Origin of the sequence: Streptomyces sp. NPDC088766 (genome assembly GCF_044750845.1) — a bacterium.
Taxonomy (GTDB): domain Bacteria; phylum Actinomycetota; class Actinomycetes; order Streptomycetales; family Streptomycetaceae; genus Streptomyces.
In genome coordinates this window covers 1-55,756 of the sequence record NZ_JBIVKQ010000028.1, presented here as the reverse complement: position 1 = coordinate 55,756, position 55,756 = coordinate 1, and the positions used below count along the sequence as shown (strand labels likewise).

At 68.9% G+C, this 55,756-nt stretch carries 60 protein-coding genes (1 of these 60 cut by a window edge); 22 read left to right on the top strand and 38 right to left on the bottom strand.

Going from position 1 to position 55,756, the window contains the following annotated elements; genetic code table 11:
• Both fxlM and ACIP5W_RS30375 read left to right on the top strand, forming a co-directional pair.
• Positions 1-197: the final stretch of a methyltransferase, FxLD system gene (gene fxlM / locus ACIP5W_RS30380; protein WP_401480349.1), read on the top strand. It extends 2,152 nt beyond the left edge of the window; 197 of the gene's 2,349 nt are visible here — the last part of the coding sequence; its start codon lies beyond the left edge, outside the window; it ends in the stop codon at positions 195-197.
• The gene (locus ACIP5W_RS30375; protein WP_401480347.1) at positions 190-1,113 is read left to right on the top strand and encodes an NUDIX domain-containing protein; all 924 of its coding nucleotides are present in this window, start codon (positions 190-192) and stop codon (positions 1,111-1,113) included. Before fxlM ends, ACIP5W_RS30375 begins: the two co-directional genes overlap by 8 nt.
• Before the next feature lie 166 nt (positions 1,114-1,279).
• On the opposite strand, the gene ACIP5W_RS30370 is transcribed toward ACIP5W_RS30375, so the two are convergent.
• The 4 genes from ACIP5W_RS30370 to ACIP5W_RS30355 form a co-directional block, all read right to left on the bottom strand.
• Entirely contained in the window at positions 1,280-1,873 is a 594-nt protein-coding gene (locus ACIP5W_RS30370) for a hypothetical protein (protein WP_361647045.1), read from the bottom strand.
• Positions 1,863-3,062, bottom strand: coding sequence for an MAB_1171c family putative transporter (locus tag ACIP5W_RS30365; RefSeq protein ID WP_363087848.1), 1,200 nt, complete (start codon positions 3,060-3,062; stop codon positions 1,863-1,865). The genes ACIP5W_RS30370 and ACIP5W_RS30365 overlap by 11 nt, the downstream gene beginning before the upstream one ends.
• Positions 3,059-3,613, bottom strand: a complete 555-nt coding sequence (locus tag ACIP5W_RS30360) for a secondary metabolite protein (RefSeq protein ID WP_401480345.1) — start codon at positions 3,611-3,613, stop codon at positions 3,059-3,061. The genes ACIP5W_RS30365 and ACIP5W_RS30360 overlap by 4 nt, the downstream gene beginning before the upstream one ends.
• Positions 3,614-3,792: 179 nt before the next feature.
• Positions 3,793-4,245 (bottom strand): helix-turn-helix domain-containing protein, encoded by a 453-nt coding sequence (locus tag ACIP5W_RS30355; protein WP_363087846.1) that lies wholly within the window; start codon positions 4,243-4,245, stop codon positions 3,793-3,795.
• 678 nt (positions 4,246-4,923) lie between these two features.
• On the opposite strand from ACIP5W_RS30355, the gene ACIP5W_RS30350 reads away from it, so the two are divergent.
• From ACIP5W_RS30350 to ACIP5W_RS30340, 3 genes are all read left to right on the top strand, one after another.
• Positions 4,924-5,832 carry a helix-turn-helix domain-containing protein gene (locus ACIP5W_RS30350; protein ID WP_401480343.1) on the top strand — a complete coding sequence of 303 codons (909 nt, stop codon included), beginning with the start codon at positions 4,924-4,926 and terminating at the stop codon, positions 5,830-5,832.
• 2 nt (positions 5,833-5,834) lie between these two features.
• Positions 5,835-6,551 carry a hypothetical protein gene (locus tag ACIP5W_RS30345; protein WP_363087844.1) on the top strand — a complete coding sequence of 239 codons (717 nt, stop codon included), beginning with the start codon at positions 5,835-5,837 and terminating at the stop codon, positions 6,549-6,551.
• 165 nt (positions 6,552-6,716) lie between these two features.
• A complete protein-coding gene (locus ACIP5W_RS30340) occupies positions 6,717-7,352 on the top strand; it encodes a WhiB family transcriptional regulator (protein ID WP_363087843.1) in 636 nt (211 codons plus the stop codon).
• Here the strand turns inward: ACIP5W_RS30340 and ACIP5W_RS30335 are convergent.
• The gene (locus ACIP5W_RS30335; RefSeq protein ID WP_401480341.1) at positions 7,286-8,119 is read right to left on the bottom strand and encodes a hypothetical protein; all 834 of its coding nucleotides are present in this window, start codon (positions 8,117-8,119) and stop codon (positions 7,286-7,288) included. The two genes, ACIP5W_RS30340 and ACIP5W_RS30335, sit on opposite strands and share 67 nt — an antisense overlap.
• 746 nt (positions 8,120-8,865) lie before the next feature.
• Here ACIP5W_RS30335 and ACIP5W_RS30330 point away from each other — a divergent pair.
• From ACIP5W_RS30330 to ACIP5W_RS30305, 6 genes are all read left to right on the top strand, one after another.
• Complete coding sequence (locus ACIP5W_RS30330; protein WP_401480339.1) at positions 8,866-9,033, top strand: hypothetical protein; 168 nt, start codon at positions 8,866-8,868, stop codon at positions 9,031-9,033.
• Complete coding sequence (locus ACIP5W_RS30325) at positions 9,030-9,221, top strand: hypothetical protein (protein ID WP_030422103.1); 192 nt, start codon at positions 9,030-9,032, stop codon at positions 9,219-9,221. Before ACIP5W_RS30330 ends, ACIP5W_RS30325 begins: the two co-directional genes overlap by 4 nt.
• Positions 9,222-9,513: 292 nt before the next feature.
• Positions 9,514-10,125, top strand: coding sequence for a plasmid mobilization protein (locus ACIP5W_RS30320; protein ID WP_401480336.1), 612 nt, complete (start codon positions 9,514-9,516; stop codon positions 10,123-10,125).
• Positions 10,122-11,855, top strand: a complete 1,734-nt coding sequence (locus ACIP5W_RS30315; protein WP_392245068.1) for a relaxase/mobilization nuclease domain-containing protein — start codon at positions 10,122-10,124, stop codon at positions 11,853-11,855. The genes ACIP5W_RS30320 and ACIP5W_RS30315 overlap by 4 nt, the downstream gene beginning before the upstream one ends.
• Positions 11,856-11,993: 138 nt before the next feature.
• On the top strand, positions 11,994-12,434 hold the full coding sequence (locus ACIP5W_RS30310; protein ID WP_401480334.1) for a hypothetical protein: 441 nt from the start codon (positions 11,994-11,996) through the stop codon (positions 12,432-12,434).
• Positions 12,435-12,513: 79 nt separating this feature from the next.
• Positions 12,514-13,209 (top strand): hypothetical protein, encoded by a 696-nt coding sequence (locus ACIP5W_RS30305; RefSeq protein ID WP_401480332.1) that lies wholly within the window; start codon positions 12,514-12,516, stop codon positions 13,207-13,209.
• Positions 13,210-13,368: 159 nt separating this feature from the next.
• Here the strand turns inward: ACIP5W_RS30305 and ACIP5W_RS30300 are convergent, their stop codons facing one another.
• The 3 genes from ACIP5W_RS30300 to ACIP5W_RS30290 form a co-directional block, all read right to left on the bottom strand.
• Positions 13,369-14,175 carry a DUF317 domain-containing protein gene (locus ACIP5W_RS30300; RefSeq protein WP_401480330.1) on the bottom strand — a complete coding sequence of 269 codons (807 nt, stop codon included), beginning with the start codon at positions 14,173-14,175 and terminating at the stop codon, positions 13,369-13,371.
• A gap of 15 nt (positions 14,176-14,190) precedes the next feature.
• Positions 14,191-14,481: a hypothetical protein gene (locus tag ACIP5W_RS30295; RefSeq protein ID WP_384511419.1), complete on the bottom strand. Its 291-nt coding sequence runs from the start codon at positions 14,479-14,481 to the stop codon at positions 14,191-14,193.
• Positions 14,482-14,572: 91 nt separating this feature from the next.
• Positions 14,573-14,926, bottom strand: a complete 354-nt coding sequence (locus tag ACIP5W_RS30290) for a DUF317 domain-containing protein (protein WP_401480328.1) — start codon at positions 14,924-14,926, stop codon at positions 14,573-14,575.
• Positions 14,927-15,423: 497 nt separating this feature from the next.
• Between ACIP5W_RS30290 and ACIP5W_RS30285 the strand changes: the two genes are divergently transcribed.
• Both ACIP5W_RS30285 and ACIP5W_RS30280 read left to right on the top strand, forming a co-directional pair.
• Positions 15,424-17,247, top strand: a complete 1,824-nt coding sequence (locus ACIP5W_RS30285) for an ATP-dependent nuclease (protein WP_401480326.1) — start codon at positions 15,424-15,426, stop codon at positions 17,245-17,247.
• On the top strand, positions 17,237-18,946 hold the full coding sequence (locus ACIP5W_RS30280) for a UvrD-helicase domain-containing protein (RefSeq protein ID WP_401480324.1): 1,710 nt from the start codon (positions 17,237-17,239) through the stop codon (positions 18,944-18,946). The genes ACIP5W_RS30285 and ACIP5W_RS30280 overlap by 11 nt, the downstream gene beginning before the upstream one ends.
• Positions 18,947-19,283: 337 nt before the next feature.
• Here ACIP5W_RS30280 and ACIP5W_RS30275 read toward each other — a convergent pair whose 3' ends face one another.
• From ACIP5W_RS30275 to ACIP5W_RS30260, 4 genes are all read right to left on the bottom strand, one after another.
• Complete coding sequence (locus tag ACIP5W_RS30275; protein WP_401480322.1) at positions 19,284-19,613, bottom strand: integrase core domain-containing protein; 330 nt, start codon at positions 19,611-19,613, stop codon at positions 19,284-19,286.
• A complete protein-coding gene (locus ACIP5W_RS30270; RefSeq protein WP_401480431.1) occupies positions 19,597-20,796 on the bottom strand; it encodes an IS30 family transposase in 1,200 nt (399 codons plus the stop codon). The genes ACIP5W_RS30275 and ACIP5W_RS30270 overlap by 17 nt, the downstream gene beginning before the upstream one ends.
• A 67-nt stretch (positions 20,797-20,863) precedes the next feature.
• A complete protein-coding gene (locus ACIP5W_RS30265; RefSeq protein WP_401480429.1) occupies positions 20,864-21,658 on the bottom strand; it encodes an IS3 family transposase in 795 nt (264 codons plus the stop codon).
• 5 nt (positions 21,659-21,663) lie between these two features.
• Complete coding sequence (locus tag ACIP5W_RS30260; protein ID WP_401480320.1) at positions 21,664-21,990, bottom strand: transposase; 327 nt, start codon at positions 21,988-21,990, stop codon at positions 21,664-21,666.
• 16 nt (positions 21,991-22,006) lie between these two features.
• On the opposite strand from ACIP5W_RS30260, the gene ACIP5W_RS30255 reads away from it, so the two are divergent.
• Positions 22,007-22,186, top strand: coding sequence for a hypothetical protein (locus ACIP5W_RS30255; protein WP_401480318.1), 180 nt, complete (start codon positions 22,007-22,009; stop codon positions 22,184-22,186).
• 231 nt (positions 22,187-22,417) lie between these two features.
• Here ACIP5W_RS30255 and ACIP5W_RS30250 read toward each other — a convergent pair whose 3' ends face one another.
• The 15 genes from ACIP5W_RS30250 to ACIP5W_RS30180 form a co-directional block, all read right to left on the bottom strand.
• The gene (locus ACIP5W_RS30250) at positions 22,418-26,014 is read right to left on the bottom strand and encodes a trypsin-like peptidase domain-containing protein (protein WP_401480316.1); all 3,597 of its coding nucleotides are present in this window, start codon (positions 26,012-26,014) and stop codon (positions 22,418-22,420) included.
• A 25-nt stretch (positions 26,015-26,039) separates the two neighbouring features.
• Positions 26,040-26,339 carry a trypco2 family protein gene (locus ACIP5W_RS30245; RefSeq protein ID WP_401480314.1) on the bottom strand — a complete coding sequence of 100 codons (300 nt, stop codon included), beginning with the start codon at positions 26,337-26,339 and terminating at the stop codon, positions 26,040-26,042.
• 381 nt (positions 26,340-26,720) lie between these two features.
• Positions 26,721-27,944, bottom strand: a complete 1,224-nt coding sequence (locus ACIP5W_RS30240; RefSeq protein WP_401480312.1) for an ATP-grasp domain-containing protein — start codon at positions 27,942-27,944, stop codon at positions 26,721-26,723.
• 46 nt (positions 27,945-27,990) lie between these two features.
• Positions 27,991-28,293: a hypothetical protein gene (locus tag ACIP5W_RS30235; protein ID WP_401480310.1), complete on the bottom strand. Its 303-nt coding sequence runs from the start codon at positions 28,291-28,293 to the stop codon at positions 27,991-27,993.
• Between the two features lie 31 nt (positions 28,294-28,324).
• The gene (locus tag ACIP5W_RS30230; RefSeq protein ID WP_401480308.1) at positions 28,325-29,560 is read right to left on the bottom strand and encodes an MFS transporter; all 1,236 of its coding nucleotides are present in this window, start codon (positions 29,558-29,560) and stop codon (positions 28,325-28,327) included.
• Positions 29,557-30,072, bottom strand: coding sequence for a regulator (locus ACIP5W_RS30225; protein ID WP_401480306.1), 516 nt, complete (start codon positions 30,070-30,072; stop codon positions 29,557-29,559). Before ACIP5W_RS30225 ends, ACIP5W_RS30230 begins: the two co-directional genes overlap by 4 nt.
• Positions 30,069-30,914, bottom strand: a complete 846-nt coding sequence (locus ACIP5W_RS30220) for a winged helix-turn-helix transcriptional regulator (protein WP_401480304.1) — start codon at positions 30,912-30,914, stop codon at positions 30,069-30,071. The genes ACIP5W_RS30225 and ACIP5W_RS30220 overlap by 4 nt, the downstream gene beginning before the upstream one ends.
• 40 nt (positions 30,915-30,954) lie before the next feature.
• A complete protein-coding gene (locus tag ACIP5W_RS30215; protein ID WP_363087823.1) occupies positions 30,955-31,368 on the bottom strand; it encodes a hypothetical protein in 414 nt (137 codons plus the stop codon).
• Positions 31,365-31,820 (bottom strand): hypothetical protein, encoded by a 456-nt coding sequence (locus ACIP5W_RS30210; RefSeq protein WP_401480302.1) that lies wholly within the window; start codon positions 31,818-31,820, stop codon positions 31,365-31,367. Before ACIP5W_RS30210 ends, ACIP5W_RS30215 begins: the two co-directional genes overlap by 4 nt.
• Entirely contained in the window at positions 31,817-32,299 is a 483-nt protein-coding gene (locus ACIP5W_RS30205) for a hypothetical protein (RefSeq protein WP_401480300.1), read from the bottom strand. The genes ACIP5W_RS30210 and ACIP5W_RS30205 overlap by 4 nt, the downstream gene beginning before the upstream one ends.
• Before the next feature lie 93 nt (positions 32,300-32,392).
• Positions 32,393-32,746, bottom strand: a complete 354-nt coding sequence (locus ACIP5W_RS30200; protein ID WP_401480298.1) for an SH3 domain-containing protein — start codon at positions 32,744-32,746, stop codon at positions 32,393-32,395.
• Positions 32,747-32,895: 149 nt separating this feature from the next.
• Positions 32,896-33,642, bottom strand: coding sequence for a hypothetical protein (locus ACIP5W_RS30195; protein WP_401480296.1), 747 nt, complete (start codon positions 33,640-33,642; stop codon positions 32,896-32,898).
• 19 nt (positions 33,643-33,661) lie between these two features.
• Positions 33,662-34,147 (bottom strand): hypothetical protein, encoded by a 486-nt coding sequence (locus ACIP5W_RS30190; protein ID WP_401480294.1) that lies wholly within the window; start codon positions 34,145-34,147, stop codon positions 33,662-33,664.
• Positions 34,144-34,695 (bottom strand): DUF4913 domain-containing protein, encoded by a 552-nt coding sequence (locus ACIP5W_RS30185; protein ID WP_401480427.1) that lies wholly within the window; start codon positions 34,693-34,695, stop codon positions 34,144-34,146. Before ACIP5W_RS30185 ends, ACIP5W_RS30190 begins: the two co-directional genes overlap by 4 nt.
• A gap of 245 nt (positions 34,696-34,940) precedes the next feature.
• Complete coding sequence (locus ACIP5W_RS30180; protein WP_363087817.1) at positions 34,941-35,696, bottom strand: site-specific DNA-methyltransferase; 756 nt, start codon at positions 35,694-35,696, stop codon at positions 34,941-34,943.
• Positions 35,697-36,166: 470 nt separating this feature from the next.
• Between ACIP5W_RS30180 and ACIP5W_RS30175 the strand changes: the two genes are divergently transcribed.
• The 7 genes from ACIP5W_RS30175 to ACIP5W_RS30145 all read left to right on the top strand — a co-directional run bounded on the left by ACIP5W_RS30175 (position 36,167) and on the right by ACIP5W_RS30145 (position 43,487).
• Entirely contained in the window at positions 36,167-37,294 is a 1,128-nt protein-coding gene (locus ACIP5W_RS30175) for a C40 family peptidase (protein WP_401480292.1), read from the top strand.
• A gap of 120 nt (positions 37,295-37,414) precedes the next feature.
• Entirely contained in the window at positions 37,415-37,729 is a 315-nt protein-coding gene (locus ACIP5W_RS30170; RefSeq protein WP_359911876.1) for a DUF6112 family protein, read from the top strand.
• Entirely contained in the window at positions 37,729-38,415 is a 687-nt protein-coding gene (locus ACIP5W_RS30165; protein ID WP_401480290.1) for a hypothetical protein, read from the top strand. The genes ACIP5W_RS30170 and ACIP5W_RS30165 overlap by 1 nt, the downstream gene beginning before the upstream one ends.
• Positions 38,416-38,450: 35 nt before the next feature.
• Positions 38,451-39,821, top strand: a complete 1,371-nt coding sequence (locus ACIP5W_RS30160) for an ATP-binding protein (RefSeq protein ID WP_401480288.1) — start codon at positions 38,451-38,453, stop codon at positions 39,819-39,821.
• A gap of 81 nt (positions 39,822-39,902) precedes the next feature.
• Complete coding sequence (locus tag ACIP5W_RS30155; RefSeq protein ID WP_401480286.1) at positions 39,903-41,375, top strand: SCO6880 family protein; 1,473 nt, start codon at positions 39,903-39,905, stop codon at positions 41,373-41,375.
• 107 nt (positions 41,376-41,482) lie between these two features.
• The gene (locus ACIP5W_RS30150) at positions 41,483-41,944 is read left to right on the top strand and encodes a DUF6238 family protein (RefSeq protein WP_363087812.1); all 462 of its coding nucleotides are present in this window, start codon (positions 41,483-41,485) and stop codon (positions 41,942-41,944) included.
• A gap of 28 nt (positions 41,945-41,972) precedes the next feature.
• Positions 41,973-43,487, top strand: a complete 1,515-nt coding sequence (locus ACIP5W_RS30145; protein ID WP_401480284.1) for a VirB4 family type IV secretion system protein — start codon at positions 41,973-41,975, stop codon at positions 43,485-43,487.
• A 248-nt stretch (positions 43,488-43,735) separates the two neighbouring features.
• Here ACIP5W_RS30145 and ACIP5W_RS30140 read toward each other — a convergent pair whose 3' ends face one another.
• The gene (locus ACIP5W_RS30140; protein WP_363087810.1) at positions 43,736-44,209 is read right to left on the bottom strand and encodes a hypothetical protein; all 474 of its coding nucleotides are present in this window, start codon (positions 44,207-44,209) and stop codon (positions 43,736-43,738) included.
• A gap of 348 nt (positions 44,210-44,557) precedes the next feature.
• Between ACIP5W_RS30140 and ACIP5W_RS30135 the strand changes: the two genes are divergently transcribed.
• Positions 44,558-45,435, top strand: a protein-coding gene (locus tag ACIP5W_RS30135; protein ID WP_401480282.1) for an IS5 family transposase whose coding sequence is annotated in 2 segments (ribosomal slippage) — positions 44,558-44,905 and positions 44,908-45,435 — 876 coding nt in all. Because the reading frame shifts where the segments join, the coding sequence is not laid out codon by codon here.
• 165 nt (positions 45,436-45,600) lie between these two features.
• Here ACIP5W_RS30135 and ACIP5W_RS30130 read toward each other — a convergent pair.
• The 10 genes from ACIP5W_RS30130 to ACIP5W_RS30085 all read right to left on the bottom strand — a co-directional run.
• On the bottom strand, positions 45,601-45,786 hold the full coding sequence (locus ACIP5W_RS30130; protein ID WP_401480280.1) for a hypothetical protein: 186 nt from the start codon (positions 45,784-45,786) through the stop codon (positions 45,601-45,603).
• A gap of 46 nt (positions 45,787-45,832) precedes the next feature.
• Entirely contained in the window at positions 45,833-47,386 is a 1,554-nt protein-coding gene (locus ACIP5W_RS30125) for an ABC transporter substrate-binding protein (RefSeq protein WP_401480278.1), read from the bottom strand.
• Complete coding sequence (locus ACIP5W_RS30120; RefSeq protein WP_401480276.1) at positions 47,383-48,672, bottom strand: acetyl-CoA carboxylase biotin carboxylase subunit family protein; 1,290 nt, start codon at positions 48,670-48,672, stop codon at positions 47,383-47,385. Before ACIP5W_RS30120 ends, ACIP5W_RS30125 begins: the two co-directional genes overlap by 4 nt.
• Before the next feature lie 14 nt (positions 48,673-48,686).
• Entirely contained in the window at positions 48,687-49,907 is a 1,221-nt protein-coding gene (locus tag ACIP5W_RS30115) for a GNAT family N-acetyltransferase (protein ID WP_401480274.1), read from the bottom strand.
• Positions 49,904-50,752, bottom strand: a complete 849-nt coding sequence (locus ACIP5W_RS30110) for a PhzF family phenazine biosynthesis protein (protein WP_401480272.1) — start codon at positions 50,750-50,752, stop codon at positions 49,904-49,906. The genes ACIP5W_RS30115 and ACIP5W_RS30110 overlap by 4 nt, the downstream gene beginning before the upstream one ends.
• Positions 50,749-52,002, bottom strand: coding sequence for an aspartate aminotransferase family protein (locus ACIP5W_RS30105; RefSeq protein ID WP_401480270.1), 1,254 nt, complete (start codon positions 52,000-52,002; stop codon positions 50,749-50,751). The genes ACIP5W_RS30110 and ACIP5W_RS30105 overlap by 4 nt, the downstream gene beginning before the upstream one ends.
• A gap of 89 nt (positions 52,003-52,091) precedes the next feature.
• The gene (locus ACIP5W_RS30100; RefSeq protein WP_401480268.1) at positions 52,092-52,856 is read right to left on the bottom strand and encodes a creatininase family protein; all 765 of its coding nucleotides are present in this window, start codon (positions 52,854-52,856) and stop codon (positions 52,092-52,094) included.
• Positions 52,853-53,590, bottom strand: a complete 738-nt coding sequence (locus ACIP5W_RS30095) for an SDR family NAD(P)-dependent oxidoreductase (protein ID WP_401480266.1) — start codon at positions 53,588-53,590, stop codon at positions 52,853-52,855. Before ACIP5W_RS30095 ends, ACIP5W_RS30100 begins: the two co-directional genes overlap by 4 nt.
• A 2-nt stretch (positions 53,591-53,592) precedes the next feature.
• The gene (locus tag ACIP5W_RS30090) at positions 53,593-54,975 is read right to left on the bottom strand and encodes a 3-phosphoshikimate 1-carboxyvinyltransferase (RefSeq protein ID WP_401480265.1); all 1,383 of its coding nucleotides are present in this window, start codon (positions 54,973-54,975) and stop codon (positions 53,593-53,595) included.
• Between the two features lie 220 nt (positions 54,976-55,195).
• Positions 55,196-55,756: ISAs1 family transposase (locus ACIP5W_RS30085; RefSeq protein ID WP_401480263.1), on the bottom strand; the 561-nt coding region annotated here is incomplete at its 5' end.

The window sequence follows — 55,756 nt, the reverse complement described above, 5'->3', positions numbered from 1 at the left end:
GGGATTGGGACCAGCACATCCGCCCCACCGGATACCCCCCGATGGCCGTCCACCCGGCCACCACCCCCGACCACGACCTCCCCGCCGACGGCGTCGTCGTGGACAAGACCGCCTCCCGCCTCGTCTTCCAGTGGCTGACCCCGCCCCTTGCCCAGCAGCCCCAGACCGCCGCGCTCGCCGGAGGCGACCGTGTCTGACAGCGCCCAGTCCGCCCCCACGCCTCTTCCTCAGCCCACCCCGCACAAGCCGCGGCGGGAGCACCACATGCACCTGCTCCCCCGCTACTACGCCCAGGTGGAGGCCGGCCACAAAACGATCGAGGTGCGCACCGCCACATCCCGCAGGCAGGCCATCGCCGAAGGAGACACCCTGGTCTTCCACGACCGCGGCAGCGACCGGCAGCTCGACGTCGTCGCCGGACCCCCCGCGCTACACGCCTCCTTCGCAGAGTTGCTCCGCGCCCAGGACCTCCGCCGCATTGACGCCAATGCCAGCGCCGACGAACTTCTGCAAACTCTGCGCACCATCTACTCGCCCGAGCAGGAAGACCTGGGCGTCCTGGCGATCCCCTTCGACCACCGCCCAGGACGCCCGGGACGCCCGCTGCCTATGTCCGGGGCCGATTACGTCAAGACGGTCCCCCATCACACCGTCTACGGCTGCCTGTACGTCCGCGACACTCACGACCGCCCCGTTCAACTGCGCTCGATCTATGGCAACCGGCTGTGGCAGTTCCCCGGCGGCAACACCGACGCCGGCGAGGATCCGTTGCAGACCGCACGTCGCGAGGCCGCCGAGGAGACAGGACTCGACCTCGGCCACGGTGAGCCTCGCCTGCTCCTGACCCACTACCTCCTGCCCGGACCGCACTGGCCGATGGGCAAGGTCGGGTTCGTCTTCGACGGCGGACGCCTTACCCCCCACCAGCTGCGCGCCATCCGCCTTGACCCGGCCGAACACGACCTGCACGCCATCCATGACCTCGTCCAGTGGCGGGAGCTGATGGGCGAAGTGCCCTACGCCCGCCTGGCGGCCGTCGAACGCGCCCGCACCGGCGACGGGCCCACGTACCTCATCACCGGCAAGCCCCTGACTCAGACTCCGCGTCCCTGAACGGGTCAGGTGCTCTGAGATCGAGGCCCACCACGCGACCGCTCCCACCCCGGCGGGGGTGCGAGCACCCGGTCTCCAGCGGGTCCAAGACGAACGGAGAGACCGTCCGTCCGGCATGGCGGCTTCCGGACTCGTTCATGCGTGAAGTCGCCAACCGGGGAGCGGGTCAGCCAGCGAGATGGAAGACGGCTGCGGCCACGATGGTGCCGAGGATCGTGCCGGCGATCACTTGGTTGCGGGTGTGGTCGCGCAGTTCGACACGGGACCAGCCGACGACGATGACCAGGAGGAAGCCGAGCGCCATCCATGGGCCGTAGGTCTGCACGAGCATCGCGCACGCGCCCGCGGATACGGCTTGGTGAACAGAGATCTTCCAGGCGAAGGTGATCGCGGCGAGGATCGCCAGGGTCACCAGCATCGAGACGATGAGCGCGACCATCGTTCGCGGCGCTCCTGCAACGAGCATCAGGACGATGCCGGTAGCTACCGAGAGCAGGATGACGGCCATCACGACGAGTCGGGCTGGCTTCGCGCCGACGTGACGATCGCCCCAGTGGCCCTTGCGGATGCCGTACTTGATGAAGGTGATCGGGATGACGGCTGCGAACAGGGCACCGACGACTCCCCAGGCCACCCCCGTCCAGTGCGCGGTGTGCCAACCCACCAGCAGGGTGACGGCGATGATCCAGTTCTTCGGTTCAAGCCAGTCAGTGATCCGTCGGGCCAGCAGTGACTCGTGGGGGCGAACGTCAGTGGTCATTGTGAGGAGATCCCTCCGAATTACCCTGCGCAGGGGTATTGGACGGTTGTTCTTTCCGGACGAATTCTGCAGCGACTGGTGAGGAGAAGTACGCATGGGAAAGGAGGCGCAGCCACGACAGCTCGCTTTCCCTGTCCCGTCCGGTAACGCCTAGAGGCGGGTATTCCACACCTCGTAGACGCTCGCCATTCCGAGAGGACTGGACGGCCACCCGTAGCCAACAGGCTTCCACGACCGCATCAGCATGCTGCGGGTGGACAGCTCGGTGAAGGACGAACTTCTGCGCCGACGTGTAAAGGTCGACCGACACGTACTCCCGAAGCGCCAGGCAGGCGTCTTCGATCTCGATGACGCAACGCTCAAGCCGGAAGGGGATGCGTCTCCTGCGTACGGAGGTCGTCAGTACCACGTGCGGGGCCGCCTCCGTGAGCTGAACCCAGAGGGGGCGCAACTTGTGCAGGGTGATCGCCGCAGCGATGTACTCCACGGCGACGGAGAGCGGAGGAAGGCACACGCCGACCGCGACCGATAGGACCGTAGCCTGCTTGAGCGTCGTGGACAGCGAATTCGCCAGGCCCGGGTACTGGGTTCCGGAGCTGAGCTGAATCGTCACGAAGACGATGCGCTGGAGGGCGTAGAGGCTTCCGAGCAGAGTTCCCAGGCCCAGGAAGCCGAGGCCGGCCTTCCCGAGGAAGGTCCGACTGTGGCGGACCCCGCCGAGAAACAGCCATGTGGCTACGACCATCGCGATGCCGATGTACAGCGTGAAGACGGTCATGTAGAGAACGGGGAAGAGGGCCCCGCGGCCTTCACCGAGCCGGACCGGTCCGTCGGGAGTCCAGTTCGCCAAGGCGTAGAAGGTGAGCATGAGGGGCAGGGTCACGCCCGCGGCCACCAGCCGCGTACGGCGTGCCAGGCCCTGTGGTCGGACAACCGCAATGACGAAGTCGAGCAGGTAGGCCGCCGAGGTGACACCGAGCAGGTGCTTCAGTAGCGGTGACAGCCTGGCCTCGGCCCCCACGGCGGCATCGACCATCTCCTTGACCTGGGGCACCTCGAAGGTCATTGCTGCCGCGAGGGCTACCAGGGTCAGCGCCAGGCTCCGCTGCTTGTGGGAGTGCCGGATCGCCGGCAGCCGCCAGAGAGCCACCAGCCAGAGGATGCCGGCGATGATGGTCGGTGTGGTCATGAGCGGCGGTTCCTCCGCGGGTGGACCAGCGCGTCGTCGAGCCGCGAGACCAAACCGGAGCGGCCGTGTTCGCGGCCGGAGTGAGCGAGGTCGCGGAAGATTTCTCCGAGGCAGGAGGCGGCCATCTCGGCGTCGTACTCGCTCTCGCTGTCGTAGCTTGTCCGGGCCAGGGCCGAGAGAACAGCCGCAGGATCCACCCCGTCGGGGAGGACGCCCAGCAGCGCTTTCACAACGCTCTCGTTGGTCCCGGCGTGTCCGAGCAGGAGATGGGCCAGCTCATGACGCACGATCTGCGCGCGATGCCGTTCACTGGTTGCCGCCACGTGGAACACGTAATCCCCGTGGTCGAATGACAGGACCATTCCGCAGGGAGCGTTCGCCCCGCCAGTTTCAGGAAGTTCGTGGAGGTAAAGCGGACGGCCCCGCTTGATGGCGAGCTGTCGGCATATTTCATCCACCGCATCAGGATCCGATATCTCGATCCCTCGCAGTTGCTCCTCACAGAGTCGCCTCAGCTGCGCCTCTTTGCGCGCGAAACGCCGATTGAACATGGACGAGATCCTTGCTGTAGCCCCCGAGTCGGCGCTGGCGCGGCCTGCACTAACCGGAACCCATCATTCCGCGTGGTTCCAGCGGAGCTTTGCACACGACAAGACGGCCCCTCAATGTGATCTTGAAGGACCTAGAAGGCATATAGGCCAAATCCGCCCAGTGGGTGAGAAGGGTCACGTCACGGAGCGGGCTTGTCGAGCCCTTCCCAGCGACGCGCCTGGTTGATCACGTCAGTGATCATCTTGAGGCTGTCCGCCGAGAGGCCGTTGGCGCGAAGCGCTAGTCCGCGGACCTCGCTGTCGGCCACCGCCTCGATCAGTTCCATGGTGGCGCGCACCTTCTCGGCTTCTTCGGCGTCATAGTCCGAGAAGAAGTACTGCGCCTTCACATGGAAGTGACCGGCGAGCCTCTCCACCGTCGTGAGGGTGGGGTTGGGCTTGGCCCCGCTCCGGAGCTGACTGATCGCGCTCTCCGACATGGAAGTCGCCCTGGCCACCTCGGCATTGGTGTAGGGCCTGCCGGTCGCAGGGTTCTTCTTGGTCTCGAAGAGGTGGTTGAGCTTGTCGGCCAAAGAGCGCCGAGCGCCGGCCGCGCCGCTTGGCGCCCCCACCGGTTCGCTGGACTCCACCATCCGACTCCTCCCATCTGCACGCTGAGCCCCGGACTGTACTGCAGTGCAGCCTCAGGGGCCAACATCCAAGGCGCTTCACTTCAGTATTGACAAGAAGGGATCACTGTGGCGTAGGTTTCCGATCGCAGCTTCACTGAAGTGTTGAGCTGCTGGTGAGGCCCAGGAAGGGTCGCGCCGACCTCACGCCAGACGCACCCGCCAGGGAATCCGCCCATGATCGCTCCATCGCCGTCGCGCCCGCTCCCGCGACTTCTACAGGGTTTAAGAGCCAACTCTGGACCTTGACGCCAAGCCGTGCGTATGTTCGTCGTCCCCAGTCGGCCAGAAGCCCGACCGACGCGAACAGAGAGCTGTGACGTGCAGAAACTTCGGACCGGATAGGTCCTGATACAGCGGCGGCGCCCGAGAGGTGCAACTCCCGGACGCCGGACGCTAACGGCTGTACCGCCCGTGCAAGGGCGGTGATCGCCACCATCACCACGCTGATCCCTTCCACGGGGCGTCTCAGCGTGGCAACACCAAAGGAGATTCTTACATGGGTCCCGCCCTGCGCAAAAGGCCCGTCCGGCCTGTCCGCGCGGCAGCCACCCTGGCCGCAGCACCCTCCAGCCCACGCACCGGGTCTGCCGGCGCCGGTCTGGTGCGCGGCCACCACCGCTCGCTCGATCGGGGCGGCCGATGAGCAAGGACGTACGTGAATGGGTATTCGACCACAGCTCCAGTAGGGGCACCGCGCGGCTGGTCCTCCTGGCGGTCGCGGATCGGGTTCCCGACGAGCGCTGCGTGGTCTGGGCCTCCGTACCCGACCTGATGAAGCGGACGAACGCTAGTCGCACCGCCGTTCGCGACGCTCTGGCCGCGCTGGACAAGAGCGGCGAGCTGGTGGAGCGCGGACACCTTCAGGGCCCCAAGCGAAGCTCGGTGTACCGCCTGCCCCGAGCGGCCTCCTGGCTGGCCAAGGTCGCAGCCGTGCGCCACGAGGACCCCGACGCCTACGTCGAGCCCCCGACGGACTCCGACCCCGTTCCGGACCTCGACGCCGACGCCGAGAAGGGGTTGCAGCGGTACGGAATCTGGCCCCGGCGGAGCGCGGATTCCGACCCCTCGCGCAGGAATCCGACCGGGTCGGATTCCACATCCTCGCGACGGAATCCGACCCGTCGAAGGGCAGGAATCCGAACCCCTCACGGTACGGATTCCACCCCCCAGAACCCTAGTGAACGTGATTTGAACCGGAGGTACAGCAGTAGTGGTGCGGCCGTCGTCCCGGCTGGCGAGTGGCAGGTCGACCCAGCAACCCACGCCTGGGCCCGCCAGCAGGGCCACCTCGACCGCCTCGGCGAGGAAGGGCTGAAGGCTGCCGACGCGAAGTGGCGCCTGCACCGCTCCGACTGGACGCCTCGCTCTGCCGGAGCCTGGTCCGCGGACTGGCGGGCCTGGATCACCCGCGAGCGCCCCCCGGCCCGGCGCGGACTGCACGCCGTGCCTGACAACGGCCACCGCCCGCCGCACGGCATGACCCGCGCCGAAGCCCACCAGGCTGCCCTACTCCGCGCCCTGGACGAGCCGACCGGAACGGAGGGCTGACCGTGGACCGCCGCGAAATCGCCGCCCTGCTGGCCTACATCGGCCGCTTGGACCCCCGCACCACCCGCACCGACGAAGGCGAGGCCCGCGAGCAGCTCGCCCAGTGGCACCATCTGCTCGGGGACGTGCCGATGGCCACCCCGCACGGCTGGGACGCCCTGGCCGTCGCCCGCCACCACTACCGCACCTCGCCGTACGCGATCCTCCCGGCGGACGTGGGCCGGCCCTGGGAGAGCTACCGGCGCGAGCGTCTGGCTCGGCACACCGACCCCACGCCCACGGCCAACCCGGACGACCAGGCCGCCTACACCGCCGAGCTGGTCGGCAACCGCCGCGCCGTCGCCGCCGGCACCGCCCAGCCCGCACAGGCCCTCGCGATCACCAGCGCTCGCGACGGGATGGACCCGGCACTGAAGGCGCGGCTGAAGGCGATCGGATCTCCCATCCCGCCCGCCGCTCGTGCAGCTCTCGCACCCTTCCGGCCCGCGCGCGCAGCCCGGGAGGCCGCGGTCGAGCAGGGGCTGCTCGATGCCCTGAGCGTGCGGTGCGAGTGGTGCCTGGCCCAGCCCGGCGAACCGTGCCGACGCCGACGGATCGGCCCCAACGACGGAGTACGCGCCATCACTCCACGTGCCACTCCACACCCCGGCCGCCTCGATCTCGCCGCCGCCCAGCAGGCCCAGAGCACCGAGCAGACTCAGCAGCCCGCCCTGGCCTGATCCGCTGATCCGGCGCCTGCAGCCCGCTGCTGCGCCGCGTCGCGACATCACCGTCCCGCTCCGGCTGCCGGGCGCACACCCACTGCGCCCCGCAGCCGGACCCACGCCGCGGCCCGCCGAGCACCGCCTCGGCCTGCCGACGCGGCAGCACATCGGAGACCCGCCTTGCATCACATCACCACCCACGACGCGCCGGCCACCGGCCTGCGCGGCATTGGAGACACCAGCTGGCACACCCGCGGAGCGTGCCACGGCATGGACGTCGAGGACGCCGACCCCGTCTTCTTCCCCGGCCCTCGCGACCACGAGGAGATCGCGGAGGCGAAGGAGCTGTGCGGCTGGTGCCCCGTCCGCCGTGAATGCCTGGACTACGCCCTGGAGAACGTCCTCAAAGAGGGTGTCTGGGGCGGCCTCACCGAAGCCGAACGGCGTCCCCTGCACGACAACCTGCATCGACGCCTGGACCACCGCCGCGTGATCGCCTTCTTCCAGGGCCGTGACGTGCACCTGACCGAGGCTGAGCGGCAGGTTGCCATCGACCACGCCTACGTCCGGGGCTGGCTGCCCGACCGTCTTGCCGCAGCCTTGCAGATCAGCCCCAAGCACGCCCGTGACCTGCTGCGCCAGGCCGCCAACAAGGTCCTCGACCGCGACCGCAACTACGGCATCCCCCGCTTCAAGAAGAAGCGGAAGAAAACCTCCAAGAACACGCCTGCGCCCGCAGCTCCCAGCGCTCAGCAGCCGGCAGCCCGCCCGGCGGCGTCGACTTCGACGGCCGCCTCTCTCGGAAAGGCAGCATGACCCACTTCGGTGCCGCTTCGGACCTCCCGCTCCTCCTCGCCGCCGTCGTGCCCGCCACCCTCGCGCTCCTGTTGACCGCCTGGACCATCCGACGCCGGGGAACTCGAACGCAGAAACGTCTCGGTAGCCCCGCTGTCAAGGTCGCCGCCATCGCCGCGCTGGGTTGCACCGCGTACAGCGCCGACACGAGTTGGCGCTTCGCCGCCGACTACCTGGACATGGCCGGCACCGCCGAGCGCGCCGGGATGTTCGCCGCCGCCGAACTCGCGCTCTTCGCGACCGCGCTGATGGCACGGCAGAACCTCGCCGTCCAGGGCGCCCCCGGACTGCCGGGCACGCTGGTCTGGGTGATCACCACGGTGCAGGTGATCCCCGCCTACGCCGAGAGCGGCCCCATCGGCGGCACAGTCCGCGCCTTCGTCGGCCCCGTGATGGCTGCGTTGCTGTGGCACCTGGCCATGGGCATCGAGCTGCGCCTGCGCACCCCCGATGCCGCCTCCAGCGGGCTCGTCGCCGTCCTGGGCCGGGAAGTACGCGAACGGCTGCTCTCCCGTCTGGGCATCGCCGCGCGAGACCGCGACGCCGCACAGATCACCCGGGACCGAGCCACCGCCCGAGCCGTCACCCTCGCCGCCCGCCTCGCCGAGCGCACACCCGAGCAGCAGCGAAACCGTCGTGGCCGGCGTCTGACCCGACGCCTGTCGAAGGCGGTGGGCAGGGCCTCGGTCGGGACCGACCCCCTCCAGCGGGCACAGCTGCTTGATCAACTCGCCGCCCGTCGACACGCGCTCGCGCTCGCCACGGTCCCGCTTCCTTCTCCCTGGTCTTCGGCGCACAGCAGTGCATCGGGGGCCATCGTCCCCCCAGAGCTGGTCCCGGACCTTCCGGTCCCCGGCTCCGATCCTGATGGCTCCGACAGGCCGGTCCCGAAGCGAGGACCGAGGACTGCGCAGGGACCGGTCCCCAACGATGCAGCTCCGGAAGAAGCGGTCCGCGCAGGGACCGGGGGCACCCAGACGGGAGTGTCGAAGGAGGCCATGCAGCAGGCAGACGGTGCGGTCCAAAGGACCGCTGCAGAGGTCACCGAGATCGAGCGTAATGCGAGCGAAGTAGCAGCTCAGGGCCGAAGTTCCCACCGGGTACTTGACGTCGCGAAGTCCGGGACCGAGAGCACCGAGGACCGCGGACCGACCACCCCCGAGTCCGGGACCGACACCACCCAGGACCGCGGACCGACCACCCCGAGTCCGGGACCGACACCACCCAGGACCGCGGACCGACCACCCCCGAGTCCGGGACCGACACCACCCAGGACCGCGGACCGACCACCCCCGAGTCCGGGACCGACACCACCCAGGACCGCGAACACAAGGTCCCTCTCCGCCGGAAGACGACGCGGACCAGCCGGACGACGAAGAACAAGCGCGCCCGGCCCCGCTCTCCCAAGACGGAGCGCCCGGCACGCGAGCTGGGCGAGCCCGAGCGCCAGCTCGTCCACGAGGTGCGCCCCCACGTGCCCGCCCTGCTCGAACGAGACGGCAACGGAGCGATCACCCGAGTGCAGCTGCGCGAGATCATCCGCCGCCAGGGCCTCACGGGAGTCGGCAACGACCGCCTCGGGGTGGTCCTTCAGGAGCTGCGGAACACGGACATCACCACGACGAGGAGCACCTCCCGATGAAGACCTGCCACCAATTCAACACCGTCCGGGCCGAGTACGAGCGAGAGATCGGCTTCATGCTCGCTCACTCCGAACGACACGCTGGCCGGCCGGCGGCGAAGTCCAGCGCGAAGCAGGCCGCCTCGGCGAAACAGCGGATGGCCCGCGCGCTCAACAGCCACGTCGGGCGCTGCCCCGAGTGCGGCTGACCCTGAAGGCCGCCAGCTCAAGGCCCCTACCAGCACAGGTGGCCCGGCTCCGCGCCGGGCCACCGCCCCTGCTCAGAAGGCATGCCGTGACTCCACGTCCACCCCGTTCTTCCGAGCCCACCGTGGCCGAGGCCGATGCCTGGGCGGACGTCGTCCGCGCGCTGCGTACACCGACCGGGCAGTGGCTCGTCCAGGACCGCCCTGACGGGCCGGTTCACGTCACCGCGCCGGCGGCAACCATCCACCACTCCCCCCGCTCCAAGAGGCCCGAATCTCGATGACGAACGCCCGCATGTACGGCACCACCCCGGAACCTGATCGCGACAGCAACTCGGTCTCAGGGCGAGCAAGTTGGGGCGGAAGCGTAGCTTCCGCCGAACCCGCCCCCGAGGGGGCGGGAGAGGACCCGCACCGGGGGGCGCAGGTCCTTCGGGCTTCGACCGAGGGCGGATCGAAGCCGGGGCAGGAGGAGAAGCCGACCGAGCCGCGCGCGCCCCGACAGCGCGCTCCTCGCGCCCGTCAGCGTCCGCGTCAGTCGCCCGAGAAGAAGCGCCTGCACCAGCCCAACGCACGATTCAACGAAGACGAGTACGCCCTGATCAAGTCCGCCGCCGCCCAGTGCAATCTGTCCGTCGCAGGGTTCCTCGCCCGTTCCGCGCTCGCCGCCGCCCGCGACCTCAGCCATACCAGCGCAGAGATCGCCGACGAACGCGAGGTGATCACCGCCCTGTTCGACAGCCGGCGTCGGCTCGGCTGGGCCGGCAGCAACCTCAACCAGGCAGTCAAGGCGCTCAACTCCGGCGTGGACGTTCCTCACCTCGAAGCGGCCATCGCCGCCGTACGGCGTGCCGCCGACACCGCCCATCAGGCCGCCACCCGTCTGATCGAGCACCACGGCTCATGATTCCAAGTGTCAACCCGTCGGGAGCGGACACCCGAGGTCTCCTCTACTACCTCTACGACACCGGCAAGCACGAGGACCACACGGACCCTCACCTCGTCGCCTCCTTCGACGGCATGTCCCCGGACCCCGGCCGCGACCCAAACGCCACCCTCACCGACCTCCAGCGGCTCCTGGACCAGCCGATGATGGCCCTGGCCAAGCACGCCCGCCCGGCCAAGCACGTCTGGCACACCTCTGTACGAGCCGACCCGGGCGACCGGATCCTGACCGACGAGGAATGGGCCGGCATCGCCCGTCGCATCGTCGCCGCCACGGGCATTGACCCGGGTGAGGGACAGTCCGGCTGCCGCTGGGCCGCCGTGCGCCACGCCGACGACCACATCCACATCGTCGCCACCCTCGTCACCGAGGACGGCCACCGCCCCGACGATTTTCGCTCCGGCGCCCGCGCCCAGGCCGAAGCCCGCCTCATCGAGAAGGAACTCGGCCTCCACCAGGTCGCCCCCGGCGACGGCACCGCAGCGAAGCGTCCCACCAGCGCCGAACGCCACAAGGCCGAGCGGCAGGGCCGCGAGCGCACCGCCCGCGAGGAACTGCGCGAAGCCGTACGACGCGCGGTGAGCGGCGCGCGCAGCGATGAGGAGTTCTTCGACCGGCTCGCCGCCGCCGGCCTCCTGATCCGAAAGCGCGCCGCACCCTCCGGCGACCTGCTCGGATACAAGGTCGCGCTACCCGACGACCTGAACAAGGACGGCGAGCCGGTCTTCTACCCTGGCGCCCGTCTGGCTCCCGATCTGTCGCTGCCCCGCATCCGCGAACGCTGGTCCGCCGACGCCCCGGCTACCCCCAAGGACGACGCGATCCGTCCGGGGCCGGACGGTCCGGCCGCTGCACGCCGCGGAACGGCCTCGGCCGTGTGGCAGGCCGTGCTCGTCTTCGAGCACGACGAGGACGCGGTCGCCGCCGCCCACATCGCCGCGGCCGGTGAGGTCCTGGACGCCCTCGCGAAGACGTCCGCCGCCCACACCCGCCGCCAACTTCGCGACGCGGCAACAGCTTTTGAGCGAGCCTCGCGGTCCCACGTCCGTGCCGTACGGGGCCACGATCGCGCTCTACGGCAGGCCGCTCGCGAGCTCGTCCAAGGCGGCCCGGCGCTCGGCCGCGGTGAGGACGGAGCCACCACGGCGATGGCGATCGACATGCTGTTCTTCCTGATCACGGCCGCCGCGCACTGGCATGCTCGCAAGGGCCATGCCCAGCAGGCCGAGGCCGCCACCCGAGCCGCTCATCACCTGCGCGCCGCCTACCAGGCCGCCGCCGCGCAGCCCCTCGGGGTTCTCTACGAGCGCGGTCGGCGCCTGAGCCGGCCGATGCTCCAGCACCAGACCGCGCTGCTGCGCGAGGCCCTGCCGGATCTGGCCGAGCAGATCCTCGCGGAGCCCGGCTGGTACGCCCTGGCCGCCACCGTCGCGGAAGTCGATGCCGCCGGCTACGACCCGGCCGCTCTGCTCCCCGAGGTTGCCGCTGGGCGTGAACTCGGCACCGCGGAGTCCCTCAGCGACGTGCTCGTGTGGCGGATGCGGCGAGCCGCAAACCTGCCCGCCGACGCCTCCCGTTTGCCCGAGACCGGCACCACAACCACCCGGTCCACGAAGCGCGGGACGGCGACGAGCCGCCCCGCGCCCGGCAAGCGACGGAGCGGCGAAGACGCCGCCCGCCCGGGCCGTTAGGCCCGCTCGATGCACCCAAGCACCCCTGCTGACCTGGTCGGAGGAGACTGTGGACCTTGTGAATTGAAGCCAGCGGGGGCGTGGGGCACGATCATGAAGCGCGCAGGACGAGGTGACGAGGCAGAGGAGGACGCCAGGATGTTTCACCGAATACGCCGCCGGGCCAAGGGGCCGAGCGAAGTGGAGCGGCAGCTCGCCGAGCTGGTCGCACGACACCACCAGATGCCGCCGTGGAACGGGGCGCCGACGGACGCACCGCAGAGCAACGAGCCGACCGCTGCGGCACCGGGCTTCCTTCCGCCGGAGCTGCGCGTGCCGAGCCACGATCAGGTCGAGGGCAAGATGATGCCCTGGAAGCAGCCCCTGGTCGTCGATGGCGAGATGACCGCCTGTGCCGAGTGCGGGGCATACCGGGACTGGCTCATCCTCTCCACCCGCGACCAGATCTGGCTGCGATGCAGGGCCGGCCACCAGCAGCGGGAGACACGCCTGGACACCGCTTGGTACAACCGCAACAGCGGACCGGCGGACGCGACGCACGAAACGTTCGAGGACTGCCTGCGCCACCTCGGGCACTGACCACCGCCCCTACGACCCCACCGGGTCCCCGGGCCCGCACTGACCACCCGTCACCTAGCACAAAGGGGTCAGTTCCGTCATGCGCGTTCGCGTCGCCACCACCACCCTCGGCATCACCGCCGCCCTCCTCGCCCTGCCCGCCTGCTCCCCCGAGACCGACGGAGCTGACCAGCAGACCGCCCCCTCCAGCCGAACCGGTAAGCCGGCCGACGCTCACCGCGAACCGGCCACGCTTACCTCGGCCGCGTTGGCGTCCCGCCTGCTCACGGAGGCTGACCTCGGCAGCGGCTACCTGCCCAAGCCGCAGCGTGCGGCTCAGCACGACGATGTCACCGTCCTCGGCTGCCCCGCGCTGAGCGAGCTGGGCGGCGACGTGGCGACCGGTGGCACGCTCACCTTCCCGAACAAGGCGAAGGCCGACTTGACTTACGGCAGCAGCTCCTCGGAGATCTCCGAGGAGCTCTACAGCGACAGCCCGACGAAGCTGTCCGACGGCACCAACCGGATCTTCGACGCCATGACCGCCTGCCCGAACTATCAGGTCCTCGCGGGCAGCGCCCCGATCGACATCGCCACGCAGAAGCTGCCCGCACCCCAGGACCGCGGTGATGAGCAGTGGAGCCAGCTCCTGACGTTCACCGCCGGGGGACGAAGCACGGTCCTCAAGCAGACCGCGATCCGCGACGGCAGCCTGCTGCTCGTCGTCTCCGGCTCTCCGGCCCTCGTCGACCGCCACCTCGATCGGGCCCTCGCCAAGGCCACCGCAACGCCTTGATCTGCACCCGTAATCCACTGCTGCCTCCGACCCGGGAAGGTCGGAGGCAGCAGTGCGTCTGCGGGGCAGATGGGACGACGGTGTCCGGGAAGCAAGAAGGCCCGGCGCCCTCCACCAGGGAGGGAGCCGGGCTTCTTTCGTTTCGGAGCGGCGAGACGGTCAGGTGGCCGGCGCGCGCAGAAGACGCTCCTGGGTGGCGTCGGGCAGCACCCGGCGCAGGACCGGTGCGGTCGAGCTGAGGGACGCGGCGAAGGCGGCGACGAGATCGTGCGGCACGCCGGCGGCGAAAGAGGCCACCCACAGGTAGGGCGCGCCGAGCACGGGCTCGGACCATGCCTGCCATCCGGCCGGCCCCACCTCGTCAGCTTCGGTGACCAGGACGCGCGGGTCGCCGTCCTGGATGAGGGGTGGCGCCTCGCCGAGGCTGATGTGCGAGGCGCCCGTCGGATCCATCGCCGCGGCCTGGGGCTGGTCGATGTCGCGGAACCATCCCTGGGCGGCGACGGCGTTCAGGACGGCCTCGGCGCCAGCCAGAGGCACGGTGGGCTGGTCGTGGGCGTCGAGGGCGACGAGGAAGTCGGCAACGGCCTCGCCGGGGACGCCGCGGGTGAAGTAAGCCGACCAACCAGCGAGGCTGGTCGCCTCGTCACGGGCGGAGATCTGCCAGGCGATCGGCAGTTCACCCAGGTGGAACGGCTCGTCGGCCAAGCACCACTGGGCCCAGCGCAGGCCGTCGGGGCTGATGTGCAGGACGGTGCTGCGCAGGACCTGGCGGTCTTTCTCTGCCTCGTCCGGCTCGTGCCGTCCGCGGACGATCGTCAGGCTCGTCCAGCCCAGGCCCGCAAGAGCGTCGGCGACGGCGTCGTACGGGCGCCCGTCGTCACCTGCCAGGTGGCGGGGGCCCACCCAGAACGCGGGTGGGGCCGACGGGTCGGGCTGAAGGTGGGAGTACAGGGGCGCCTCCAAAGGCTCGGTGCGTTTCTAGTTGCCGCCGGCGCGACGGCGGGGACGGCGCGGGGGCGCCTGGACGGGGCCCTGCCACGTCAGCTCGATGGCGACTTCGGGCGGCAGGTGACCGAGCTGTGCGTCCTCCTCGCGTCCTTCGGCGAGGTAGACGACGGTCCGGCCGGTCTCGTCGACCGATTGCAGGACCTGTGCCAAGCGATGGGCCATCGGGAAGAAGGGGTTCATGGCCTGGCGCACCGGAGCACTTGGGTCGCAGGCTGCGAGCAGGTCGATGAGGTCGGCGACGGTCATTTCCGAAGACGTCACGAGCATCCTCCTTGGGGCGAGAGAACGAGGGAAGGGACAGCGGCCGGCACTCGGTTCGGCCGGCGGCATGCGAGCGGGCAGCCCCCGCAGGTCAGAGGAGGCGAGAGGTCTCCAGTACACGGGCTACGGCTGCGGCAACGATGTCGGCCGGCGTCTCGACGTCGAAGGAGACCTGGTAACCGGGCATTTTGGCGGTGCCGATGACCGCGATCTTCCAACCTTCGCGGTCCGTGCCGGGACGGCCGAGCGGGAACCAGCCGAGGTAGAAGCGGCCGTCCTTGCTGCTGACGTGTACGTCCGCACGGTCATCGACGACCAGGTGGAAGTCCTCGGCGGAGAACTGGTCCATGACCAGGGTCGGCTGGCCGGGACCGAGCTGCCACTGCCGTAGTCGGAGCGCTTCGACGGTGGTGGAGAAACCGGGACCCACGGGGGCTACGGTCATGGGCTATCACCTCTCTGACCTGGGGTTTCTTGCGAGATCGTCTACGTTGACATGCTCTCGCGCATGTTGGCCAGTCCTTCCGCGGTCTTCCCTGTCTGCCCCCGGCGAACTTGTCCTTTGTCATCCAATCGAGTCGTTTGACAGCGAACCCAGTCGCACGAGGAAGCTCGCACGCTTCTGCTGCACGCTTGGGAATCCGACTGGCCAGGTAGCCCCTACGGCCCGCACCCGCCCTCTGCTGTCGCGGATTGGCCACCCGCAGGGGCAGCACACGCGTTGCGGGGTGACGGCTCCTCCGTATGGCGCCGCCGCCGATCATTCGCGTCTAGGAGCGGTCTGAAGATCCCACTTGTCGTAGAATCGGCTCTGGTTTGCGTCAGGGGATGCTCCGATCTGTCCTCGTGGCAACGGCTTTCGCGCGAGGAAGCGCCAGCGGCGACGAGTCGACTGTGTCCTGCTCCCTCGAAGATGGGGGGGCGGGCGTGCAGGTATGTCGGGTGGTCCTGGAGAACTTCCGTGGGGTGAAGAGCGGGACGATTCTCCTGGACGGCCACTCCTTGTTGGTCGGCTCGAACAGCGTCGGCAAGTCGACTGTGTGCGAGGGGCTGGAGCTCGTGCTGGGGCCCGAGCGCATGTTCCGACGACCGGTGGTCGACGAATACGACTTCTACGGCGGGTGCTACCAGGAACGGGAGGGCAAGCTACCCGAAGTGAGGATCGAGGTGGTCCTCACCAACCTGTCCGACGCTGCCGAGCGCCGATTCGGAAGCCATCTGCGCCGCTGGTCGGCGCAGACGAGTGACTTCCTCGACATGGTTCCGGACGCTGTCGAAGACGCCGAGACCGGGGAATGGTGCCTGCCGGTGGTCTTCCTCGGCCGCTACGACCCTCAGGAGGACGACTTCATCGGAGGTACGTTCTTCGCGCATCCCGAGAGCGTCCCGGACGGCCTAGACGGGGAGGAGAGCGGGCTCGGCGCGGGACTGAAATCATTCACCCGGGAGGACAAGCGGCACTGTGGATTCCTCTACCTGCGGCCGAACCGTACGGGCAACAGGGCGCTCACCTTTCAGCGTGGTTCGCTGCTGGACACGATCGTGCGGCTGGAAGCCGAGCTGGCGGGGCCGCTGTGGGAGAAGGCGCTGCGTGACCTGGAGCAGGTCGCCGTGGCCGCGGCCGAATCAGGATTCGGAAAGATCCGTACGGAGATCCGCGATCGCGTCGACCGCTTTGTCAGCCTCGGCGACACAGCGGATCCGGTCGACCTGCAGGCGTCTGAACTCACGCGCGAACACTTGCGTGAGGTATTGCGCCTGTTCATCGCTACCCAACCGGGTCCGCACGCCGTGCCGTTCAACCGGCTGAGCACCGGGTCGCTGAACCTGCTGGTGTTCGCCCTGCTCACCTACATCGCTGAACTCAAGGGCGACAAATCGGTGATCTTCGCGATGGAAGAGCCGGAGATCGCGCTCCCTCCGCACGCGCAGCGCCGTCTCATCGACTTCGTGGTCAAACGTATGGGCCAAGTGATCGTCACTTCTCATTCGCCGTACGTGATCGAAAAGTTCGAGCCCTCCCGCATTGTCGTGATCAGCCGCGACTCAAAGGGCACGCTCAGCAGCAACCGTGTCGTCCTGCCTGGTGACTTCAAGCTGAAGAGGTACCGGGACAACCGCCGGCAGTTCGCTGAGGCCGTCCTGGGGCGTGCCGTACTGGTGGTGGAGGGTGCTGCGGAAGCGGCCCTGTTCCCAGCCGTATCGGATGTGCTGGAGGCTGATCCCTCCGTCGTGGGCTACGTCCCACTCGACCTGGCCGGTGTCACGATCTTCGACGCTCAGAACGACGTCTCCGTGCCCTTGTTCGCGCCCGTCTTCAAAGGGCTGGGCAAGCCGGTCTACGGGATCCACGACCAGCCCGACAAGCCGCTCGACCCCAAGATCACGTCCAAGACTGCCGACTTCACGCACTACATGGTGCTGGACTACAAGAGCGTCGAGAAGCTGCTGGTAGCCGAAGTACCGGTCGATGCCCAGCGTCGCTTCCTCGCCACCGTGGCACAGCGCACGGACTACCCCTCCGGATGCGCCCGACCCGACCCGTCCGCCACGGACACGGCGGTAAACACCCTCACCCACGAGGTGTTGCGGGCCCGCAAGGGTGACGGCTATGCCGCGCTGCTCATCGCCGAGTGCACGGGCCGAAGTCAACTACCCGCCGTGCTAGCCGATCTCCTTCTCCAAATCGACCGCGACCTGGGGACCTCTGCGAGCGGCGGAGAGACCGACGACACCGCCCACTCGGACGAGACCGATGGAAATTGACCCGGTCAGGCAAGAGATCCTCGATGCTTCCGGTCACCTTCTGATCGTCGGCGGCCCCGGCTGCGGCAAGACCACCATCGCTCTGCTCAAGGCCCAGGCGAGACTGGCCGCCCTCGAACCCGAACAGCGCGTCCTCTTCCTGAGCTTCTCGCGCGCCGCCGTACGCCAGATCACGGACCGGATGTCCGGAGTGCTGGACCGCGCCAGCCGTCAGCGCCTGGAAGTACGCACCTTTCACGCCTTCTTCCTTGACGTCGTACGCAGCCACGGACGGCTGCTCACCGGTCGGTCGTCTTCGTTCATCACGCCCGATCGTGAACGGCAGATCCAGGCGGACTTCGACGGCGACTGGAAGAGCGAGCGCCGACGCCTCGCGACCGAGGAGGGCCGCTACGTCTTCGACCTCCTCGCCGACGCAACGGCGACTCTCCTAGAACGCAGCGCCGCCCTGCGTGCCCTCTATAGCAGCACTTACCCGCTGGTCATCGTGGACGAATTCCAGGACACCAACACCGACCAATGGCGCGTGATCAAGGCCGTCAGCGGCGCCTCCACCGTCATCTGCCTCGCCGACCCCGACCAACGCATCTTCGACCACCTGGACGGCGTCGAGGAGCAACGCCTCGACGACGCCGTGGCGCACCTCGCGCCTACGCCCTTCGACCTGTCCAAGGACAACCACCGTAGCCCCGGCGGCGGACTCCTCGACTACGCCAACGCCGTCCTGAACAACACCCTTCACGCCGAGCCGGCCAACGTCCACACCTGGACCTACACCCCGGGCTACGGCGTTCCGTGGCAGACGCGTGTCCACCACGGGGTCATCGCCATGCGGGATTACCTCACTACCCAGCTAGGGCACACACCGACCATCGCAGTCCTGGCGAGCGTCAACTCCCTGCTGGGCCAGGTCTCCGAGGCTCTGGCGACCGACACCATCACCGGCAACACCACACTTCCCGCAGTCGACCACGCCCTGCAATGGGATCCCGAACTAACCGCCGCGGCCGGCTACGTCGTAGCGTCAATCATGGAATGGCCCGGTCTGCCCCGTGTGGAGGCAGTCACTCGCACTATGCAAGCCCTCGCCGACTTCTACCGGGTCAAGCTGACCAGCGGCACCGCCGGCGCACGCGACAAGATCAAAACCATGGAGAACGGGCTCAGCGCGTTCACGTCCGGCAAGACCATCCGCTCCAAGGCCGTCAAAGCCGTGACCGCTGCCTACGACGCGGGGATCTCCTACCTCGGACAACCGGTCGCTGACTGGCCAACCGCCCGCGACCGCCTCCACGGCTCCAACGAACTCGAAGAAGTCCTCAAGCACGCACGCCTGCTGCGCCTACTCAACGCTACCGATGCACTGGCCTATGGCCTATCCGATAGTTGGGACGGCGACTCCGCCTACAAAGACGCGGCAGCCACCGTCCGCGCCGTCCTTGCCGCCGAGACCCTCACCGCCGCCCAACAACCACCAGAGACCGTTTCCCTGATGAGCATGCATCGCTCCAAGGGCAAGGAATTCGACGGTGTCATCATCGTCGAAGGACGCTACACAGGCACCCTGCTCGACCCCAGCTGGCCACCCGAACGGCTCCGTGCCCAGCGCCGCCTCCTGCGCGTCGCTATCACGCGAGCGCGCACCATGGTCCTTTTCGTCCGCCCACAGGGCAGTCAACAGCTCACGGGGACGCGCTAATCCCCGGAATCGCGGTTGCGCTAGGGGGCGATCTCCACTGCCTTTCGGACGAATGGCGAAATGCTAAGACCGGGAGGTCGCGCCACGGCTTGAGAGCACACACCGCGTACTGATGCGTCTGTCTGTCGACCCGTCCAAGCCAGTATGGCCACACATCTCCCGGCGTGTTTACCCCGACGACTAAGTTCGCTGTCAAACGACTCGTTTGGACGACAAGGGACAGAACTGCTCATCCTCCCCTGGGCCTGGGCCTGGGCCGTGAAGCATCGGCCCTCCAGAATGTGCCGCAATAAAAGACAAAGCCCCCGGATGAACCGTTCCGGGTTCGGTAGAGATCTCAGATGTTGGTTGTGACCTGGGGTTTCGTGGTTGCTCGGTAGTGGTTGTTCTCGTATTCGACGGGTGGGACGTGGCCTATCTCACCGTGGAGTCGTCGGTGGTTGTACCAGTCGACGTACTCGGCGGTGGCGAGCTCGACGTCGGACAGCGTCTTCCATGGCCGTCGGGGCTTGATCAGCTCGGTCTTGAACAGGCCGATCGTGCTCTCCATCAGGGCATTGTCGTAGGCGTCTCCGACGGAGCCGATCGACGCGGCGATGCCGGCCGCGTCCAGGTGCTCGGCGAGCCGGAAACTCGTGTACTGCCTGGACTCAACCGGTCGTTGCAACACCGGCTTGTTGAAGCAAGAGTAGCTGCTCGTTGAATGCCTCGGCCGGGGTCCTCCAGCCAAGTGTCTTACGGGGTCTGGTGTTCAGCGCGTGAGCAACGGCTTCGATTTCTTCGGCGGACCAGCGCGAGAGGTCGGTGCCCTTCGGGAAGTACTGGCGCAGGAGTCCGTTGGTGTTCTCGTTCGTGCCTCGCTGCCATGGGCTGTGCGGATCGGCGAAGAACACGGGGATACCGGTCTCGACCCTGAACTGCGTGTGCGCCGACATTTCCTTGCCGCGGTCCCACGTCAGCGACCGCGTCAGCTGCTCGGGGAGCATCGACATCGTGTTGGCGAGTGCCTTCCTCATGGAGATCGCTCCGTAGCCAGCCAGTGCGGGGCCGTTCTTCGTTCGAGGGATCGTGCCGTATCCCTCTTCGCGGGGCAGATGAACCAGCATGGTGAACCGGGTCGACCGCTCGACAACGGTGCCGATCGCGGACCGCTCCAGCCCGATGATCAAATCCCCCTCCCAGTGGCCGGGGACAGCGCGGTCCTCAGCCTCGGCGGGCCTCTCGCTGATCAACGCTTCCGGCGTGACGTGCGCCCAGGTCTTGCGCCGAGAACGCGCCCGCGGCGCACGCAGAGCGCGGCCGGTTCGAAGGCACAGGATGAGCTCGCGTTTCAGCGCACCGCGGCCCTGGATGTAGAGGGCCTGGTAGATCGCCTCGTGACTGATGCGCATGGATTCATCATCGGGGAAATCAAGCTTGATCCGGTTCGCGATCTGCTCCGGACTCCATGCCTGAACCCACGCACGATCCTTGCGATGGGGCTTGTTCCGCCCCGTCCACGAGCCCGTCACCGGCCCCGCGATCGGCATGCCGCCCGATGTGGTGATCTGGCCGGACAGCCTCTCCTGGACATAGGCGAGCAACCTCAAATTGGCGACCAGCTTCGCTGTCTTCGGACGCCGGGCCGCCATATCTGCTTTCCACTGCGCCACCGACGCCCGGTAGTCGAGCTTCCCACTTCTTGTGGCGGCGTTGCGTCGCAGCTCGCGGGAGATCGTGCCTGGATCACGACCGACGTCTCGAGCGATCTCGCGCACTCCCTTGCCCTGGGCCCTGAGCAACGCGATCTCCTCTCGCTCGGAAAACGACAGGTACCTGCCCGAGGGAGGCTTCGAATCGAACGGTCGCATGCCGCCACACTGGCGGTACCAGCGCGTCGCGACCGCCGGCGCCACGCCGATGACGGCGGCGGCCTCCTCAGGCAGAAGACCCTTGGCGATCTCCGTCCAGAACGCCGCCTCGACATGACGCTGATACCTCGGATGCCCTGGAGACCTCAGCTTCGGACGCAGCGCCCGGTCCGCTGCCTGCTGACGACGCACCATCCAACACCTCCATGCGTACGAGGTGTTGCGACGACCAGTTGAATCCGCCCTGCGACCCGGCGTCCGAGTGATGGATCAACTCGCCTGGCTGGAACGGATGTTGGTCGCGGTCTCGCTGCCAGATCGCCATCTCCAGGGCGTCCAGTACGAAGACCGTCTCCTTCACGGTGGCAGCGGACCAGCCGACGATCCGGCGGGAGAAGGTGTCCACGACGAAGGCGACGTAGACGACACCTGCCCAGGTCCTCACGTGGGTGAAGTCCGCGACCCAGCAGCGGTTCGGGGCGCCGGCGACGAAGTCCCGGTCCGCAAGGTCGGGGGCCCGGTCAGTCTGGCCGCCGGGAAGTGTGGTGATCACGCGTTTGCCGCGGACCGCTCCGGTGATACCGAGTTCACGCATCAGGCGTTCGACGGTGCAGCGGGCCACGGTCTGGCCTTGTCGGTTCAGGTGCCGCCAGATCTTCCTCGCGCCGTAGACACGGTAGTTGGCGTCGTATGCCTCCTGAATCAGGATCTTCAGCTCGGTGTCGCGGACGGTGCGGGCCGAGGGTGCCTGCCGGCGTTTGTGGTGGGCGTAGTAGGTGGACGGGGCGATCTTGCAGGAGTGCTCGGTCAGAACACGGCAGATCGGCTCGACTCCGCCGAAGCGGTCCCGGTGCTCGTCGATGAACGCTACGAGCGTGTGTGTGGCCGGTCGAGCTCGGCCGCGAAGAAACTTGCCGCGGCCTTCAAAATCTCGTTGGCCCGCTTCAGCTCGGCGTTCTCCTTCTTCAGCCGCTTCAGCTCGGCCGACTCCTCCGTAGTCGTCCCCGGCCGGGTCCCGGTGTCGATCTCGTCCTGGCGGACCCACTTGCGCAGTGTCTCGGTCGTGCCGATCCCGAGTTTGGACGCGACCGCTTTCATCGCGGCCCACTCGGTGTCGTAGTCGGGCCGCACCTCGGCGACCATCCGCACCGCACGACGGCGCAGCTCAAGCGGGTACTGGGAAGGACGTGCCATGACTCGATCCTCTCAAATGATCGAGTCCCTACCGAACCCGGAACGGTTCAATGACGGGCACACCGCCATCGACATGCTCCTCACCCGCCTCACCGACATACCAACACCCGCAGGCCCCACACCACGCGAACTCGGCCTTCCAGCCACCGCCACCATGCTGCCCATCGTGGAGGTCCGCCAAGGCAAACAGGCATGAACCTTGACAATCATAGTTTCACATGATGGTGCCTTCCGGCCGACGCGGTTCACCAGGCCACGGGCTGGGCTTCACGAAGTTCGGCGCAGTGTGACCACACAAGATGGCGGGGCGAGCCGGTACGGTCCGATCCAGGCGAAGCTGGCGGATCTTCCTGCGCCTTGGTGCCCGACCACACAACAGGCTGAGACCACAAGCCGAGCCCGAAAGTGAGCGCCGACTGGCCATCGGTCAGGCGTCGGTGCGCGGCCGCTTGCGCAGTGACACACCACGGCCCCATGAGGGGATCTCATCGGGAGACAAGCCGAGGATCTCCGCGGCGTCCCATGCTTCGGCGACCTGTCCGCCAGGCTCGATCCCGTACTCCTCCACTTGGCGTTTCGTCTCCGCGACACCGATTCGCTGCAGCACGTAGTGCGGATACGCCTTCAACCCCGCCTCCTTGTTGCGCAGGCACCAGGCAGCGGCTTTCTCGCCGTCTCCTGCCTCCAAATAGAGGCGCTCCATCAATTCGCACGCCCTGGCGTTGCCGGCCAAGGCCATCGGTTCGGCCCATGCGATCGCTTCAGGGATCTGGCCCGCGGCCTCCGCCAGGCCCGAGATCCAGCCCCAACTGTTCTCCTCACCCAGCTCTGCCGCCCGTTGATACCAGACCAACACCTCGGACGGGTCCTGGCCCCATTCGCGTGACAGCTGTGCGATCGCGACCGTGGTGTCCCGATCCCTGACCGGTCGCGCCATCAGCCAGCCGAGTGCCTCTGCCTCCACTCCGGCCCGCTCCAGCAGCGGGCGGGCGTCGCTCACTTCGCGTGGGTTTCCGTGCAGGGCAGCATCACACAATAGGGCAAGAGCTTCATCGAGCCGGCCTGCATCCTCTAGGAGCCGGATGTCCGGACCGCATGAATACGGTGCGCCACTCTCAGCCCAGGACCGCATCCATGCGATCGCCTCATCTAGACGCCCAGCATTAATCAACGGCCGCGCCGGGCACCACGCGTCGCGATCGCCGGTCTCTGCCGCCCTGCGTAGCCATTCGATGGCCTCTTCCACCCGGCCGAGACGCTCAAGCAATCGGACCGCTGGCCAGAGGAGTTCGGGCTGTCCGGGGACAAAGCGCTCCTGAAGCCAGTCGTACGCCTGATCCGTTCGGCCATCTCGTTCCAGGAAATCTACATAGGCTGTCACCGCCTCATAGCTGTGCGACTCCGCGTGCTCACGCAGGACGTCCTCGATCTCGGCAGACCTGCCCGCTTCGGCAAGCAGCTGCACCACCGCCGTTTCCGCGCGCTTGGTGGTAAGTGAGAAGCCACCCTTGGCCGCCCGTCTGTACCAGTCGATCGCCTCGGTCAGTTCGCCTCTTTTGTGGAGGAGCTCAGCGAGCATCTCCTCGCTATGGGCGCCGGCCGCCACTGCGGTTCGCAGCAGGCGCTCGGCCTGCTGCGTGTCGTTGCGCACCAGCGCCCGCTCGGCCAGCTCAGCGGCGGCTTCTGCCAATCCCGACTGTGCCGCCTCTCGCAGTACCTCGTCCGCCTCGTCTGTGCGCCCGTGCTGGTCATACCAGGCCGTGAGCAAGCGCCGGTGGTGATAGGCGTCGGCTCGCACGAGGGAACGCGCCTCATCGATCCGGTCTTCCCGGAGCAACAAATCCACTGCCTTCAAAACTGCGTTGGTGTGCCCTGCCCGAGAAGCACGTAGATATAGCTTGAGCGCGAGTTTGGGCTTGTGGCTGCGCAGCAAGTCCCCAGCGTCACCCAGGGCAACCGTCTTGCCGGCCTCTGCAGCCCGCTCGAAGCAGGCTAGGGCCACGGGCAACTTGCCCGTGCCGCCCAGCAGCCGAGCAGCGGCGAACCATGCCTCCGCCGAACCGGCGCGGGCGGGGCCCGCGAGTAGTTCCAGCGCGATGCGCAGCAAGCCCCTTTCCTCTGCAGCGGCCGCCAGCCATGTCCGCAGTTCATCGCTCCCCTGAGCCAACACTGCTTGCCAAATGCTCTCGGCGACCGGCAGTCCGCCCCTCGACGCGAGGCCGAACTGTTCCAGCGCGTCGGAGAGCATCAACGGGCGTCCGTTGGGGACTGCACGCCGGCCCGCCCGGGGCCGGGTGCGATACAGCGGGCTGCGCGCACCGCGGCACGGCCCACTTTCAGTGGCATAGGCAAGGGCCTTGGTGAACCATCCGTCAGGCAGCTCATCCCACTGACGCTCTGTCATGTAACCGGCGGCGGCATCCTCGAGGATGGTCGCGTCGAGCGCCGGTCCACACTCGACCCGTCGCAGGTCCATCGCAGCCTCGATCACGGCACGGACTTGGGGTGGGGCCGTGTGATAGCGATCCAGTACGGCTGGCACTCCGGCCAGGTACTGCGTGATCTGTCCGTCCTCGGCGCGGCTCACGGCTTCCCGTAGCCGCTCGTCCTGGACCGCGGCGGCGCGGATGTCAGCCAGCGCCGAGACGGAGAATGTGCTCGGCACGACGATCACCCGCCCCGAGAGCAGGTCGCGCACGGGGGCATGATGATCGGCGGGGTCTCCACCCGGACCAGCAGTGAGCTCCGTGTGACGCTCGGGCCAAAGGGTGCCAAGTACCAACACCGGAGCGCGGCCGGAGTCGCGCAGCAGTTCGCGTAGCCGGGACGCGTTCTGACTGCCGAGGTCTCGGCCTGGCGTGTTCAGGTAGTGCTGCGCTTCGTTGAGCCAGATCACGGTGTGCGGTGCCACAGCATCGAGACCGTCGGACAGGGCCTGCGCGCGGCCGGGCGAGATCGGATGCCACAGCCGCCAGCCTGGCGGCAGCGCGCGCAGCGCCTCCCAACAGGCACGGGTCTTGCCAGTTGACGTGGCGCCCACGAGTACGGCGATGCCGCCGTGCCCGGTGGCGGCCCGTTCGACGATGCCCCGCAACTCGGCGTCATGCTCGCGAGCGACGTACTCGGTGAGCGCGGGCAGCCTGCGTCCGGTGGTTCCGGCGATGGGCGGATGGACCTCAAGCTCCAGACCGTACTCCGGCGGGAGCGCGGCTACTGGGTCCCCTGGTGGCCTCGTGGGTACAGGCGTGGGCAGCGCGAGTCCCCGGGCTGGGAGCGGCTCGTCCCAGACGTCAGGAAGCGTTGCGGGAGCCAAGGACGAATCAAGCAGGGCTTCCAACTCGGCGACACGTGCGCCGTCCAGGTTCTCGTGCCAGCGGTCCGTCCGAGCGACGGCCAGGTGACTCGGCCCATCGCTCCGATGGTGCAGGGCAACGACCCCCACTACCATTCCCGCGGCGAAGACAGCGGCCCCCGACATGCCCTCCCACGGAGAATGGGCCGGGTCCGGGTCACGGTCCGGGGAGGCGACGCGCACGTCGAGGGTGCCCTCTCGGCGGTTGGATAGCACTGCGCACCGGCCGGCCACATGGCAGGCATCTCGGTAGCGCGTGCCGTCCGCATGCTTGCGTAGCTTGAACAGGGGAAAGCCGACGGCGCTGCACTCAAGGACCGCGTCACGTTCACCGACGCGGGCGAAACGAACCGGGGTACGGGCCTCGCCCCGGACGTTGGCCGCTTCTGGGGCCTTCGCCGTGCCGTCGCCTGCTGGTTCCCCAGTCAGGCAGGTGAGCCTTAGTACGGCGACGTCGACACCCTTGTCGTACCAAACGATCTGCGCCTCGGCTGCACGCTCGCCTGGCCGGTTGGCGTCGAAGCGCACCACGAGCGAGGTGCTCTCCTCGACGACGTGCGCGGCAGTGAGCACCAGCCCGTCGCGGATCAAATATCCCGACCCCCTCCGGCCCACGAGGTCCGCGGTCGCGACGATGACCTCGGCGACGCGGTCCATCTCGATCCCTGCCACGAACGGCCGGGTGGGCGACGGGGTCTTAGCGTTCACCAGGGACGCTGCCGCCTGAAATCTGCGGTGCACGGTCCGTGCCAGCCATCTTCGGGTGCAGCGTAAGGGTAATCCGCTGCACGTCGGATTGCGAGAGCTTCGCTCCACCGCCCGCCTCGACCACCCAGAACTTCACCTTGGCGCTGCCGTTCGCCTCCGTGGTGACCGTCACCGATGCCTCAACATCAATCGGCCCAAGGTCGAACCGGATGGCCTCACCATCGCCATCAGCCATGGCCTCCGTCAGCGCCCGGCGCAGCTCACGGATCATCACCGGCAGCTCGATCAAGACTCCCCCAACCTGTGTCAGGACCTTTCCTCGGCCCTCGCGCCGAAGCGTCCACGATACGGCCCCGCCCACGTTCCTGTCTGGGGAAAGGGGGGAGCGCGGGTGGGATGCTCGGCGCGGCGTGCCGCGCCACCAGAGACCTGGGCCTGCGGTAGGCGCAGACTGTGTCGCTATGCCCTGGCTGCTCCGCCATATGCGCGGTGATATCCCGCGCTTGACAAAGCTGATTCCACATAATGCCGAGGTCGTCGTGATGCAGGTCCCAGCCGAGGTCGCGCAGCGGGTCGAGGGCCGGGTCGCCGACCGTGGTCGAGCGGGCCAGGTGGCGGGGGAAGACGTAGACGTCGCCATCGAGGTCGTCCTGCGTAGCGGGCTGCGGGCTCATCGGTCCGCCTTCACGGCGACGGTGATCTCATCCGCGACGGCGCTGAGGCGTTCGTTGACCTGGGCGGGGGTGCTGCCGGTCACGATGTAGAACCCGGCGCGGGCGGTGAACAGGGTGCCACCGTCCTGCGGGAGCAGGAGGCGGTCTCCGGGACGGCGCTGGAAGCACAGCCGGTCCAGCCACGGCGGGCGAGTGCCTGTGTAGCCGAGGTGGGTTAGGGTGCCGGATTTGTGGGGGTAGATCATCCAGATGGCAGCGGCGCCGACGCGGCTGGCCGTGAGGTCGGGGGCTTGACCGCAGGCCAGGTCGGCGGCAGCGCGCGGCAGGTCGATTCCGGTGGTGAGGCGGACGAGGTGGCCGATCATGTCGCCGGCGAGCCGGCCGTTGACCTCGATCAGACGCGGTCGGCCGTCGACGAGACGCATCTCGATGTGGCTGACGCCGTTGGTGATCCCCAGTGCTCGGATGGCGGCCCGCGCGGCGGGCGTGACGATGCCGAGGAGTGGATCGGCAGCCTCGACACGGTGCGCGAGTTGTTCGAAGTGGGGCGGCGGGCTGATGGTCTTGCGGTTGACAGCGACCACCGTGGTCATTCCGCGGTAGGTGACGCACTCGACGCTGATCTCGGGACCGTCGAGGAACTCCTCGACGAGCACCTGGTTGTTCTCTGTTGCCGGCTCGGCCGTCAGCTGCGCGACATGATGTGCGGCGGCAAGCTGATCCGGGGTGTCCACGCGCTGTACGCCCATGGCGCCGGCGTGGGCAGCGGGCTTGAGGACGACCGGGTAGCCGATCTGGGCGGCAGCGGCCTGGGCTTCTGGCAGGCTGCGCACGCTCAACGAGACGGCGGACGGTACCCCGTGGCGGGCGAACAGGGAGCGTGCGGTGGCCTTGTTGCGGCACGCACGTGTCACCTCGACGGAGTTGGCGGGCAGTCCGAGGGCGCGGGCGAGACGGGCGGTCGGGACGAGGCACCACTCGTCCCAGGTCATGACTCCGGCCAGGTCGTGGCGTGCGGCCAGGGCCCGGCCCCCTGCCAGCAGGGCGGCGGGATCGTCGAGGTCCGCGACGACGTGGTCGATGATGTGCGCCTCTTCCCAGGAGGGTTGGGCGGCAGTGAGCAGCACGACGTCGTAGGTGTCGGCGACTTGCTCAAGGCAGTAGCCGCGGTAATTCGCGTCTCCGGGAGCGACGACGAGCACGACGGGGCGGTCAGACAAGAAGATGGTCTCCGTATCGGTAAGGGCAGGATCAGGAGGAGGGCTCTCAGGCCGCGCGGCGGCGACGCAGCTCGAACGCACCGGCCCAACGGGGATGGCCGTCGATCAACTTCCGGGCATACAGCGCGGTGAAGTTGTTGTTCAATCCGGCAACGCCGCGGAGGAGTTCGCGGCGAAGGTCCTCGAAGAGGTCTTTCATGCCGATGCGGGTGGCACCGGCCGCCAGACGGAGAGCGGCCGTACGTTCGAGCGTGTAGTAGACGTGCGGGTTGCGCGCATCGAAGGCGTGGAACTGCTCGGTGATGGTGTGCCCGGTCGTGCGGTGCGACCCGCAAACGGCGATAGGCATGACGTTCTCCACGGACTGGGGCGCAGCAGGGTCAGGGGCGAAGGGCGGGGTCGCGGCGCAGGCGGGCGAAGGCGCAGAGCAGGCCGAGGGCCTGCAGGACGGCACAGACGGTGATGACGTGGCCCAGAGCGTCGGGGGGTGTGAGGGCGGTGAGGAGGCCGGCGACGGGGAAGGGCAGGAGGAGGATGAGGATGGTTGCGGACAGCGTGCTGCCGAACTTCTCCGGGGGGATGAGGTGGGACCGCAGGGTGCGCAGGACGACCGCCAGGCCGCCGTCGGCGGCCATGAGGATCGCGACCAGCACCAGGTAGGACAGGTAGTCGGGGGCCTGGGCGGCGGCGAGACATGCCAACGAGGCGAGGACGGCGCAGACGGCGCCGACGGGCCACAGGCCCAGGCGGTCCAGCGCGAACCGGCAGATGGTGACGGCCAGGAGCGTGGCCGCTGCGGCAGCGGACCACACCAGGCCGACGGCAGTGGTGGACTGGCCGAAGTGCTTGACGACGATCACCGGACCGGCTGCCTGAAGAATGCCGATTGCCAGGTTGGACACGGTCAGACCGGTGACCAGCCAGCCGAGCGCTGGCAGCGAGCGGATGGTGCGCCACCCTGTGCGGAGCCCCGCGCCCGGCCGTCCCTTGCGGCGGTGCTCCGAGGCCGTGGGCAAGGGTGGGGTGCGCAGGGCGAGCAGCGCGGCGAGCAGCGAGAGCGCGGTGATCACCGCGAGCATGGGGGGCGGTCCGGCCAGCAGGAGCACCCCGGCGAGGGCCGGACCGGCCAGGGTGGCTGTCTGGTCGATGCCGATCAGTACCGCTTGGACCCGGTGGGCTCGAGATCCCGCCCGGCGGCCCGCGGCAGCGCCGGCGGTCTCGGCCGCGAGGTAACTGAACTCGGTGAGCACGCCGGTTGTCGCCGCCAGCGCCATCACGGTGACGCTCGCCACGGCCCCCGAGGGGTGCAGCCACAGCAGGGTCGCGCCGGCGGCGAGGGCCACCGCGCGCCCCAGGGAGGCGAGGTGGAACACGATGGCCGCCCCTCGCCTGTCGACGATCGATCCTGCCCATCCGAAGGCCGCCAGCCGCGGCATCCACTCCAGGGCGAACGCGGCCCCCGTCAGCGCGGCCGAGTTCGTGGTGGCCAGAACGAGCAGCGGGATGCCGTAGGTGCACATCGCGAAAGCGAGGGCATCGGCCGTGCGCGGCAGGTAGATGGTGCGCAGCAGCGAATCGGCGGGGCGCAGGTCCCGGGAGTCTGCGACGTGACTCACGCGACCGGCTCGTACGTTGACAAGCAGGTGAGCTGCGGGTTTTCGGCCAGCCACTGGAGCAGGAGAACCCGAACGTGGGCCGGGTCGGTCTCGGGCTCGGTGCCGGCCCAGCTCGCGGCGGAGGGGCGTGCCGGATCCTGTGCGCCCTCGCTGGAGATCTGGAGTGCCAGCAGTCCCAGGACGTGACGGACGCGGTGGGTGAACTCGCAGATCTCCACCGGTGAGGTGTGGCGGCGGGACCAGCGCGCTGCCGCATCGTAGACGTCGGCCAGCTCCTGGCCGCGGGGGGTGAGTTCGAGGCCAGCGCCTGGCGCGGTGCGGACGAGACCGTGGTTGCGGGCCGTCTCGGTTGCGATCCGCAGGTGCTGGGCGGAGAGGTCGGGGAGGGTGGCGGCCAGCTGCCTGGGCTGTATCGCTCCGTTGTCGTCGATCTCGGTGATCAGGCGGATCAAGGGGCGCGATGCCAGTACCTCGATCGCGGTGCGTATCTCAGCTGTGAAGGAGGCAGTCATCGGCGCGGCCCCCCTGCCGGGAGGGCCGCCTTCGGGCCGGTGGTCGTGGCGTGGGAGAAGAGTTCGCGGCTCTGCCAGGTGGCCGGAGCCACCTCCGGTGCCCGCGTCGGGAAGGGCGTTCCGGGGGCCGTCCGGGACAGGCTGCTGACCCATGGCTTGGACGCCGGTCCGGCGTTCGGGGAACCCCAGACCGGGTGGGACGCCGCCTCGTGGAGGGGCTGTCCGGCGGCCCACGCGGACAAGGCGCTGAAGACGGGGCCCAGCCCGTCGCCGGACGCGGACAACCGGTAGGGCCGGCCCTTGCCCTCGGTGTTGACCAAGGCGTCGTCAACGAGCTGCCGCAGCGGCGGGTAGATGTTGGTCCAGTCGCTGTTGGGCATCACGAGCCGGGCCAGGGTGCGCCCGCTGACCTCCTGGTGGGTCTTGAGCACCCACAGGATTGCGGCGGCGTGGCGTCGGGTGAGGAGTGTGAGGCTGTCCTCGATGTGTTCGATCGCCACCAGCGGGTGGTCCGCCTTCTCCAGGTGCTCCTCGGCCCAGGTGACGATCACCGGCAGGACCGGCAGCAGGGCGGTGCCGCGCTGGGTGTTCCCGTAGGTCACGTGTCGCGCGCTGTGCTCGGTGCGCTCCACCAAGCCGGCGTCGCACAGCGCCTTCACCTTGGGGTGGAGCTGCCCGTCGTGGAGCCAGGACACCTTGGCGGCCAGATCGCTGTAACGCATGGGGCGAGCGGAGAGGGCCAGCAGGATCCGCACGTTCCACCGCGGGGTGATCATGCCGAGTGCTTCAGTGACCCGGGCGATGTTGGTCGCGGTGTCAGGGGGCAGGGCGGTGATGGCCAAGACAAGAACTCCTGGGTCAGTAAGGGAATGCGCCACCAGGTCAGCGGCTGTGTGCCGCGCTCGGCGCCGCACAGGGCGGAGCGGTTGCAGGGGCCGCGGCAGGCGGCGGAGGCGGCGCCGGGGCTGGGATGGGGGCGAGGCTGCGCAGGACGGCAGTCACCGACGTGGCCTGGACGTCGCGGACGGCAACGGCTTCGGCGAGCCGGCGCGCACCGTCCAGGAGGTGGGAGACCTCGTGCCGGTCGATTGGCCGCTCGGGATGGAGAAGCCGGGTGAGGTGCTCGCGGTGGAAGGCGATGCTGCGTTCGGCGCCGGCGAGGTGCTCGTGCATGCCGAGGAGGGCGCAGAGCATGCCGGGCGGCTGGTCCTGGGCGTGGGCTCGGAGATCGGCGAGCGGGGCGCCGTACAGGTCCTCGATCCGTCCGGCGATCTCGGTGGACGTGAGGTGGGTCAAGCAGGCTTTCCGGATCGGGGGCCCCGGGCCGCCCCGGCACGCGGCGGTGCGGGGGCGGCCGAGGTGGGCAGGGTCACGGTGGCCCGGGGCTGTGTCGTGCGCACGGGCCGGGCCGGCTGGCCGGGCGGGGGCATGGTGCGCAGCAGGTCACCGAGGGCGGCGCGGTAGCCGTCGCGGGCCTCCAGCGCGGCCTCCAGCCACTGCGCGTCGAAGCGGAGCTTGTCCGCCGACAACTCGCCCATATCGCGGTCGGGGTTCATGTCCGCGTGCACGCGGTCACGGACACGGGCGACCTGCTCCTCGGTCAGCGCCAGGAAGGAGCGCAGTTCCAGGGCGCGGGTGAGGACGGGAGAGGCGTCGCGCGCGACAGCGGCCTCGTGCAGTTCGGGCACCGGGCTCCCGAAGACCTGCTGGAGGTCGATGTCCATGGTGCTGGCCTTGGCCGGACTCATCGGCCCGGCCTCCCCGCTCGCACCGCCGAGGCGGGAGCGGACACTCCACTGGGTTGGTGGGGAGCGCTGGTCTGCACCGCCGGCCCTGTTCGGGGCCGTAGGCGGGCCAGCCGTTCGGCGGCCAGATCCCTCCTCCCCGGCGCATCGGGATCGAGGAACCACTTCACGACCATGGCCCGGCCGTCGCGAGTCGTGACGGCAGCGTTCACCTGATGGGCAAGGTCCATCGTCGGGTCGTCGACCTCGCTGGGCTGGGTCTGGAGCGCGGCGAGGAGGTCGTCCTCCGTTCGGTCGAGCACCGACTGGGCCTCGACGAGAAGACCGTGCCACTTGACGACATCGGTGGCATCCGGATTGGCGGTCGGCGCGGCGGCGACTGCGGCCTTCAGCTGGTCCAGACCCATACCGAAACGCGCTTCGATCCGTTCGGTGAGCGCGCCCACGACATCTTCAGCGTCATCGGATATGCGCTCGGGCAAAGGGAAGCTCCCATTCTGGAGAGGAGGGGCGTAGGACCGGGCGAGGAAATGGCGGGCCTCGACGTCTTGGGCGTACGGGAACCGATGAGCCTGTCAGTCGAGGCACATGCGGACGTCGCGGTAGACGTACGTGCCGGAGACCCAGCCCTTGACGCCGGTGGTCTTGTCAGTGATGTAGAGCCAGTTGCCGCTCTTCTTGGAAACGCTGAACTTGTGGCTCTTGTAGAGCACGCCCAGGGCGGTGGACGACGCGCTGGCCTTGGACCGGATGGTCACAGCGCTGGTGTGCACCTCGTACGGCAGCGGCGGCAAGTTCTGGCAGCTGACCGCGGGGGCGGCAGTCGCCGCCGTGGGTACGGCCGCCGCACTCGCGCTGGTGGCGAAAAGCGCCGGCAGAGCCAGCGTGCCGAGCAGAGCGGCCGACACGGCGATTCGGGTGGAGCGCATGCGGAAGGAACCTCCATGAGGCAAACGGGGGTTGCGTGAAAGGGCGCTGCCGGTTGTCCCGGCGGCTGCATCAAGAATCCGGAGAATCGCCGGTTTGGCTAACCGGCGATCGTCGGCTATGTTGCGCCCGCCATTGCCAGTTGCCGGCATTAGAAGAGACGTCCGGGTACGCGCACAGGCGGAGCCTTCGGTACAGCAGATGGACGTGCGGGCGTGGTTGACCGGCGGACGGGCGGCAGCGGACCGGCATTTCCAGCGAGGCGGTCTTCGCCCCATTGCAGGGCTTCACCGACAGAGGAGAATCCGCCCTCGCGCAGCGTGTAGGTCCATGCGTTGCTGTCGACCCCTTCGACTACCACGCGAAAGGGGCTGGGCGCGTGCTCGTCCAGGGCCCGCAGCACGACGATGGTGACCATGTCCTCGGGATCGTCGCGGGTGTAGGAGTAGCCCATCGCGTAGTGGTCGCCGTCGCCGGCCAGGCGCCGCTCCAGCGACCGGGTCGTCTCGTCGGCGGCAGGGGGGCCGAGGTCGGGGTTGAGGGTGATGGCGTCGGGGCGGCATCCGCGGTGGATGAGCCAGGACTGCGCGAGGGCCGGCAGCGGCAGGACGGCCTGCTCGAAGGCGAACGTGCGCTGCTCCAGGTCCCGTCGAAGGTGCACGGCACGGTAGGCCGCGGTGCCGGGATGGTCGAAGGTGGCGGTTCGGTCGAAGAGGACGAAGTAGCTGTGCACGCCGTTCGCCGTGTGGTGTTCGGCGAGCGGCACCAGCATGTCGGCGTCGCCGACCTGCTGGTAGAAGTCGAGGAGGACGTCCTCGTCGGCGTTGAGGTGATCCACCTCGAAGGCGGCAGATTCAGGGGTGGACGCTCGGTCGGGCGCCGGTTCGCTGGACGGCAAGAGGGCCTTTCGCGCGGGGTCAGCGGGCGTGCCGGGAGGCGGGCGAGTGCGCGGGCCGGGGCAGACCCGGTACCGGGCTGGGCGCCGGGCCGGGCCGGGGTACGGGCCCGCGGATGGTCAACTGGGGGGAGCGGGAGCGTGCCGCGTGGGTACGGGCGCTTACCGGCCGGCGGGTCATCCCCAGCCGCCGGCCGACCTCGTCGTAGACGTCATTGCCTGCCCTCGGCAGGAGAGCCACGACGTGGATCTCCTTGTGGTGCACGGAGTCCGCGGGTGCCTGGCGGACTCCGTAGACGACGCGCCAGTCCTTGCGCGCGTCCACGAACAGCTTCCGGTACCCCTCCAGGTCACCGTCCAGGCGCAGCCCGAAGCGTTGCGCGTTCACGACCTCCTGGAGGTAGGCGAGGGTGATGTCGCGGATGTGGCTGGGGGCCTGGAGGAGGTCGGTCAACGCGCGAGGGTCGAAGCTCAGGCCGAAGGCGGGCTCTCCTGCTCCCCCGCTCATGGCGTCGGCTCGTCCGGCTCGGTGGTGCCGACGGCTTCGGCGGCGGACGCCGCCTCGGTGCGTATGGACGGCAGCGGGCCGGGCAGCAGGCGGTGCGCAGGACGCTCGGGAGAGGTCATGCACGCCGACAGCGGGCCACCCGGCGCGCGGATGGCAGCGACCGCGTGGGTGAGGAAGTCCCGGTGCCACACGAACAGGCCGCTCAGCCCCGATTCGGGGTCCTTGTGCTGCTGATAGGCGAGCCAGAGGGCGTGGAGCCAGGCCACGACGTCGTCGTGCTCCTGCCACTGCAGGCACCAGGGGGCCGCGGTGGTGACCTCCGCTCCGTAGACGGGAAGGAAGAAGTCGTCCACCCAGTCGCTGAGGGCGTCGAGTTCGTCTTCGCGTTCCTCCCCGTCCAGCTCCAGAATCGGCCGGGGCTCCGGCGGAGCGGCGGGAGCCGGTCCACCGAAGCCCGGCATGCCGAACGCCGCGAACGGGGATTCACTCGGCGGTGGAGCGGAGGCGAGATGGTCCAGCTGCTGGGCCTGCTGCGCCGACTGCTCCATGAGCCGCCGCACGCTCGCCTCGATCCCCTCCAGATGAGGGTCCGGGACGCGGACCGGCTCCAATTCCCCGCCTGCTGCGGGTTCTACGGATTCGGGCATGAAAGAGTACGGCCTCCTACGAGACGCGAAGTGATGGTGGGCGAAAGCAGCGGCGTACACACGGATGGCGAAGTACCGGTCACATCAACGGCCGTTCGGCATTCGACGGCGTGCGCCGCCTCCGGAATCGGGTACGCCGCAGCCGCCTATCCGGTGAGGCCCACGTCGTCCTGGGTGAGGGTGGCGCGGATCGTCTCGGTAAGCCGGTCGGCAGCGATCGACGCATAGTGCTCGGTCTTCTCGACGCCGATGAAGTCGCGGCCCTCCAGCAGGGCGGCCACGCCGGTGGATCCGGAGCCGGCACAGAAGTCGAGGACGGTGCCTCCCTCGGGGCTGATCTTGACCAGCTCACGCATCACCTCCACCGGCTTCTGCGTGATGTGCTGCCGCTTCGCACCGGAGGGCTGCGATGCCGAGTACAGGCCCGGCAGGTAGACCGGGTTGCGTGAGCCGTCGATCGGGCCCTTGGAGGCCCAGACGATGAACTCGCAGTTCTGGGTGAAGCGGCCCTTCTGGGGCCGTGCGGCGGGCTTGTGCCAGGCCAGCACCCCGCGCCACAGCCATCCGGCGGCCTGGATCGCGTCCGTCGTGGTCGGTAGCTGGCGCCAGTCGGTGAACAGCAGACTCGTCCCGCCGGTCTTGGTCAGGCGGTGGGCTTCGGTCATGATCTGCGTCAGCCAGAAGCCGTAGCTGCGCTGATCCATGTTCTCGCCGGTGAAATCGGGAAGTTCATTCTTCGCATCGGCGGAGGTGTACTTCTGCTTGGCGGAGCGGGTCGTGCGTTCCTTCGCGGTGCGCCCGCCGGAGTTGTACGGCGGGTCGGTGATGACGGAGTCGACGCAGCCGTCCGGCAGGCCGGTGAGGACAGCCAGAGCGTCGCCCTGGTGGAGGGAAAAAGGCAAAGAGGAACCCCAATTCGGGTGCGGAAACACGGAAAGAGACTGCCGCCTCGCACAGGTCCTCGCGGGCCGAATACGGGCATGCAGAAGCCCAGGGCCGCGGACCGAGGAGGGCAAGGGGAGTCCAAAAACTGTAGGGCCGAATTAGCCGACGACCAAGAAGTGCCCGCCGAGGGGTCGGATTCCGGCACCCCGCACTGACTTTTTGGTCAACCGCCGATCCGCACCTACTGTTTTTGAACCGCCCTGCGCACACCGCCGTTGGCTACTCCCGCCCCACCTAGCTCACCACCCGGGCCACGCGAAGCGAGCGGCAGCTCGCCCCGCCGGCCCTGCCTCCGATCGCCCCGGCCCGCCGCACCCTTCCACCACGCCCTGCGTACGCGGTGTGCCGGACACCACCGAAGGACCTGCATGACTTCTCGTTACCCACCCCTGCCCAACGTCGCTGGCCGGCGAGCGGTCCGCTCGGGTTGAAGGCCCTCGCCGCCGGCATCGGCGTCGTCTTCCTCTCCCCGATCCTCCTGGCCGGCACCGGCATGATGCTGGCCTCCTCCGCCGAAGCTGTGCAAAGCAACGGCACCCTCAGCAACTGCCTGACGGACCTGGATTCCAGCGAGATCGCCGACCAGGTCTCCAAGCTCCTGGATGGCGCCTCCGGTGAGGACGTGCACATCGAGGGCCTGGACCTGCCCGCTGAGCAGGTCCCCAACGCCCAGACCATCGTGGCCGCCGGCCTCTCCCTCGACGTCCCGAAGAAGGGGCAGATCATCGCGCTCGCCACGGCGATGCAGGAGAGCCGGCTGCGCAACCTGAACTACGGCGACCGCGACAGTCTCGGCCTCTTCCAGCAGCGCCCCTCCCAGGGCTGGGGCAGTGCCGAGCAGATCCGCGACCCCACCTACGCCTCCGAGCAGTTCTACAAGCACCTGCTCAAGGTGAACGGGTGGCAGCAGATGACCGTCACTCAGGCCGCCCAAGCCGTCCAGCGATCCGGCCTGCCGGACGCGTATGCGCAGTGGGAGGACCTGGCCACCGCACTGCAGTCCGCCATCGTCAAGACCTTCCCGGGCGGCAGTGACGCGGAGGGCGCGGACGCCGACCAGGACAAGGAGCCCTCGACCTCGACCGGCTGCACGCCGGGTCAGGACGGTTCCGGGTTCGGCCGCATCCCCGAGGGCAGCGTCCCCAAGGGCTACTCGATCCCCAAGGACGCCGACCCGAAGGCCCGCAAGGCCATCGCCTGGGCGATGCAGCAGCTCGGGACGCTCTACCAGTGGGGCGGCTCCTGCACCAACGCCCACGGCCCCGACCCCATGGCCCGTTGCGACTGCAGCTCGCTGATGCAGCAGGCATACGCACACGCCGGCATCCAGCTCACCCGCACCACGTACACGCAGGTCGGCGAAGGCAAGGCGGTCTCGCCGTCGAAGCTGCAGCCCGGTGACCTGATCTTCAGCCGCGGCAGCGCCGCACGGCCGGAGCACGTCGGCATGTACACGGGCGAGGGTCTGCTCATCGAGGCGCCGCGCACCACCAAGCCGGTCCGGATCACGCCGATCAAGGACTGGACGATCCTCGCCGCCCGCCGCGTCCTCTGACGCCGCCGCCCGCCCGCTCCGATCGGGCGAGGCCACCTCGCGGCCCCGTTCCGCGCCCCTCCGCTTCCCCTTTCACCGGCCCTCGCTCGGCCCGCGTACGCAAGGAGCCTCCTCACCCCTATGCATGTCCCCCTCGCCGACCGCGTCATACAGCTCGCCTACGACCCCGGCATCACGCCCAAGGGCGGCGGCCTTCCCGGCCTGAGCGTGCTGAAGACCGTCGTCAGCTCGATCAATCTCTTCGGCATCGTGGCCGTCGTCGGCGCCCTGGCCGTCTCCCTCGGTGTGTGGGCCTGGGGCCACCACACCGGCGGTCACCAGGCCGAGGCCAACGGCAAGAAGGGCGCCATGGTTTCCGCGGGCGCCGCCCTGGGCCTGGGCGCCGCCAACGGCCTGGTCGCCTTCTTCTCCAACCTCGGATCGCAGATCCAGTGATGAAGAACCGACTCCCCTCCCTCTCCTCCTACGGTGCGGGCTGGTCAGCGAACCGGCGCATCGCCGTCGTCGCTGTGGTCGTCGCCGCGCTGCTGGCCCTCGCCGGCGTCGTCGCCGTCGTGACCGGCAGCGGGGAGGACCACCAGGCTCCAGCGACCACCGCCCCCGCTCCGACCAGCAGCCCATCTGCGACCGAGGCAGCCCCCGAGCCCTCCTCCAGGTCAGGATCGGTGCCCAAGCCGCCGCAGATCTCCGAACCGGTCGCCTACGCCAAGGCAGCAGCCCAGATGCTGTGGTCCTACGACACCCGCGACACCAGCCGCGACCAGCAGCTCGCCGGCATGCACACCTGGATGACCACCGAGACCACGTACGCCGACTGGACCTCGGTCTCCGGGCAGGTCCCCGACCCGGTGCTCTGGTCACGGATGGCCGACCAGGACCAACACGCCACCGCCCACGTCACCGAGGGCCACTACCCCTCCGCGTTCAAGCAGGCCCTCGCCGACGATCCGTCCGCGATCACCGAGGCGTACATCTACGTCGTCACCGTCAACGGCAAGCAGCAGATCGTCTGGAAGAAGGGCGGCGGCGGCGCCGAGGAACGGGCCCTGACCCTCGCCGTGCAGTGCCGCCCGAACCAGGACTGCGCCCTGGCCGCCCTCGCCCCGAACGTCACGCAGTGACCCGCGCCTAACCACACGAAAGGAGGAGCAACCCCGTGGGTTTCTGCGACTTCCCCCTGGCGGACAAGCTGTGCGCCGTCGGCGACGCGGTCGACTTCGCCACCGACCCCGGCAAGGCCATCGGCGACTGGATGGCGAAGTCCGCCGGCGAACTGGCCGCCGCAGCAGCCGATCTCGCCGCCGAGGCGGTCAACACCACCACCAAGGTCGACCTGAACGCCTCGTGGTTCGTCGACAACTACGAGATGCTGCTGCCCCTGGGCCTGGTCCTGCTGGTCGCCACCTTCTCCGCACAGCTGGTCCGGGCCGCCATCCGACGCGACGGCCAAGCCCTCACCCTAGCCTTCACCGGCACCATGTCAGGCGTCCTGTTCGCCTTCTGCGCCATCTCCCTGACCACCGTCGCCATCGAAGTCGTCGACGCCATCAGCGACGGACTGTTCAAGGCCGCCAACCTGAACATCGAGACGGCGGTGCGCCGCATCGTCAAGGTCAACCAGATCGGCGCGCTCTCCGGCCTGGGCTGGCTCGTGCCCGTCGTCGCCGGACTCGGCGCCGCCATCGGCGCATTCCTCTACTGGTGCGTGATGATGGTCCGCAAGGTCGGCATCCTCGTCATGGTCACCCTCGCCGTCTTCGCCTCCGCCGGCGGCGGCTGGGAGGCCGCCCGGCGCTGGCGCAAGGGCTGGATCGAAGCCACCGCCACCCTCGTCGTCTCCAAGCTCCTGATGACCGTGATCTTCGTCCTCGGTATCGCCGCCATGGGCAAGACCGAGGCCAAGGACGGCATCGCCGCCCTGGCCGACGTCATGTCCGGCATCGTGATCATGGTCCTGGTGCTGCTGTGCCCGTACGCCGTGTTCAAGTTCGTGCACTGGGCGGCGGACGGCACCGATGGCGAGTCCATCCACCGTGCCGGCGGCGCCGGAGCCCAGATCGCCAAGGCCCACGCCGAGAAGGCCGCCCGCAAGGCCGCCGCAGCCGCAGCCACCGCAGGTACCGGTGGCGCAGCCGCCGGAGCGGGCGCCGCACCGCAGGGTCCCGATGTCGGCGGAGGCTTCCCCGGCGACATCGCGGCCAATCCGACCGGCGGAGACGACGCAGGCAAGGAAGGCCCGCAGGGCGGCGGAACAGGCGCCTCACTCGGTGGCAACGCCCTCAAGTCCGGACTGGAGAAGGCCATCCAGCCCGCGCCGACCAGCGTGTCCGACGACACCAGCGGCCAGGTGGGCGGCAGCCCCGGGCCGGGTGGAGCCGAGACGAACGCCGCCTCCGGACAGGGATGTGGGTGGCAGTCCACGCCGCCGACCACCACCCCGCCGCCCCAGGGCGCGCCCCCGTCCTCCGGATCGCAGAACGCCCCGTCCAGCGGGTCGAGCACACCGCCGCCTCCGGCCGGCCTCTGACCCCCTGCCCGAACACCGGGGGCGGGACGTGCCCCGCACCTCCCGCCCCCGGATTCCACCCGCGCCTCCAGGACCCACTTCATGACTGATCTGTCCGTCGCCCCGGTCACGGTGAAGTTCCCGCACCGTTCCCGCCGCGGCATCCTCCTCGGCCTCTCCCTGCCCCAACTTCTGCTCGTGTCCGCCACGCTGGCTGTGCTGCTGCTGACCGTGATCTCCACCGGGCTGCTCGGCGCCGCCGCCCTGGCCCCTCTGTGGGCGGCGTCCGGCGCGCTCGTCGCCATCCGTCGGCACGGACGATCCCTGATCGACTGGGCGCCGATCGTCACCCGCTACGCGCACCGCCGCCGCACCGGTCAGACCCTCTGGCTCGCCCGGCCCGTCACCCGGCCCCGGCAGGACGGCATCCTGCACCTGCCCGGCACCACCGCCTCCCTGAAGGTGGTCACCCCCGGCGACTCCGCCAACGGCGCCGCGGCCGTCCACGACCCGCACCAGCAGACCCTGACCGCCATCGCCCGCGTCAGCTCCCGCGCCTTCGCCCTCCTGGACCCCGCCACGCAGAACCACAACGTCTCAAGCTGGGGCCGCGCGCTGGCGGGCATCGCCCGCACCGGGCACATCGCCACCGTGCAGGTCCTGGAACGCACCGTCCCCGACAGCGGCGACACCCTCACCCGCCACTGGACCCACCACGGCCAGCCCCAGACCCCGGTCGCCGGGCAGATCTACTCCGAGCTGGTCGCCTCCGCCGGACCCGCCGCCGCACCGCACGAGACCTACCTCGCCATCTCCCTGGACCTCAAGGCCGCCCGGCGCCTGATCAGCCAGGCCGGCGGCGGGCTGCCGGGGGCGTTCACCGTCATGGAGCAGACCACCGCCTCCATCGCCCAGGCCGCCCGCAACGCCGGCCTCCACGTCACCGGGTGGCTGACCGCGAGGGAGATCGCCGCCGTCATCCGCACCGCCTACGACCCGGCCGCCCTCGCCGCCCTCCAGCAGTGGTCCGAGACCGGCCGCGCCGAGGCCGACCCGGCCGCCGCCGGGCCCGTCGTCCAGGTCGAGGAGTACGACCGCCTGGCCACCGACAGCGCCCGCCACGCCACGTACTGGGTGGAGAACTGGCCCCGCACCGAGATGGGCGCCGGATTCCTGCACGGGATCATGTTCACCGCCGGCGTGCGCCGCAGCCTCTCCCTGATCTACGTTCCGCAGGCCCTGGAGTCCGCGCTGCGCGACGTCCAGCGGCGGAAGGCCGCGATCATCGCCGACGCCAACGAACGCTCCCGCCGCGGCCAGGTCGACAGCGAGGAAGACTCCGTCGAGTACGCCGACGTCAAGCAGCGTGAGCGCCAGCTCATCGCCGGGCACGCAGACGTGGCCCTGACCGGCCTGGTCACCGTCACCGCCGACACCGACGGCCTCCTGGACGCCGCCTGCGCACAGATCGAAACCCACGCCGTCACCTCCGGCGTCGACCTGCGACGGCTCAACTACCAGCAACCCGACGCCTTCACCCTAAGCGCACTGCCCCTCGCCCGCACCGCCCTGTGAACCCGCCCCCTGTTCACCGGCCAGCGTCCCTGCCCACAGCCCTTCGCTCATCCGCGACACGAGCACCCGTCGCCGCCCCTGCCGCCCGGCAGGAAGGACCACCACCTTTGACCTCCCCCGCATCCCCGGAGGACGCGCACCCCTACCTGCGCGCAGCCAGCGCCGGAGTCCGACACCACACCCGCGCCCTCCGCCCGCCGGACGCCCTACCGCCTCGGCCGGCCGACCGGCAGCACCTGGACGCACTCCACGGCCACCTCACCGCCCTGCTCCACCTTCTGGACCGCCTCGCCAAGAACACCCGCCCGCCCCACCCGGCCGCCGGCCGACACCTGGCCACTGCGCACACCCACCTCTGGCAGGCCACCAGCAACGTCCACAACGCCTTCCACCTGCTGCCCACCGGCACCGCAGCGGACGCCGAACAGAGCACCTGCAGCCCCGACCGACTGCCCGAAGGCCCGCCGGTGCTGACGATCTGCCAGCGCCACCTCGCCGCCGGACACATCGTCCGCCGCAAGACCACCCCCAGCGACCTCCGCACGCACACCACCACCTGCGTGCGATGAGCACCACCCGCAGAATCGAGGGCCCCCGATGAGCCACCGGCCCGCCCGCCGCGCACGCCGCGCCTCCGCCTCCCCGCTGTTCACCCCGCACGGCACCGACCGCGCCAGCCGCAAGGCCGCCCGCCGCCAGCTCGCCGAAGCCACCGCCAAGGCCCGCGCCGAAACCGGCACCCACTCCGCCCAGGCCACGAGCCCCGAGCACGAGATGCCCGCCCCGCTCCACCCGGCCGGCGGACGCCCCGGCCCCGCCTCCGCCCGCGGAAACCGACTCAAGCTGCCCGCCCACCGCATGACCACGGCGGTGGCCGCCGGCGCGTACCCCTTCCTCGCCGAAGGCGGCCTCGGCGCCGAGGGCATCTACATCGGCCGCGACGTCCACGCCGAAGCGAGCTTCGTCTTCGACCCGTTCGCCCTGTACGGCAAGGTTGAGGGCTTCACCAACCCCAACCTGCTGCTCGCCGGCGTCATCGGCCAGGGCAAGAGCGCGCTCGCCAAGTCCTTCGCGCTGCGCTCGATCGCCTTCGGCTACCGCGTCTACGTCCCCTGCGACCCCAAGGGCGAATGGACACCCGTGGCCCAAACCCTCGGCGGACGGTCCGTCGCCCTCGGCCCGGGTCTGCCCGGACGGCTGAACCCCCTGGACGCAGCCCCGCGACCAGCGAGCGTCTCCGAAGCGGACTGGGCCGGGGAGATCCGCAAGCGGCGACTGCTCCTGCTCGGCTCCTTGGCCCGCACCGTCCTGGGCAGAGACCTGATGCCCATGGAGCACACCGCCCTCGACGTCGCCCTCGACGCCGTCGTCACCCGTGCCGACGCCACCGGCCGCACCCCGCTCCTCGGCGACATCGCCGCCACGCTCAACGACCCCGACGCCCTCGATGAGGCCGCCGGGATGATGTCGGGGCGGCTCGGCGACGCCGCCCGCGACCTCGCCCACGCCATGCGCCGCCTCGTCTTCGGCGACCTGGCGGGCATGTTCGACGCGCCCTCCACCGTGGACTTCGACCCGACAGCGCCGATGCTCACCATCGACCTCTCCCGCCTCGGCGGCTCCGGCGACGACACCGCGCTGGTCCTGGCGATGACCTGCGCCTCCGCCTGGATGGAGAGCGCCCTCTCCGACCCCGACGGCGGCCGGCGCTGGATCGTCTACGACGAAGCCTGGCGCCTGATGCGCCACGTCGGCCTGCTCCAGCGCATGCAGGCCCAGTGGAAGCTCTCCCGCGGCCTGGGCATCGCGAACCTGATGGTGATCCACCGGCTCTCCGACCTTCTCACCGCCGGCGACGCCGGATCACAGGGACGCGCCCTCGCCGAGGGCCTCCTCGCCGACTGCTCCACCCGGATCATCTACCGCCAGGAAACCGACCAGCTCCACGCCGCCGCCACCCTCCTCGGCCTGACCTCCGTCGAGATGGACGCCATCGCCCACCTCAACCGCGGCCGGGGCCTGTGGAAGGTCGCTGGACGCAGCTTCATCGTCCAGCACCTCCTCCACAGCCACGAACTGGCTCTCTTCGACACCGACGCCCGCATGCACTGACACGGCGTCGAGTTCCCCAGAGGGGGAACAAGCCCGCGTCGACATGGCCAGTATCGCGCCCTCGATCAAAGCCGTCCTTCACGAGGGCATCGACGACGCGGACTACGTCACCATCCGCAACGCGGGCGGGACAGCCGCCTGACAGGCCGTGAGCCCGATACAGAGCGCCCCCGAGCGTGACCACATCCCGCACACGCCATGCGGCCGAAAACGCAAACCGATCGTTGCTGGACAGCCTTTGATCATGGTCAGCTCCTGCACTGCTCCATTCGAATCGTCGTCGCATCGGGATCCGCAATTAACCCGCCCGGCTGTTTCGGATTGGCCAGCCCTGTAGGTAGCGGTACTTCGGTCGCGGCCAGTGCGCGATTGCTGGCGTGGCGGACCCAGAAGGTGCCATCCGACAAGACGAAGTGGACTCCTCTCAGAAGCCAGTCTTCCCCAGGGTTGCGGCGGGTGGCCTCATCTTTGACAGCAGCTTCCGGCACCGATATGGAAGTGCAGGGCGGCACCACCCCAAAATAGATGTAGTTGGCCCAGCTGGATTTCTGTTCCTTCATCTCACGGGTCTGCAAGAACATGGTCACCAAAACCGGGTCCAGAGTCCGATTGGCCACGGTGATGCTCTCACCGCCGTCTCCCCACCACGTTACGCGTGAGGCTGCGGCTCGCTGCTCCTTCTCGCCGTCCTCCTTGGACTGCGCGAGCTGGTCGTCAGCCACTTGAGCCGCCTTGTACGTCCCCCACGCTGTGATGGCCAGGCTCGCGGCTGCGACCACCGCAGCGAGAACGGCGGTATGACGCGCCCAGTCAGATCGCTGGTACCAGCGTCGAAGCCGAGCCCAGGCTCCCGAAGCCCTGGCTTCTCGCGCATGTGGGAGTGGCGGTCTCGTCGCCACCTGTCGGACACGTAACCGGGGCCGTCTTGGGGGCACTTGTCCTCACAGGAGTCCTATTTTACGGATGGTGGAACAATGAGGTACCACGAAAGCGACCCGAGCGGCACGAGAATGCACTCTTTTAGAGGATGTCTCACGTGGTGTGAGGTTGATGCGGCATGATGCCGTGCCATGGGTGTTGGTTTGTCGCAGCGGTTGGTTCCTGACGAACTCTGGTCACTCGTCGCACCGTTGCTGCCTTCGTTCACTTCCCGCCCGCAGGGCGGAGGCACGGCCCCTGTGGATGAGCGAGCGGTGTTCACGGCCGTGGTGTACGTGCTGACCAGCGGCTGTGCCTGGCGGCACCTGCCGGAGACATTCGGTGTCTCGCCGGCCACCGCCCATCGCCGGTTCTCCGCATGGACCAAGGACGGGCTGTGGCGGCGGCTGCACCAGGCCGTTCTGGACGAACTCGGTGCCCGCGGCGAGGTGGACTGGACCTCGGCGATCGTGGACGCGGCCTCCGTCCGTGCGAAAAAGGGGGATCGCTGACCGGGCGCAATCCGGTCGACCGGGACAAGAAGGGCAGCAAGCTCGTCGACCGGGACAAGAAGGGCAGCAAGCTCGTCGACCGGGACAAGAAGGGCAGCAAGCTCCATGTCCTGTCCGGCGCCCAGGGCCTCCCTCTTGCCCTTGGCGTCTCGGGGGCGAACGTTCATGACAGCCAGGCGCTCCTGCCGCTAGTGCTGGGCATACCCGCCATCCGCTCCCGGCGCGGCCCCCGCAGACGCCGGCCTGGCAGGCTCCGCGCGGACAAGGCGTACCACTCCGCCGAGAGGCTGAAGTGGCTGCGCGAGCGGGGCATTGTCCCGCGCATCGCCCGACCCGGCATCGAGTCCAGCGAGCGTCTCGGCCGGCACCGCTGGAAGATCGAGCGGTCGATCTCCTGGCTTTTCGGCTACCGCCGCCTGACCGTCCGGTACGAGCGAAAGGGCAGCCACTTCCTGGCTTTCCTCGGGCTCGCAGCGGCCCTGACCTGCTACAAGAAACTCGCAAAGCTCACCACGTGAGACACGCTCTGAGTAGGGTCGGGGACTGGCGCGGTGGCTTCCGCTCCGTTTCCAGCCCCCGACCCTACTGAGACAAACTACGAAGCCACAGGTCACCGACACGGAACCGGACATTCCAATTGCGGGCCTACAAGCAAGCAGTCCAGGGGCTCTACGTTGCTCGGGTCAACTCAGAACTGAACCTGTGCGCAGCTCAGACCACATACCGAACCGAACCTTGAAGAAGAGATCGTCCGCCCGCTCGGCCGGGCGTTTCTGGACAGAATAATCCTGGCGGTCGAGGCCAATATAAGCATCCACCGTATCCGTCATGTCGTCCGACGTATTGGCCGCATTGATTGATTCGGGCATTTCAAATCCTTTCGGCCATCAGGCGTATCCATGCCAGCACCGAAAGTCAGGGCTGGGGCCGGAACAGGCGCAGTACGGGTTCCCCAAACATGTCCACCACTGGTCCATCAATCCGGAAGCGTTCAAGATTCACCAAGTGGTACTGAACGCCGAACCAGAGAGGTAGCAAAGGAAGGTCGTCGCAGATTCTGGTCTCGGCCTCACGGTAGAGGGCGTGGCGCTCTGCAGCGTCGGCGGTGGCACGGGCCTTGTCGATGAGACCGTCCACGCCTGCGTTGTGGTAGCGAGTAAAGTTGTCGTCGCCGATCGATGCCGAGTGGAAGAGCGGGTACAGGAAGTTGTCGACGGACGGATAGTCGATCGCCCAAGTCATGCGGAACAACGTGTCCGCATGACCCAGCCAGGCCAGAAACTCGGGCCAGGCCATCGGGCGCGGAGTCACGCTCCAGCCCAGAGCCGAGTTGAGTTGATTCACGACAGCGGCCACCCAACTGTCGTGGCCGAGACCCGCGTTGTACGTGAAGTCGGTCGTGACGGGAGCGATGCCGTGCTCGTCGAGCAGTGCGCGCGCGGAGACGGGGTCGTAGCGGACGCCCGTGAGGTCCGCGTCGTCGTCACCGCGCAGCGCGGGCGGCAGGATGCGCTGGGCGATCGGCCGGGTACCGCTGAACGCGGAGTCGATGACGGCCTGCCGGTCGACGGCCATTGCAACGGCACGACGTACCACGGGGTTGTCAAATGGCTCTATGTCCACTGGGAAGCCGAGGTATTGCATGAGCGCGCAGGGCGTCCGGCGGAAGCGCTCTTCCAGGGGCAGGGCATCGGGAATCCGGGCAGGCGGGACCTTGACCACGTCGAGGTCGCCGCGGTGCCAGTCCTGGTAAGCGTCCTCCAGTTCCTCGTAGATGCGGAACTCGAGCCGGTCGAGGTGTCCGCCGCCGCCGTCGGGGAAGGCCGCGTTGTGCGCGTGGTAGCCGTCGAACCGCTCCAGGGCCAGGCCGTTTCCAGGGACCCACGGGTCGGCGATGCGATACGGGCCGGTGCTGACCGGGTGGATCCGGAAGGCTTCGGGGTCGCCCTCGGCGAGTTCTGCGGGGACCGCGGCAGTCACCCGGTGGCCGAAGACCGTCGGGATCTCGTGGAAGGGACGCACGAGCCGGATCCTGAGGTGGTGCGGGGACATCGCGGTCACTCCGTCCAGGACACGGGCCTGGCCCGAGCGCACCTCCTCGTAGCCCTGGACGCAAGCCAGGTGGTAAGCGAGCTTCGAACCGGTCTCGGGCCGTACCACCCGGGACAGCGAGTACACGTAGTCCGCTGCGGTCACCTCACGGCCGTGGTGGAAGCGGACGCCGGGGCGCAGGCGGAAGTCGACCTGGGTACCGTCCGCCGAGACCTCCCAGCGCTCGGCCGCCGCCGGTCGCGGTTCGCCCGTGCCGGGGTCGTAGTCCAGCAGGGGATCAGCGAGAAATCTGAGCAGGAGGGCGCCGTCGTGTTCGAATCCGTTGCAGGGATCGATCGAGGAGGGCTCTCCAATGAAGACCCTCACTCGTGAGGGAGCCGCGGCCTCGTGGTCCGAACCTGTTGTAGTGACGGTCATGGAGTGTGTCCTCCTGCGGTTTCCGGGCGGAGCTTGAACATTTCCGGAGCGGCCAGTCGTCCCGCGAGAGCGAAGATCTCCTCCGAGGTGTCGGCCACGGCCACCACGCGGACGAGATTGCTCGCCGTGCCGTCGGCGGAATCCACCACCGAGTTGCGGGCGGCGACGTGATAGACGCTGTGCATCCCAGGCACGGCCTGGAGCGTCTTGGCGTCCGGAGCCACATCGATGACGTGGCGGCCGTCGGGGGGCTGGGGCGTCAGGTACGCCGACCAGCGCCGGCACGTGACCTCGGTCCGCGGGGTACGGCCTACGGAGAGCCGGGCCAGGTTGAGTGGCAAGTCGTAGTCGGCGACCAGCAGCAGCTGTTCGGGGACGCTGCCGCCGACCCGGCCGTTCACCTCGATGATGCGTGGACCGTCGGCGGTGAGCTTCACCTCGGTGTGTGTCGCGCCGAACCGCACGCCCAGGGCTTCGTGCGCCGCGCGCACGTGCGCGATCGCGTCGGCTTGGTCCGCCTCGGGGCGGACGGCCGGGAGGATGTGGCCGTTCTCGCGGTACGGAGGAGAGAGCGGCAGTTTGTCGGAGACCGCCAGGACATGGACTTCGCCGTCCACCACCAGCGCCTCTACGGACAGGTAGTCCCCCAGATTCCCGTTCGCCTGCTCAGGATCGCCGACTAGTTCCTCCTCCAGCAGCATGACCGGCCGGTGGTGCGCGATCCGAGAGTCAGCGAGCGCGAGGTCACGGGCCTGCAGCCAGACGTCCGCCAGCACTGTCGCGCGCGGAATGCGGAACGTGGCCGAGCTTCCCATGCCGACCGACGGTTTCAGTACGGCGGGAAAGGTGCAGGAGGACACGGCGTCCGCCACGTCTTGCTCGGAATGCAGTTCGAAGACTGCCGGTGTGGGCAGCCCGCCGTACCGCAGCCGGGCGCGCTGCCGTCGCTTGTCCTGCAGGGCATCGAGGACGTCCGGCGGGTTGGCTGGGAGACCGGCACTGTGGGCGACGCGCTGGGCCAGGTGCACCACGCGCTCGCTGAAGGCGAGCACGCCGGCTGCGCCACTGGCGTTCACCAGGTCCGTCAGTGCCTGGGGAACATCCTGCGGTGTGTCCACCGCAACAAGCCTGCCGCCTGCGTCCTCGACTGCCCGCAGCACGACGGCCCGCCGTTCGCGAGCCGCCGCCGGTTCGACGTCGAGCCAGACCACCTGGACGGCGAACTCGTCGAGCAGCGAGGGCAGGTACAGAGAGGGGTGAGGTCCGCCCGGTGCGTCGGCGATCACGAGGGGAGGTTTGGTCATCGAGCCGCTCCTTCCTTGCGGTCCCGACCGCCCGCTGAGGGCGATTCCGGCAATCCGAGTTCCGAGCGCAGGGAAGCCTCTCGGGCCGCGAGGCGGAGTGCAGCTCGCTCGCGCAGCGGGGCGGGCCAGTGGACGACTCCGTAGAGCGGGACGGGTGTACAGCCGCGGGCGATTTTGGCGTCGTAGGTGCCGGTGCTGAAGAAATAGCGCTTGATCCCGTGCTCGATGCCCCACAGGATCGGCTCGTAGTACACGGCGTTGAAATACGTGAACCTGGTGTCGGTCGCGGAGTAGTCGAAGCCCGCGAGGCGCATGTATAGCCGTTCCCCGTCGACCAGACCAAGGCTCATGCCAATGGGCTGCCCGTCCTGTTCACACACGAAGACGCGCACCTGGCCTTCCACGGTGGCACGCAACTGGGCGTAGTCGCGCAGGATGGACTCGACCGTCCCGGCGACCCCGTAGCGTTCCCGCAGCCTCAGTTGCAGTTGTGCCGTGGCCTCGTCCAGCTCCTGGGTGCCGTACAGGACACGTGTGGTGATTCCTCCCTTGGCGAACTGTCTGCGCTCTCGCCGGACCATGCCGCGCCGCGACGTGCTCAGCGTGGCGAGGTAGTGCTCGAAATCGGGCCAGCCGCCGACCAGTTCGGTCTGCGCGGCTACGAGGAAGGGGGCGTCGGTGCCCAGCGCGTCGGCAATGTCCTGGGCGGCATCTTCGGCGAGGTAGAGGAACCCCGTCGCGACGCAGCCCTCCGCCTCGGCCACCTCCACGGCCGCACGGGCCAACGCGCCGCGCTGGGCCGAGCGCAGCGCCGCATCGGCCTCGGGGTCGGTCAGCAGCACGCAATGGCCCCCGGACACCGCTGCGACGGCGCTGGGGAACAGAGGGGCGGAGTCGGACACTGTGCCGGATTCCGTCCGCGCCTCCCCGGCCGGCTCGGCGTCCGCTGCCGGGCTGTCGAGGAGCGCCTGGAGGTTGTAGAGCGACATCACCTGGTCGTCGCGTACGACGCGCAGGGAGGCCAGGCCCACCGTTCGGCCTCGCTCGTCCTCCAGAGTGATGTGCCGCAGCAGGCCGCCCGAGGATGCCTCGCAGTAGCGCAACCACGCGGGCGAGTCGTACAGCGTTCCCGAGGCGAGGAGCGGTTCGAGCGCACCCAGCGGAAGATCGTCCACGCTGTGGTGGACCCGTGTGGTGAACAGTGCGGCAGGGGTCATGGATGCATCAGCCTTCCAGAGAGCAGGGACGTGACCTCGCCACCCAGCAGCACAGTGCCGTCGTCCACGATGCGCAGAAGCAGATGGCCTTGCCGGGTCGGGTCCTGGGACCCCTGGCAGACGCGGATGTCGCCGCGGATGCCGTCCAGCGCCGCCAGAGCCCCGACCCCCAGCACCGCCCCTCCGGTCGCGCTGTCCTCCGTGCCCGACAGGGACGTGGTGAAGACCCGTACGCGCCACTCATCGGCGCCGTCGGACGCCGACAGCACCAGGCCGTTGGTCCGTGTCCTGGCGCACAGTTCCAGGACGTCTTCCGCGTCGATCCGGATGGCCGCGAGCTGGCCGACGTCCGCGCAGCGCAGCTGGATTCGACTGCGGGACTGACGGATAATCACTGGCCTTGCTGCGAACGCCGGTTCCGCGTGGACGAAGTGCGGCCAGTCGGTCTCCTCCAGCTCGGGGGGCTCGGTGTCCTCCTGACGGGCCCAGCTGATGGGGCCCTCTCGGTGGACCACCAACTGCTCGCTGCGCTCGTGCCGTACGTACCAGGGGGTATGGTCCGGGACGTCCAGGGCGGTCAGCACGGCCAACGAGGTCTGCAGACACTGCTCGAGCTCCTCGGCCGGCGAGAAGGTGCGCAGTACCACACTGCCGGAGTCGATCGAGGTGATGAACGCCGTGTCCGGTACGCCCAGCACCTCGGCCGAGGCTGCCAGGTCGGCGACGGGCAGCCCAGGCGGGACCACCACGGTGTGGTTGCCGCCTGCCGTTCCACGTGTGAAGACCCGGCCCCACCACGTTTCACCATTCAGCAGTCCGGCCGACCGGTCCGTCCCATGGATCATCCGTTGCTCCTTACGGCGTCCGCCTCCGCTGTCAGGGCCTCGGCCAGAACGGAGACGGAGTGCAGCAGCTCGTCCTCCGAGATTGTCAGGGGCGGGGTCCACTTGATGACCGAGCCGTCCGCACCGCCCCGCAGGGCGAGCACACCGAGCTCGCGCATCCGGCGGACCACGGACTGAGTGAAGGAGCCCCGGTCACCTCCCGGCGCCGCCGCGACCCGGACCCCGGTCATCAGACCACGCCCGATCGTGTCCAAACGCACCTCCTGAACATCGAGGCCGCCCACAGCCCCGACCAGAACGTCGCCCAGCACGGCGGCGCGCTGCGGCAGTTGCTCGCCGAGCAGCGTGTCAACGACCACCGAGCCTGCGGCGCAGGCGACAGGATTCGCGGAGAACGTGCTGGTCTGGCGCAACGGCGGGACGGCCTCGAGCAGGTCCCGGGGCCCGGCGACCAGCGAGACCGGCAATCCACCGCCCAACGCCTTGCCCAGCACGAGGAGATCCGGCACCACGTCCTCGTGCTGGAAGCCGAACATCGCCCCGGTGCGGCCGAATCCAGTGAAGATCTCGTCGACGATCAGCAGCATGCCGTGCCGTGCGGTGAATTCGCGTACCTCGGAGAGCAGCCCCGGAGCGGCGGCCTGCATACCGCCGGCGCCCTGGACCGTCTCCACGATCAGGCCTGCCACGTCGCCCGCGCCGAAATCCTGGTGCTCCAGGATGCGTTGGCCGAAGTCGTGGCCCGGCTCCGGGACCGCTCCAGGCGGTACGTAACCAGGCGCAGCGGAGTACGGCAGGGACAGTCCGGCCACGGGGATCTCTGTGACCATCGAACGGAAGGCCGCGTTGCCGGTCACGGCCAGCGCACCTGCGGTCTTGCCGTGGTAGCCCCCGAGGAAACCAAGGACCTGACGTCGGCCGGTCGCGGCGCGCGCCACCTTCAGGGCAGCTTCCACGGCCTCGGACCCGGTGGTGCACCACAGCAGGACCGGATCGTCCCAGGGCAGCAACGGGGCGAGCCGCTCCGCCAGGTCGGCGCGCGCCGGGCAGCCGTACTGCCAGCCGCCGTGCGCGAAGGAGGCCAGCTGCTCCTGCATCGCCGACAGGACCGAAGGGTGCCCGTGTCCCAGCGCGAGGACGCCCGATCCTGCGGTGAGGTCGAGGTACTGCCGCCCGTCCTCGCCCCATACGGTGCAGCCTTGAGCGCGTGTCAAGGCGATGCCTATGTCGGAGCGGATCGTGTGTGCCATAGAGGGACTTTCCCGGTGTATCAACGTGTCCAGGGCTCGTCCTGTGGCGGGTTCTGGCGCGGTGGGCGCCGTATCTGCGGGTTCGGTGATCAGAGCCATCCGCGCTCCTTGACCAATGCGTCCACCCGGGCGACGAGGGCCTCGGTGATGGCTTTGCCCTTCTCTGCGGTGGCGGCGCGTGGATCTCCGAGGACCCCGGACGGCACGTCCTCAGGGCGGAAACGCACCACGTGGTGGGCGCGCTTGCTGACATGAAGGTCATCGCGGGTCAGGTCGCCGCTCGGCAAGGTGCCTGCGGCTACCCGGTCGGTACGCACACGCTCCGGATACCAGTGCAGGAATACTGAGGTGAGGCCCTCCCCGCCGTGCGACTCGCTGGTGGAGTCCGACACTTCGCGGATGACGTCACTGACCAGCTGCGCCCACTCGACGACGACCACATCGGTGTCGTGCTGTTCCACCAGCGACCGGGCGGCGACCAGCAGGGGTTCGTGATTCTCGTCGTGCCCGTTGAGGATCAACAGCCGGTTGCTGTAGGGCACCACCGTCTGGGCCATGGCCTCTACTTGTCCGGTCAGTACCGAGGCGGGGACGCGTTGGCTGCCGGGCCAGTCCTGGAAGGCGTGTAGCACACCTGTGCGCACGCTGCCCAGGATCACGGCGCCGTGTTCGGCGGACGAGAGCTCCGCGAGCCGTTCCACCACCAGGGTGTCCGCGGCGAGCGGGAGGTGCGGTCCGTGCTGCTCGGTGCTACCGGTGACCAGCAGCCAGTAGGGAACGCCGGGTGCCCGGTCGGCGAACTCTGTCCAGGACAGGTCCTCGAGCCGGGTGGGGTCTACTGAAGTCGTCGTCACGACAGTCGTCCTCCGTCGACGATCACGGTCTGACCCGTGATGTAGCTGTTGAGTGGGGAGAGCAGGAAGGAGATCGCATCGGCCACCTCCGCCGCCTCGGCCAGTCGGCCGACCGGTATTTCCTGCCGGTAGTGGGCGATGGCCTGCGGCGAGTCCGGCCAGTCCGGGTTGGCGATCTTCCCTGGTGACACGTCGTTGATCAGGACGCCCTGGTGTGCATAGCGCACACCGAACGTGCGCACCAGAGCGGCGACGCCCGCCTTCGCTGCCGCGTACGCCGATCCGGCCGTCGTTCTGCCGGTGTGCGCGGCGGCTGAGCCGACTGCCACCACCCGTCCGGAGCCGGTGGCAGCCATGGCCGGGACCAGCGTTCGCAGCAACAGGAAGCAGCTCGTCAGATTAGTGTCCAGGACCTGTCGGAACAGTTCGGCCGGAACCTCGTTCTCCGGAATCGTGGAGCCGTCCTCTGCCTTGGGCGACCAGCCGTGACACATCACCAGGCCGGCAGGGGCTCCGCGCTCCGCCAGCAGCCGGCCGAGGGCCTTCTCCAGCGCACTCTCGTCAGCCAGATCGACCTCGATCAGGACGGCCTCAGGATGCCGGGGAGGCGTGCGGTCGAGGACGACTACATGGTGGCCTTCGGCCAGCAGCCGTTCCGTCACTGCCGAGCCCAGGAATCCGGAGCCTCCGCTGACCACCGAGTACCGGCCGCGATCGTTTTCGGCAGCCTGCACAGTCACAACACATCCACGGAGACGTAGCGGGCGAGATCATCGAGGGCGCCGGGATGCGATGTGGCCGCGGAGGAGACCCCCTGCAGTTCCGTGGCTCCACCCGAGAGCAGGGCCAGGACGAAGGCTGCGAAGACCACCCGGTGATCAGAAGGAAGGCTGATGTGGCGCGGCACCGACGGCCGGTGGGGCTCGACGACCAGTCCGTCGGCCGTGGCCTCGGCCCGCGCCCCGAAGTCGTGCAGCAGTCGGACCGTCGTGGCGATCCGGTCGGTGTCCTTGTCCCGCATCTCGCTCGCGTCGCGGATGACCGTGGGGCCTGTGGCTGCCGTGGCGAGCGCGGCAACCAGGGGTAGTTCGTCGATGGCGCTCTGCACCAGCAGCGGTCCGGCGACCTCCGTACCGGTGAGGTCCGCCGGCAGGCTGACGACGAGGTCGGCCACCGGCTCCGGGCCCTCGTCGGCCACCGGCAGTTCATGGACCCGGACGCCCATGGTGCGCAGGATACGCAGGAATCCCGTCCGGCGTGGATTCACGCCGACCCGGCGCAGCGTCAGCTCCTGGCCCGCCTGCGGCGAGGCCAGGTGCATTGCGATGAGCAGAGCGGCACCCGACGGGTCTCCGGGTACGGCGAACTCGAACGCGCGTGGCCGGCCCGGGGTGACAAGCAGTTCGGTATCGCTTTCCGTCACCGGCACGCCGGTCCAGCGCAGGAGGCGCTCAGTGTGGTCTCTTGCAGGAGTACGGCGGGTGATGCGCACCGGCCCGGATGCCTGTGAGCCAGCGAAAAGCAAGGCCGACACCGGTTGGGCGGAGTCCACCGCAACGTTGACCGTGCCCCCGCTCAGCCGACTGCCCCGCACCCGGACCGGTAGCCGTCCCGGTTCCCCCAGTTCTGTGAGGTCGGCGCCGAGCTCCCGCAGCGGCTGGACAACCTCTGCCATGGGGCGCATACGCAACAGTTCGTTGCCGGTGACCGTGCAGTCTGCTCCACTGCCCGCCAGGATTGCCAGCAGCAGCCGCGAGGTGGTCGCGCTGTTCCCGGCGTCCAGGACCAGACCCGAGCCCCGCAGTCCATCCAGAGTCCGGCCGGTGATCTCCGCCGTGGCGGGACCGGTGGCCCTGATCCCGACACCCAGCGAGGTCAGCGCGCGCAGATTGGCGCGTACGTCCCGACAGTCGGCGAGACCGTGGATCCGGGAGGTGCCGTCGGCCAGAGCGGCGAGCAGGGTGGCTCGCTGGCTGATTGCCTTGTCCGGGTGCGGGGTGAGGTCCCATCGCCTACCGTCCCGGGCGTGCGGGACATGCAGGCGGATCCGGTCCGCAAGCTGCCCGACGGGGCCGAACAGCTGAGACATGAGCGGCTCGTCCGAAATCACAACGGTCATTGGTGCCTGCTCATCGACTCGATCAGTTCGTCGTCGTCCAGCGGTCGCTCCAGCCGCTCGCCGACAACCGGCGGGTGGGGTACGTGCCCGGGCTGCTGCTGCGCGTAGCTGGTGTAGCGATGCCTCTTCCGCTGAAGCCCCAGGCTCTCTTCAGGGATGAAGGTCTCCTTGGTGATCTGCAGGTCCCAGGGTCCTTTGCATGATCGAGGTCTGTCCGGGTTCATCCGGTGATGCCCAGGGCGGTCAGGGGCCTTCGCCAGTCGCGGGCGGTGTGGCGTAGGGCGGCGGCGATGTTGGTGTGGCCGTCTTGACGGTGGACGCCGATGGCGAGGTTGCGCAGGCTGGCCATGATGCGCGGGAGACGGCCGGCATGGATCTTGGAGTCGTCCTCGCGGAACGTGCGGTCGCGGACGTGGTGCAGAAGGTTTTCGATCTTCCAGTGCCCTCTGATCCAGTCGGCGAGCTGGGCGCCGGTGGCCGCGCCGGGCGGCAGGCTGGTGATTAGGTAGACACGCTCGATGGTGAGCTTGCCGCTGGTGAAGTCCTTCCTCCAGCGGACGACTTGAACAGCCTGGCGAGCATCGGGGTAGTGGAGGTGTGCGAAGGCGGCGGTCTTCAGCCGCCGGATCTCCAGGCGGTGGTGGGCCCGCGTGCGGTCGTGGTGGTCGAGCGTGATCTCGCGCCAGGGCAGTCGGCGGACGCGGTCGAAGAGGCCGGGATGGTTGGCCTTGACCTGGGCGATGTAGTGGGCGCCGCGCTCACGGAGGTAGGTGCCGTGAGC

What these genes read in the sequence shown, in the direction of transcription:
- ACIP5W_RS30370 (WP_361647045.1), bottom strand. Translation starts at nt 1,873, where the DNA reads ATGACCACTGACGTTCGCCCCCACGAGTCACTGCTGGCCCGACGGATC.
- ACIP5W_RS30365 (WP_363087848.1), bottom strand. Translation starts at nt 3,062, where the DNA reads ATGACCACACCGACCATCATCGCCGGCATCCTCTGGCTGGTGGCTCTC.
- ACIP5W_RS30360 (WP_401480345.1), bottom strand. Translation starts at nt 3,613, where the DNA reads ATGTTCAATCGGCGTTTCGCGCGCAAAGAGGCGCAGCTGAGGCGACTC.
- ACIP5W_RS30355 (WP_363087846.1), bottom strand. Translation starts at nt 4,245, where the DNA reads ATGGTGGAGTCCAGCGAACCGGTGGGGGCGCCAAGCGGCGCGGCCGGC.
- ACIP5W_RS30350 (WP_401480343.1), top strand. Translation starts at nt 4,924, where the DNA reads ATGAGCAAGGACGTACGTGAATGGGTATTCGACCACAGCTCCAGTAGG.
- ACIP5W_RS30325 (WP_030422103.1), top strand. Translation starts at nt 9,030, where the DNA reads ATGAAGACCTGCCACCAATTCAACACCGTCCGGGCCGAGTACGAGCGA.
- ACIP5W_RS30320 (WP_401480336.1), top strand. Translation starts at nt 9,514, where the DNA reads ATGTACGGCACCACCCCGGAACCTGATCGCGACAGCAACTCGGTCTCA.
- ACIP5W_RS30315 (WP_392245068.1), top strand. Translation starts at nt 10,122, where the DNA reads ATGATTCCAAGTGTCAACCCGTCGGGAGCGGACACCCGAGGTCTCCTC.
- ACIP5W_RS30310 (WP_401480334.1), top strand. Translation starts at nt 11,994, where the DNA reads ATGTTTCACCGAATACGCCGCCGGGCCAAGGGGCCGAGCGAAGTGGAG.
- ACIP5W_RS30305 (WP_401480332.1), top strand. Translation starts at nt 12,514, where the DNA reads ATGCGCGTTCGCGTCGCCACCACCACCCTCGGCATCACCGCCGCCCTC.
- ACIP5W_RS30290 (WP_401480328.1), bottom strand. Translation starts at nt 14,926, where the DNA reads ATGACCGTAGCCCCCGTGGGTCCCGGTTTCTCCACCACCGTCGAAGCG.
- ACIP5W_RS30280 (WP_401480324.1), top strand. Translation starts at nt 17,237, where the DNA reads ATGGAAATTGACCCGGTCAGGCAAGAGATCCTCGATGCTTCCGGTCAC.
- ACIP5W_RS30270 (WP_401480431.1), bottom strand. Translation starts at nt 20,796, where the DNA reads ATGCGACCGTTCGATTCGAAGCCTCCCTCGGGCAGGTACCTGTCGTTT.
- ACIP5W_RS30260 (WP_401480320.1), bottom strand. Translation starts at nt 21,990, where the DNA reads ATGGCACGTCCTTCCCAGTACCCGCTTGAGCTGCGCCGTCGTGCGGTG.
- ACIP5W_RS30255 (WP_401480318.1), top strand. Translation starts at nt 22,007, where the DNA reads ATGATCGAGTCCCTACCGAACCCGGAACGGTTCAATGACGGGCACACC.
- ACIP5W_RS30235 (WP_401480310.1), bottom strand. Translation starts at nt 28,293, where the DNA reads ATGCCTATCGCCGTTTGCGGGTCGCACCGCACGACCGGGCACACCATC.
- ACIP5W_RS30225 (WP_401480306.1), bottom strand. Translation starts at nt 30,072, where the DNA reads ATGACTGCCTCCTTCACAGCTGAGATACGCACCGCGATCGAGGTACTG.
- ACIP5W_RS30210 (WP_401480302.1), bottom strand. Translation starts at nt 31,820, where the DNA reads ATGAGTCCGGCCAAGGCCAGCACCATGGACATCGACCTCCAGCAGGTC.
- ACIP5W_RS30200 (WP_401480298.1), bottom strand. Translation starts at nt 32,746, where the DNA reads ATGCGCTCCACCCGAATCGCCGTGTCGGCCGCTCTGCTCGGCACGCTG.
- ACIP5W_RS30190 (WP_401480294.1), bottom strand. Translation starts at nt 34,147, where the DNA reads ATGAGCGGGGGAGCAGGAGAGCCCGCCTTCGGCCTGAGCTTCGACCCT.
- ACIP5W_RS30185 (WP_401480427.1), bottom strand. Translation starts at nt 34,695, where the DNA reads ATGGAGCAGTCGGCGCAGCAGGCCCAGCAGCTGGACCATCTCGCCTCC.
- ACIP5W_RS30170 (WP_359911876.1), top strand. Translation starts at nt 37,415, where the DNA reads ATGCATGTCCCCCTCGCCGACCGCGTCATACAGCTCGCCTACGACCCC.
- ACIP5W_RS30165 (WP_401480290.1), top strand. Translation starts at nt 37,729, where the DNA reads ATGAAGAACCGACTCCCCTCCCTCTCCTCCTACGGTGCGGGCTGGTCA.
- ACIP5W_RS30155 (WP_401480286.1), top strand. Translation starts at nt 39,903, where the DNA reads ATGACTGATCTGTCCGTCGCCCCGGTCACGGTGAAGTTCCCGCACCGT.
- ACIP5W_RS30145 (WP_401480284.1), top strand. Translation starts at nt 41,973, where the DNA reads ATGAGCCACCGGCCCGCCCGCCGCGCACGCCGCGCCTCCGCCTCCCCG.
- ACIP5W_RS30130 (WP_401480280.1), bottom strand. Translation starts at nt 45,786, where the DNA reads ATGCCCGAATCAATCAATGCGGCCAATACGTCGGACGACATGACGGAT.
- ACIP5W_RS30125 (WP_401480278.1), bottom strand. Translation starts at nt 47,386, where the DNA reads ATGACCGTCACTACAACAGGTTCGGACCACGAGGCCGCGGCTCCCTCA.
- ACIP5W_RS30115 (WP_401480274.1), bottom strand. Translation starts at nt 49,907, where the DNA reads ATGACCCCTGCCGCACTGTTCACCACACGGGTCCACCACAGCGTGGAC.
- ACIP5W_RS30110 (WP_401480272.1), bottom strand. Translation starts at nt 50,752, where the DNA reads ATGATCCATGGGACGGACCGGTCGGCCGGACTGCTGAATGGTGAAACG.
- ACIP5W_RS30105 (WP_401480270.1), bottom strand. Translation starts at nt 52,002, where the DNA reads ATGGCACACACGATCCGCTCCGACATAGGCATCGCCTTGACACGCGCT.
- ACIP5W_RS30090 (WP_401480265.1), bottom strand. Translation starts at nt 54,975, where the DNA reads ATGACCGTTGTGATTTCGGACGAGCCGCTCATGTCTCAGCTGTTCGGC.